Annotated in this window: 71 protein-coding genes and 1 tRNA gene (2 of these 72 only partly in view); 19 read left to right on the top strand and 53 right to left on the bottom strand. The window is 48.3% G+C overall.

The annotated features are described in order from the left end of the window. From E3E33_RS06095 to E3E33_RS06160, 14 genes are all read right to left on the bottom strand, one after another. On the bottom strand, positions 1-197 hold the beginning of the coding sequence (locus tag E3E33_RS06095; protein WP_167711710.1) for a hypothetical protein. Its footprint begins 208 nt before the window's first position; 197 of the gene's 405 nt are visible here — the first part of the coding sequence; the start codon lies at positions 195-197; the stop codon falls past the left edge of the window. Beyond that, complete coding sequence (locus E3E33_RS06100) at positions 194-532, bottom strand: hypothetical protein (protein ID WP_167711709.1); 339 nt, start codon at positions 530-532, stop codon at positions 194-196. Before E3E33_RS06100 ends, E3E33_RS06095 begins: the two co-directional genes overlap by 4 nt. Continuing rightward, positions 529-822, bottom strand: coding sequence for a hypothetical protein (locus tag E3E33_RS06105; protein WP_167711708.1), 294 nt, complete (start codon positions 820-822; stop codon positions 529-531). The genes E3E33_RS06100 and E3E33_RS06105 overlap by 4 nt, the downstream gene beginning before the upstream one ends. Further along, positions 819-1,013, bottom strand: coding sequence for a helix-turn-helix domain-containing protein (locus tag E3E33_RS06110; protein WP_167711707.1), 195 nt, complete (start codon positions 1,011-1,013; stop codon positions 819-821). Before E3E33_RS06110 ends, E3E33_RS06105 begins: the two co-directional genes overlap by 4 nt. Next, entirely contained in the window at positions 1,010-1,333 is a 324-nt protein-coding gene (locus E3E33_RS06115; protein ID WP_167711706.1) for a hypothetical protein, read from the bottom strand. The genes E3E33_RS06110 and E3E33_RS06115 overlap by 4 nt, the downstream gene beginning before the upstream one ends. A 3-nt stretch (positions 1,334-1,336) precedes the next feature. Continuing rightward, positions 1,337-1,636 carry a hypothetical protein gene (locus E3E33_RS06120; RefSeq protein ID WP_167711705.1) on the bottom strand — a complete coding sequence of 100 codons (300 nt, stop codon included), beginning with the start codon at positions 1,634-1,636 and terminating at the stop codon, positions 1,337-1,339. A 21-nt stretch (positions 1,637-1,657) separates the two neighbouring features. Next, positions 1,658-1,732: transfer RNA gene (locus E3E33_RS06125), tRNA-Gln, on the bottom strand. A gap of 225 nt (positions 1,733-1,957) precedes the next feature. Continuing rightward, positions 1,958-2,362, bottom strand: coding sequence for a hypothetical protein (locus E3E33_RS06130; protein ID WP_167712130.1), 405 nt, complete (start codon positions 2,360-2,362; stop codon positions 1,958-1,960). After that, complete coding sequence (locus E3E33_RS06135) at positions 2,359-3,015, bottom strand: hypothetical protein (protein ID WP_167712129.1); 657 nt, start codon at positions 3,013-3,015, stop codon at positions 2,359-2,361. Before E3E33_RS06135 ends, E3E33_RS06130 begins: the two co-directional genes overlap by 4 nt. Positions 3,016-3,017: 2 nt before the next feature. Next, positions 3,018-3,197, bottom strand: a complete 180-nt coding sequence (locus E3E33_RS06140; RefSeq protein ID WP_167712128.1) for a hypothetical protein — start codon at positions 3,195-3,197, stop codon at positions 3,018-3,020. A gap of 339 nt (positions 3,198-3,536) precedes the next feature. After that, a complete protein-coding gene (locus E3E33_RS06145) occupies positions 3,537-3,962 on the bottom strand; it encodes an AbrB/MazE/SpoVT family DNA-binding domain-containing protein (protein ID WP_167712127.1) in 426 nt (141 codons plus the stop codon). Between the two features lie 366 nt (positions 3,963-4,328). Then, complete coding sequence (locus E3E33_RS06150; protein WP_167712126.1) at positions 4,329-4,790, bottom strand: hypothetical protein; 462 nt, start codon at positions 4,788-4,790, stop codon at positions 4,329-4,331. A 377-nt stretch (positions 4,791-5,167) separates the two neighbouring features. Further along, complete coding sequence (locus tag E3E33_RS06155) at positions 5,168-5,530, bottom strand: GxxExxY protein (protein WP_167712125.1); 363 nt, start codon at positions 5,528-5,530, stop codon at positions 5,168-5,170. Positions 5,531-5,536: 6 nt separating this feature from the next. Continuing rightward, positions 5,537-5,875 (bottom strand): restriction endonuclease, encoded by a 339-nt coding sequence (locus E3E33_RS06160; RefSeq protein ID WP_167712124.1) that lies wholly within the window; start codon positions 5,873-5,875, stop codon positions 5,537-5,539. A 481-nt stretch (positions 5,876-6,356) separates the two neighbouring features. Between E3E33_RS06160 and E3E33_RS06165 the strand changes: the two genes are divergently transcribed. Further along, a complete protein-coding gene (locus E3E33_RS06165) occupies positions 6,357-7,613 on the top strand; it encodes a hypothetical protein (RefSeq protein ID WP_167712123.1) in 1,257 nt (418 codons plus the stop codon). A gap of 92 nt (positions 7,614-7,705) precedes the next feature. Here the strand turns inward: E3E33_RS06165 and E3E33_RS06170 are convergent, their stop codons facing one another. Together E3E33_RS06170 and E3E33_RS06175 are read right to left on the bottom strand one after the other, a co-directional pair. Then, on the bottom strand, positions 7,706-8,224 hold the full coding sequence (locus E3E33_RS06170; protein ID WP_167712122.1) for a hypothetical protein: 519 nt from the start codon (positions 8,222-8,224) through the stop codon (positions 7,706-7,708). Positions 8,225-8,581: 357 nt separating this feature from the next. After that, positions 8,582-9,634, bottom strand: coding sequence for a hypothetical protein (locus tag E3E33_RS06175; RefSeq protein WP_167712121.1), 1,053 nt, complete (start codon positions 9,632-9,634; stop codon positions 8,582-8,584). A 305-nt stretch (positions 9,635-9,939) separates the two neighbouring features. Between E3E33_RS06175 and E3E33_RS06180 the strand changes: the two genes are divergently transcribed. Together E3E33_RS06180 and E3E33_RS06185 are read left to right on the top strand one after the other, a co-directional pair. Further along, a complete protein-coding gene (locus E3E33_RS06180) occupies positions 9,940-10,863 on the top strand; it encodes a hypothetical protein (RefSeq protein ID WP_167712120.1) in 924 nt (307 codons plus the stop codon). 23 nt (positions 10,864-10,886) lie between these two features. Beyond that, the gene (locus E3E33_RS06185) at positions 10,887-11,363 is read left to right on the top strand and encodes a hypothetical protein (protein WP_167712119.1); all 477 of its coding nucleotides are present in this window, start codon (positions 10,887-10,889) and stop codon (positions 11,361-11,363) included. An 80-nt stretch (positions 11,364-11,443) separates the two neighbouring features. Here the strand turns inward: E3E33_RS06185 and E3E33_RS06190 are convergent, their stop codons facing one another. Beyond that, the gene (locus E3E33_RS06190) at positions 11,444-11,809 is read right to left on the bottom strand and encodes a hypothetical protein (RefSeq protein WP_167712118.1); all 366 of its coding nucleotides are present in this window, start codon (positions 11,807-11,809) and stop codon (positions 11,444-11,446) included. Positions 11,810-12,576: 767 nt separating this feature from the next. Between E3E33_RS06190 and E3E33_RS06195 the strand changes: the two genes are divergently transcribed. Beyond that, the gene (locus E3E33_RS06195; protein WP_167712117.1) at positions 12,577-13,122 is read left to right on the top strand and encodes a hypothetical protein; all 546 of its coding nucleotides are present in this window, start codon (positions 12,577-12,579) and stop codon (positions 13,120-13,122) included. Positions 13,123-13,199: 77 nt separating this feature from the next. On the opposite strand, the gene E3E33_RS06200 is transcribed toward E3E33_RS06195, so the two are convergent. The 6 genes from E3E33_RS06200 to E3E33_RS06225 all read right to left on the bottom strand — a co-directional run bounded on the left by E3E33_RS06200 (position 13,200) and on the right by E3E33_RS06225 (position 16,332). Then, complete coding sequence (locus E3E33_RS06200) at positions 13,200-13,781, bottom strand: hypothetical protein (protein ID WP_167712116.1); 582 nt, start codon at positions 13,779-13,781, stop codon at positions 13,200-13,202. A 159-nt stretch (positions 13,782-13,940) separates the two neighbouring features. Beyond that, positions 13,941-14,531: a hypothetical protein gene (locus E3E33_RS06205; protein WP_167712115.1), complete on the bottom strand. Its 591-nt coding sequence runs from the start codon at positions 14,529-14,531 to the stop codon at positions 13,941-13,943. 11 nt (positions 14,532-14,542) lie between these two features. Then, positions 14,543-15,118, bottom strand: coding sequence for a hypothetical protein (locus E3E33_RS06210; protein WP_167712114.1), 576 nt, complete (start codon positions 15,116-15,118; stop codon positions 14,543-14,545). After that, a complete protein-coding gene (locus E3E33_RS06215; protein WP_167712113.1) occupies positions 15,096-15,695 on the bottom strand; it encodes a hypothetical protein in 600 nt (199 codons plus the stop codon). Before E3E33_RS06215 ends, E3E33_RS06210 begins: the two co-directional genes overlap by 23 nt. 123 nt (positions 15,696-15,818) lie before the next feature. After that, entirely contained in the window at positions 15,819-16,100 is a 282-nt protein-coding gene (locus tag E3E33_RS06220) for a type II toxin-antitoxin system RelE/ParE family toxin (RefSeq protein ID WP_167712112.1), read from the bottom strand. A 10-nt stretch (positions 16,101-16,110) separates the two neighbouring features. After that, positions 16,111-16,332 (bottom strand): hypothetical protein, encoded by a 222-nt coding sequence (locus E3E33_RS06225; RefSeq protein WP_167712111.1) that lies wholly within the window; start codon positions 16,330-16,332, stop codon positions 16,111-16,113. 193 nt (positions 16,333-16,525) lie between these two features. Between E3E33_RS06225 and E3E33_RS06230 the strand changes: the two genes are divergently transcribed. After that, positions 16,526-17,125, top strand: coding sequence for a hypothetical protein (locus E3E33_RS06230; protein ID WP_167712110.1), 600 nt, complete (start codon positions 16,526-16,528; stop codon positions 17,123-17,125). A gap of 199 nt (positions 17,126-17,324) precedes the next feature. Here E3E33_RS06230 and E3E33_RS06235 read toward each other — a convergent pair whose 3' ends face one another. The 19 genes from E3E33_RS06235 to E3E33_RS06320 all read right to left on the bottom strand — a co-directional run bounded on the left by E3E33_RS06235 (position 17,325) and on the right by E3E33_RS06320 (position 30,711). Next, positions 17,325-17,810, bottom strand: coding sequence for a hypothetical protein (locus E3E33_RS06235; protein ID WP_167712228.1), 486 nt, complete (start codon positions 17,808-17,810; stop codon positions 17,325-17,327). Next, a complete protein-coding gene (locus E3E33_RS06240) occupies positions 17,807-18,007 on the bottom strand; it encodes a t26-17p (RefSeq protein WP_167712229.1) in 201 nt (66 codons plus the stop codon). Before E3E33_RS06240 ends, E3E33_RS06235 begins: the two co-directional genes overlap by 4 nt. Before the next feature lie 71 nt (positions 18,008-18,078). Beyond that, on the bottom strand, positions 18,079-18,348 hold the full coding sequence (locus E3E33_RS06245; RefSeq protein WP_167712227.1) for a hypothetical protein: 270 nt from the start codon (positions 18,346-18,348) through the stop codon (positions 18,079-18,081). A gap of 5 nt (positions 18,349-18,353) precedes the next feature. Continuing rightward, on the bottom strand, positions 18,354-19,112 hold the full coding sequence (locus E3E33_RS06250) for a hypothetical protein (protein ID WP_167712226.1): 759 nt from the start codon (positions 19,110-19,112) through the stop codon (positions 18,354-18,356). Between the two features lie 10 nt (positions 19,113-19,122). Next, positions 19,123-20,580 (bottom strand): ATP-binding protein, encoded by a 1,458-nt coding sequence (locus E3E33_RS06255; protein WP_167731673.1) that lies wholly within the window; start codon positions 20,578-20,580, stop codon positions 19,123-19,125. A 156-nt stretch (positions 20,581-20,736) separates the two neighbouring features. Then, positions 20,737-21,561, bottom strand: coding sequence for a DUF2046 domain-containing protein (locus tag E3E33_RS06260; protein ID WP_240912037.1), 825 nt, complete (start codon positions 21,559-21,561; stop codon positions 20,737-20,739). 10 nt (positions 21,562-21,571) lie between these two features. Continuing rightward, on the bottom strand, positions 21,572-21,997 hold the full coding sequence (locus E3E33_RS06265; protein ID WP_342764302.1) for a hypothetical protein: 426 nt from the start codon (positions 21,995-21,997) through the stop codon (positions 21,572-21,574). Positions 21,998-22,068: 71 nt separating this feature from the next. Next, positions 22,069-22,878, bottom strand: coding sequence for a hypothetical protein (locus E3E33_RS06270; protein WP_167711575.1), 810 nt, complete (start codon positions 22,876-22,878; stop codon positions 22,069-22,071). After that, a complete protein-coding gene (locus E3E33_RS06275) occupies positions 22,875-23,123 on the bottom strand; it encodes a t26-9p (RefSeq protein WP_167711574.1) in 249 nt (82 codons plus the stop codon). Before E3E33_RS06275 ends, E3E33_RS06270 begins: the two co-directional genes overlap by 4 nt. Further along, positions 23,123-23,458 (bottom strand): hypothetical protein, encoded by a 336-nt coding sequence (locus E3E33_RS06280; RefSeq protein ID WP_167711573.1) that lies wholly within the window; start codon positions 23,456-23,458, stop codon positions 23,123-23,125. Before E3E33_RS06280 ends, E3E33_RS06275 begins: the two co-directional genes overlap by 1 nt. A gap of 11 nt (positions 23,459-23,469) precedes the next feature. Continuing rightward, entirely contained in the window at positions 23,470-23,976 is a 507-nt protein-coding gene (locus E3E33_RS06285; protein ID WP_240911861.1) for a hypothetical protein, read from the bottom strand. Position 23,977: 1 nt separating this feature from the next. Next, positions 23,978-24,544: a hypothetical protein gene (locus tag E3E33_RS06290; protein WP_206203372.1), complete on the bottom strand. Its 567-nt coding sequence runs from the start codon at positions 24,542-24,544 to the stop codon at positions 23,978-23,980. Positions 24,545-24,555: 11 nt separating this feature from the next. Then, the gene (locus E3E33_RS06295; protein ID WP_167711571.1) at positions 24,556-26,874 is read right to left on the bottom strand and encodes a hypothetical protein; all 2,319 of its coding nucleotides are present in this window, start codon (positions 26,872-26,874) and stop codon (positions 24,556-24,558) included. Positions 26,875-26,878: 4 nt separating this feature from the next. Next, positions 26,879-28,900 carry a hypothetical protein gene (locus E3E33_RS10975; RefSeq protein WP_342764300.1) on the bottom strand — a complete coding sequence of 674 codons (2,022 nt, stop codon included), beginning with the start codon at positions 28,898-28,900 and terminating at the stop codon, positions 26,879-26,881. Next, the gene (locus E3E33_RS11085; protein WP_255452934.1) at positions 28,897-29,025 is read right to left on the bottom strand and encodes a hypothetical protein; all 129 of its coding nucleotides are present in this window, start codon (positions 29,023-29,025) and stop codon (positions 28,897-28,899) included. Before E3E33_RS11085 ends, E3E33_RS10975 begins: the two co-directional genes overlap by 4 nt. 3 nt (positions 29,026-29,028) lie before the next feature. Beyond that, entirely contained in the window at positions 29,029-29,382 is a 354-nt protein-coding gene (locus E3E33_RS06305; protein WP_167711570.1) for a hypothetical protein, read from the bottom strand. Then, positions 29,379-29,555, bottom strand: a complete 177-nt coding sequence (locus tag E3E33_RS06310; protein ID WP_167711569.1) for a hypothetical protein — start codon at positions 29,553-29,555, stop codon at positions 29,379-29,381. The genes E3E33_RS06305 and E3E33_RS06310 overlap by 4 nt, the downstream gene beginning before the upstream one ends. Before the next feature lie 210 nt (positions 29,556-29,765). After that, on the bottom strand, positions 29,766-29,945 hold the full coding sequence (locus E3E33_RS06315; protein ID WP_240912039.1) for a t26-2p: 180 nt from the start codon (positions 29,943-29,945) through the stop codon (positions 29,766-29,768). A gap of 7 nt (positions 29,946-29,952) precedes the next feature. After that, positions 29,953-30,711: an integrase gene (locus E3E33_RS06320; protein WP_167711567.1), complete on the bottom strand. Its 759-nt coding sequence runs from the start codon at positions 30,709-30,711 to the stop codon at positions 29,953-29,955. Between the two features lie 510 nt (positions 30,712-31,221). On the opposite strand from E3E33_RS06320, the gene E3E33_RS06325 reads away from it, so the two are divergent. Together E3E33_RS06325 and trm10 are read left to right on the top strand one after the other, a co-directional pair. Further along, positions 31,222-31,974 (top strand): hypothetical protein, encoded by a 753-nt coding sequence (locus tag E3E33_RS06325; RefSeq protein ID WP_012571633.1) that lies wholly within the window; start codon positions 31,222-31,224, stop codon positions 31,972-31,974. A 108-nt stretch (positions 31,975-32,082) separates the two neighbouring features. Beyond that, positions 32,083-33,195, top strand: coding sequence for a tRNA (guanine(9)-/adenine(9)-N1)-methyltransferase (trm10, locus tag E3E33_RS06330; RefSeq protein ID WP_167711581.1), 1,113 nt, complete (start codon positions 32,083-32,085; stop codon positions 33,193-33,195). Between the two features lie 16 nt (positions 33,196-33,211). On the opposite strand, the gene E3E33_RS06335 is transcribed toward trm10, so the two are convergent. After that, on the bottom strand, positions 33,212-33,793 hold the full coding sequence (locus tag E3E33_RS06335; RefSeq protein WP_167711566.1) for a ferritin family protein: 582 nt from the start codon (positions 33,791-33,793) through the stop codon (positions 33,212-33,214). Positions 33,794-33,949: 156 nt separating this feature from the next. Beyond that, entirely contained in the window at positions 33,950-36,604 is a 2,655-nt protein-coding gene (locus E3E33_RS06340) for a valine--tRNA ligase (RefSeq protein WP_167711565.1), read from the bottom strand. A gap of 243 nt (positions 36,605-36,847) precedes the next feature. Between E3E33_RS06340 and E3E33_RS11130 the strand changes: the two genes are divergently transcribed. Together E3E33_RS11130 and E3E33_RS11135 are read left to right on the top strand one after the other, a co-directional pair. Then, the gene (locus E3E33_RS11130; protein ID WP_342764299.1) at positions 36,848-37,237 is read left to right on the top strand and encodes a class I SAM-dependent methyltransferase; all 390 of its coding nucleotides are present in this window, start codon (positions 36,848-36,850) and stop codon (positions 37,235-37,237) included. 47 nt (positions 37,238-37,284) lie between these two features. Next, positions 37,285-37,605 (top strand): hypothetical protein, encoded by a 321-nt coding sequence (locus tag E3E33_RS11135; protein ID WP_342764298.1) that lies wholly within the window; start codon positions 37,285-37,287, stop codon positions 37,603-37,605. Here the strand turns inward: E3E33_RS11135 and E3E33_RS06350 are convergent. Genes E3E33_RS06350 through E3E33_RS06360 form a run of 3 tightly spaced genes read right to left on the bottom strand, consistent with a single transcriptional unit; the run spans position 37,586 to position 40,151 of the window. Beyond that, positions 37,586-38,548 carry an aminotransferase class I/II-fold pyridoxal phosphate-dependent enzyme gene (locus E3E33_RS06350; protein WP_167711564.1) on the bottom strand — a complete coding sequence of 321 codons (963 nt, stop codon included), beginning with the start codon at positions 38,546-38,548 and terminating at the stop codon, positions 37,586-37,588. The genes E3E33_RS11135 and E3E33_RS06350 overlap by 20 nt on opposite strands. Further along, positions 38,533-39,417: an adenosylcobinamide-phosphate synthase CbiB gene (gene cbiB, locus E3E33_RS06355; protein WP_167711563.1), complete on the bottom strand. Its 885-nt coding sequence runs from the start codon at positions 39,415-39,417 to the stop codon at positions 38,533-38,535. Before cbiB ends, E3E33_RS06350 begins: the two co-directional genes overlap by 16 nt. Further along, positions 39,405-40,151 carry a uracil-DNA glycosylase family protein gene (locus E3E33_RS06360; protein WP_167711562.1) on the bottom strand — a complete coding sequence of 249 codons (747 nt, stop codon included), beginning with the start codon at positions 40,149-40,151 and terminating at the stop codon, positions 39,405-39,407. The genes cbiB and E3E33_RS06360 overlap by 13 nt, the downstream gene beginning before the upstream one ends. Before the next feature lie 42 nt (positions 40,152-40,193). On the opposite strand from E3E33_RS06360, the gene E3E33_RS06365 reads away from it, so the two are divergent. From E3E33_RS06365 to cobS, 4 genes are read left to right on the top strand one after another with little or no spacing between them, the layout of a single operon-like run. After that, on the top strand, positions 40,194-40,442 hold the full coding sequence (locus E3E33_RS06365; RefSeq protein WP_167711561.1) for a hypothetical protein: 249 nt from the start codon (positions 40,194-40,196) through the stop codon (positions 40,440-40,442). Next, the gene (locus E3E33_RS06370; protein ID WP_167711560.1) at positions 40,439-41,080 is read left to right on the top strand and encodes a diphthine--ammonia ligase family protein; all 642 of its coding nucleotides are present in this window, start codon (positions 40,439-40,441) and stop codon (positions 41,078-41,080) included. Before E3E33_RS06365 ends, E3E33_RS06370 begins: the two co-directional genes overlap by 4 nt. Then, complete coding sequence (gene cobZ / locus E3E33_RS06375) at positions 41,077-41,487, top strand: alpha-ribazole phosphatase CobZ (protein ID WP_012571643.1); 411 nt, start codon at positions 41,077-41,079, stop codon at positions 41,485-41,487. Before E3E33_RS06370 ends, cobZ begins: the two co-directional genes overlap by 4 nt. A 3-nt stretch (positions 41,488-41,490) precedes the next feature. Further along, positions 41,491-42,192 carry an adenosylcobinamide-GDP ribazoletransferase gene (gene cobS / locus E3E33_RS06380; protein WP_167711559.1) on the top strand — a complete coding sequence of 234 codons (702 nt, stop codon included), beginning with the start codon at positions 41,491-41,493 and terminating at the stop codon, positions 42,190-42,192. Here the strand turns inward: cobS and E3E33_RS06385 are convergent. Beyond that, positions 42,177-43,322, bottom strand: a complete 1,146-nt coding sequence (locus E3E33_RS06385) for an MJ1477/TM1410 family putative glycoside hydrolase (RefSeq protein WP_167711558.1) — start codon at positions 43,320-43,322, stop codon at positions 42,177-42,179. The genes cobS and E3E33_RS06385 overlap by 16 nt on opposite strands. 59 nt (positions 43,323-43,381) lie before the next feature. Between E3E33_RS06385 and E3E33_RS06390 the strand changes: the two genes are divergently transcribed. Next, complete coding sequence (locus E3E33_RS06390) at positions 43,382-43,927, top strand: NTP transferase domain-containing protein (protein ID WP_167711557.1); 546 nt, start codon at positions 43,382-43,384, stop codon at positions 43,925-43,927. Here E3E33_RS06390 and E3E33_RS06395 read toward each other — a convergent pair. Further along, positions 43,902-45,356 (bottom strand): cobyric acid synthase, encoded by a 1,455-nt coding sequence (locus tag E3E33_RS06395; protein WP_167711556.1) that lies wholly within the window; start codon positions 45,354-45,356, stop codon positions 43,902-43,904. The genes E3E33_RS06390 and E3E33_RS06395 overlap by 26 nt on opposite strands. Positions 45,357-45,425: 69 nt before the next feature. Here E3E33_RS06395 and cobT point away from each other — a divergent pair, with 69 nt between their 5' ends. Further along, positions 45,426-46,433: a nicotinate mononucleotide-dependent phosphoribosyltransferase CobT gene (cobT, locus tag E3E33_RS06400; protein WP_167711555.1), complete on the top strand. Its 1,008-nt coding sequence runs from the start codon at positions 45,426-45,428 to the stop codon at positions 46,431-46,433. Here cobT and E3E33_RS06405 read toward each other — a convergent pair. Further along, positions 46,430-47,017, bottom strand: coding sequence for an adenosylcobinamide amidohydrolase (locus tag E3E33_RS06405; protein WP_012571649.1), 588 nt, complete (start codon positions 47,015-47,017; stop codon positions 46,430-46,432). The two genes, cobT and E3E33_RS06405, sit on opposite strands and share 4 nt — an antisense overlap. A gap of 112 nt (positions 47,018-47,129) precedes the next feature. Here E3E33_RS06405 and E3E33_RS06410 point away from each other — a divergent pair, with 112 nt between their 5' ends. After that, entirely contained in the window at positions 47,130-47,645 is a 516-nt protein-coding gene (locus tag E3E33_RS06410; RefSeq protein ID WP_167711554.1) for a molybdenum cofactor biosynthesis protein B, read from the top strand. A 2-nt stretch (positions 47,646-47,647) separates the two neighbouring features. Beyond that, positions 47,648-48,838, top strand: a complete 1,191-nt coding sequence (gene glp, locus E3E33_RS06415; protein WP_167711553.1) for a gephyrin-like molybdotransferase Glp — start codon at positions 47,648-47,650, stop codon at positions 48,836-48,838. 75 nt (positions 48,839-48,913) lie between these two features. Here the strand turns inward: glp and E3E33_RS06420 are convergent, their stop codons facing one another. From E3E33_RS06420 to E3E33_RS06430, 3 genes are all read right to left on the bottom strand, one after another. Next, complete coding sequence (locus E3E33_RS06420) at positions 48,914-49,135, bottom strand: hypothetical protein (protein ID WP_167711580.1); 222 nt, start codon at positions 49,133-49,135, stop codon at positions 48,914-48,916. A gap of 362 nt (positions 49,136-49,497) precedes the next feature. After that, positions 49,498-50,637, bottom strand: coding sequence for a DUF835 domain-containing protein (locus E3E33_RS06425; RefSeq protein ID WP_012571653.1), 1,140 nt, complete (start codon positions 50,635-50,637; stop codon positions 49,498-49,500). Beyond that, positions 50,598-51,656: a hypothetical protein gene (locus E3E33_RS06430; RefSeq protein ID WP_167711552.1), complete on the bottom strand. Its 1,059-nt coding sequence runs from the start codon at positions 51,654-51,656 to the stop codon at positions 50,598-50,600. The genes E3E33_RS06425 and E3E33_RS06430 overlap by 40 nt, the downstream gene beginning before the upstream one ends. A 140-nt stretch (positions 51,657-51,796) precedes the next feature. Here E3E33_RS06430 and E3E33_RS06435 point away from each other — a divergent pair, with 140 nt between their 5' ends. Further along, entirely contained in the window at positions 51,797-53,080 is a 1,284-nt protein-coding gene (locus tag E3E33_RS06435) for a phenylacetate--CoA ligase family protein (RefSeq protein ID WP_167711551.1), read from the top strand. Between the two features lie 82 nt (positions 53,081-53,162). Next, positions 53,163-53,678, top strand: partial view of an HD domain-containing protein gene (locus E3E33_RS06440; protein ID WP_012571656.1) — the start only. It continues 735 nt past the right edge of the window; only the first 516 of its 1,251 coding nucleotides appear in the window; its start codon is at positions 53,163-53,165; its stop codon lies off the right edge, out of view.

Consider the following 53,678-nt stretch of genomic DNA (forward strand, 5'->3'; position numbering starts at 1 on the left):
TCCACGATGACCTTCGTCGGCACGTCGAGGGAGTTGAGGAAGGCCTCAAGCTCCTCCAGGCTCAAAGCGAGCTCGTGGTTCTCAGGGACGTCATCATCCTCGATGAGGACCTGAACCTTCCTCGCGTGCCAGGCCGCGAAGGCCTCCTCGAGCTTGACCTCAAGCTCCTCAGGGAGAGAAAGAGAGCGGACGGTCAAGCTCTCACCCCCCACGCGGCGAGGGTGGCCTGTCCGGCCTGAGCAACCTTCCCGGCGGCGCGGCGCTGAGCCTCCCGATCAAGCAGCTCCTTGAACTCCCTGAAAGCCTGCTCGTACGTGACCTCCTCGAGGAAGGCCACTTCCGCGTTCACGAGGAAGCCCCTGCGGTAGGCGTCAGCGAGGGGCATTATCTCGAAGCGGCTGCCCTCGGGCAGCTCCTCACCGTAGTGCTTGACGAAAAAGTGGGCCAGGGCCGCGCGGGCTGCAGTCTTGAGATCCTTCGCGATGACCAGGTACTCCTCGCCAATTCCTGAGAAGTACGCGTAGAACTTCATGCTCCCGCCTCCTTGATGCCGAGCTCAGCAAGCTTCTTCTCGATGATTTTGGGGCCGCGGGCCTGAAGATCTGCATAGTCCTTGAAGTCGGCATAGCCGAGATATTTCACTTCTACATGCTTGAATTCTCTGTCTTTTTCGTCGTAAAGCGCCATGTGACCAACTGCACCTTTTCTGAGTAGAGGCCTTCCCCACCAATCCTCTGCGGCGGGTTTTTCTGAGAGGAACACCTGTCCAGGTTTTAGGAACTCAACCTCTGACTCAATGACATAGTAGAGGTATCTCCTCATGCCACCATCCCCTCCCTGGCTATTGCGAGCGGGCCGTCGCGGAAGACGAGGCCGCGCCTGGCCAGGTCGTCCAGCAGGGCCTGAGCGTCACTGAGGTCAATGTGGAGCTCCCTGGCCAAGTCACTCGGGCTCCTCCAGCCCTCCCTCACAAGCTCAAGGGCCCTGACGCGCAGAAGAGACCAGTCCCTCATGAGCGACCCTCCTGAGAAGAAGATGAAGCAGAGGCCGAATCGGCCTCCTCGAAGTAGGCCTTCGTGTCCTCATCAAAGAGGCTGGTGTCCTTGTATAGGAAAACTGCGAAACCTGCGGTGTTCATGAGATTCATCAGATCGTCCTTCGCGAAAACGTCCCTCGCTACCGCGAAATTGGCTTGATAGTATTTCCTTTTCCTTGATGGCGCGCTCCATCCTCCGACAGGGTCGGGTGCAATTATGGCGTATTTGTAGCCCTTCTCTTTGTGCTTCTGAAGAAAGTCTATGACATCATCAATAGTTGCAATCATCGTCGTCATGGCTCACCACTCCTCCTCTTCCTCCATGAACGGGTCAAGGTCTTCCTCATCCCCCCACTCGTCCCATTCGTCCTCGTCTCTGCTCTTATCGTCCCAATCGACGAAGTATGTGGCCTTGTTGTCCTCGAACTCCTTAAGCTTCAGACCGAAATCATCGAAGTCGATGCGCTCTGGCACTTTTGGAGGCTGGACGTTGAAGTGTATCACAAGGGCCTTCCTTCCGTCCGTGTAGTGCAGGGTCTCTATCACGTCCACAAAGCCGAACTCCATCGAGCCTTCGAATGGCTTTGAATACCTCCCCATCTCAAACCACCTCCTTCGAAATGGTAGCCCGGCGGGGAGTCGAACCCCGGTCGCCGGATCCAAAGTCCGGCATGCTTGCCCCTACACCACCGGGCTGCCCGATCCGCCTGAGCTTGTTCAGAACCGCGTTGATGACTTCCAGCCGCCCCTCCTCATAAGCCGCCTTGAGGGGCTCATTCCTGAGCGAATACGAAAACCTGGCCTCCTCCGCCCTCTTCTTCTCGGCCTCAAGCCACGCTACCACGTCCTCAAGGCTCTCCTGCGGGCGGGCCTGCTTCAATTCCTCCGCAACCCAACTCCAGAAATTGGCCTCAGACTGGCTCATTCGGAGTCACCCCCTACGAGCTTCCTGATGTGCTCGTCCACGCAGCGGAGAACCTCTTTATTCGCCATCATGTGAGCAATCCTGCCAGCCCAAACCCAAAGAATAGCTGCATCTGTTCCGATTGAGTCATACCAAGTGTCCCTCGTGAGGGAAATTCCAATCCCCTTGTCTTCATCGAACCAGCTGAATGTTACCTCGAACGAGTGCCCGTCCTTTGGATTCCAGAAGTGTCCAATCGCAAATCTCCTGCCAAGTGGATCTTCCAAAACTGCAGACTCTACAACATAGTCTTCTGCGTATTTTTCCCTGGACTTGTGGACTTCAACGAGCTTCAACTCGGCAACATTGGCAAACTCCACTTGGAGGGTTGTTATGAGATCATCAATCCAGAACTTCTTCATGCTTCCACCTCCACTACCTCTCCAAAACGAAAGGAGTCGAGACGCTTCACCACCCAAGCGGGTTCGCCATAGTGCGGGTCCTTCTCGACCACGAGGCCGAGCTCCTCAGAGACAAGCACCTTGCCCTCGTCGATGAACCACTCCTCGAGCAGCTCCCGCGCGTGCTTCTTGAAGTCCGAAGAATAGCCAAGGCGCTTGAGCAACTCAAGCATCTTAATCCTGCCGTTCTTGCCAAAGCGGTCGAGGATCTCGTGCAGCTCCTGCTTGAAGTCCGCGGCCCTGCGCTCACGAGCACTCATTTTAAGCTGCTTCCTCAGCTCGGCAAGCTCCTGCTTAAGCTGCTTGTTCTCCTCCTCAAGGACCTGCCTGATGAGGCGGAGCTTCTCATTCTCCTGCTCGAGGCGGAGATACTTAGACTCAAGATCGGAGTAGGCCTTCTTCCACTTCTCAGCCTCGGCCCTGAACTCATCGCGTTCGCGGATAATCACGGCAACGTCTCCAATTGTTGTCGCATCGAGAAGGTCCTTCAGAAACTCCGGCCTCGAGCGGGAGCCCCTCATCTCGTCAAACTTTCTGGCATAACTGACCTCTAACCGAATAAGCCACTCTTCCACGGGCTCCTTGCGTCTCTTCGGGGCTCCTCTCCTAGCCATGGTTAAACCTCCTGAACTTGCGAGAATCTACCATGCTTCTTGGCAAAGTCGAACAGGTCAATGAAGAACTCGGCCCAAGGCTTGTCCCCACGAGCTTCTTCCATTTCCAGGTACTTCTCATAAGGCAACTCGAAGCCGATCCTACGAACCGGCCCATGCTTGCGAGGTCTTCCACGTCCCACCGGACATCACCTTTGAACAATATTTTTGTTCGAACAAAATTATTGTTCAAAACTATAAAAACCTTTCGTGAACTGATGAATTCAGTTGAACAAAGTTTTTGGACAGAACAATACATTCATTATGTCAGTAGAGCTCCACCAAGAAAGCCAGAAGGATTATTTATTTATAGCTATAATTAATTCGTCCGTTTTACAACTTATAATTAAAATCACTATGAATTTATGATATCATATTTGACTTTTTGAAATTCAGGCTCTCTGAGAGGTTAAAACATATCTTTTCTTCTCTCTTCTTCTTTCTTTCAGAGAATTGAATTATAGATATATATAATTCCGCCTTCAATAAAGATTAAGAGTAATATTCTCGAGCAAGTGTTTTTCCTCATCAGCGGAAATGAGTTTGAATTTTCCGGAACTGTACTGTCTGAGCAGGAGGTAATGTTCTTCGGGTATTATCTCATGCAGTTTCTGATAACCAATCAGGAGGATTTCTACAACATCTCCTTTTTTAATTCCGAGCTTATTTATGAGTTCTTTGGGAATAGTAACATTGCCTCCAGAAACCAACATACCTTCAAAATATGCTCTGTGTACCGGACGTTTGTTCTCGTCAAGGGTTCTGATGATCAATTTGACAATATCCCCATCCGACAACCCAAGAAAGTCTCTCTCATTACTTATAATTCTCACTCGCCCTTTGACATATACTTTCGCATGAAACTTCGCTAGTGGTTCGATGATTTTAGCGTTATCCTGGTCGGCCAAGCCTCTCCCTCCCGGACGGTTGCCTGTATGGACATACTCATGTCCTTATTGTACTTATTATCTTATAGGGTTTACCGTTAAGTAGCTGTTTCAATGGGATTTCTAATTATTGTATCAATACATTTATATACGACTTCTCTCAATTCCTGAATGGGGGATAACGATGACTAGGGGACTTCCATCATATCTAACTCGTGTTCAGGATACTCGTACTGAGGACTATAGGACAATTGATTTAGATTGGGAAGCTTTTAAGGCAAAAATGAATGCTCGTCCTAAGGAGAAAGTTGGACCCATCGAATATGCAAGGATTATTAGCAGAATGACTTCACTTTTAGCGGAAAAGTAAAGAAGATATTTTCTGAGTCATTTCTTATTATAATATCCTTCTCTCTTACCCCCGTCCACAATTAACACGTAGATAATCATAACAGATCTGTCACGAACAACAGAGTATGTAACCCTATACTTTTGATTTAACTTTGCCCTGGCAAGTACAAAATCATCTTCGTTAATATTAACATGGCGTATCTTAAAGTAAAAGTCTCTTACTATCCGTGAAGCCCATTCAAAATAAGGATCTTCCTCAAGTGGTATTACCTCAAAACCTAACCTGTAAAGCTCATCAGGATCTATTTTACCATTAAGTTCTATAGCATCTAAAAACTCCACAAATTTTTTCTGAGCATTAGGATGAACTTTTGGTTTAGTAGTACGAATTTGACCATTGCTATCCCTCAAGGGCTTTTTTGTGTCTTTATCAATTTCAATACCAAATGTTTTAGCCACTTTCCTGTGAATCCTCAGATCAATCCTAAAACTTTCCATTGGACAACCCCATCTAACTTATTGAACAAAAGTTTAAAAATAAAACTACTCCCTACTCTCTTAACTTAATCCGCTTAGGTTCTCTTGGAAACTCTATTAGAAAAACTAATCAGAGAGGCCTTAGAAGAGTTCAAAAGTGATATCTACGAGATTTATGGCCTTATCATTAAGTTTAACACTAGCAAGGAGATCGTTCTTCGTGAATTGAAGAAACTCGAAGCAAGGGAAATATATGAAGAAGACTGCGAATATGTTAAAGGTTATTATTGAGATCATGGCGTTTAATCTCCATGTGGGGCAAGGGATTAATGTATAAATTTGATTGAGAGGGCTTATACTTTTTTGGCATGCTAAAAAATTAAAGTGAAGATACCTAGCTACTCGCAATAAAATTTCCTTAGATACATTTTCTCAATATCTGGGGGCACAATAGAAGTATCTGCATATGAGGGAACTACAAGAATTTTCTTTATAATCCTAACATTCAATCCAGCGAGATTTCTTGCATATCTATTTATCTGATCAATGTGCTCTTGAGTTACTTTACACACAGCCTTAACCTCCACTATGACCCGTTCTATCTTCCCGTCAGATACTCGTCGTTCAACTACAAAATCTGGCTCATAGTTCTCTCTTCTCTCTCTGTGTTTTATTATCCAGCCCTCTGAGGCAGGATATCTTTTTCTTAAACGTTCTTTGACATAAGGATACATATCAAACTCCGATACCATACTAACCACACTCCCTCACCTAGTTATCCGTTTGATCCTCAATCCCTTCTCCTTAGCAATTTTCTTTGCAGGATTAGTCAGTTTAACATTAGGCCCAAGAATGAGTGTTGGTATGCCCTTTCTGTAGCTAAGCTTCTTGTAGACGGCCAATATTTGTGAAGCTGTTAAAATCTGTTTCCCACCCTTAATTTCCGTTGGGTACCTTTCTTTCCCTCTTTCTATTATTGCATCGATCTCATATCTCCTGCCATTCCGTTTTCCTACCACATTTCGTTTAACCCTGTATCCTCCCTTCCTATACCTGCTTGTCACTCTTTTTTCAAAACCCGAGCCTTTACCCCTTCTTCTTGGCAAAGGCTTACACCCCCCAAACTTCTGTACATTTTAAGGAACAACTGATTACAAGAAGAAATATTGGTTTTATCTATTCTAAAAACGAAGCTTGGAATACATATACCTTACCCTAGTAGTATTTGCCGGGGTGACGAATTTGCGCTTCTAAGTTTGCCTGTGGGATAAGGACATAGAAAAGGTAAATGTCGGACAAATTGTCCAATAACGACATTGTTGATGCTAAGGTCCTTCTGACGTCGAAGTCGCGTGGGCAGAGTAAAATTAGAACACGAGAGGCAAGGGCAATAATTACGTACGTAATTTATTTAAGGAATAACGTCACATCTTGAGCAGTGGTCGCATGAGTCAGGAGGAGGGATATATAAAAATTGGTTAGAGCAAGTTAGATAAGCTGGTTTTTAATAAGTCAAACCAGCGATGGGCTGAATTCGAGAAATTTAAGGTTGAGCGAGAGGATAGGATTGGAGAGTCAACTTGAGGGATGTCTATGATTGCTATTTGTCCGTATTGTGGTAAGCTACAAAAAATTGATTTAAAAAATTATGAAGAAAGCTTTAATGTTTATACTTTTCCGGGCAATATAAAACAGTCCAAGGTCTATTGGGATAAATTGGGAGATGCAAATAAACTTCATTGCAAAGAATATAGATGCAATAGCTGTGGCGAAATATATACTCTAGCACTAGTTCCTAAGGAGTTGGATGAATTAAAAAATGCTAAGGGTAAAAGTTTATACTTTAAAATGCCTCTGTTTCTTAGAATAATATCGGCTAGATACTATATTAACATTAGATCAAAGAGATTAGTAATTTTTCCAATTCAATGGTTGTTTTTTGGTTTAATCATTTATTTCGCTATTACCAAGGAAAATGAGATCATTAGTGGTATACTAGCAACATTCCTTGTTTCTATTATTCTTTTGACTATGGGAGTTGACAAATTTATGGAGTTTAATTTTTTTGTTGAATTCCCAATCTCACTCTCTGAAACTTATCTAAGAGAGTACTTTTCTGTGTTAGATCATCTGTTCAAAAAACACATTCTGAAACAGTTAGCTCACTATGAAGCCTATGCTCTCGGCGGTATCGTTATCCTCCGATTTATAGATAATTGGAATAATATCACCTACATAATAGGAGCATTAACATTGAGTAAAGTTCTTGGATATATGCTCTCATTAATTCTCTTTTGGGTAATTTGGGGTTTATTAGCAGTGCCATTTTCAATTGTGATGGGGATTGATGAATTGCTCAAAAAATATGCTCTGTACATTGATTTTAGTAAAGGGGTTGGATTTGAGAAATTAGGCAAAATTTTGTTTATTCTACTATTGGCTCCCTTCACTTTTTCATGCGGTGTTTTTATGCCAATACTACTTGAGTATCCTAATACTAAAGCGGCAATTTCTACTTATTTAGTAACAGCAGGAAGCCTAACCATAGTTGTTGTTTATATTGGCTTTCTTCCCTTAATAACCTATCATAAAAAAATCAAGGCTGCAAAAACTAAAGAGTTACAAGAGCTACAAAGCCTACTTCAAAAGTATTATACCCTACTAAAAGGGGGAGATCGCGTAGCCTTTGAACAATTCTCCACAATAAAAGAAGCTCTAGACCTTATAAATTCAGTAGAAGAATGGCCTAGAAGCTTTAAGTATGGAATGACTATACTTGCGGCAGTAGGCACTGCCATATTGTATATCCTCTTGGAAAATCTTTTTAGTCAATTACTCCACTAAGCCAAAGAACGCTTAGAGCAAAAGCTTGTTCTCTCCAGGATCTACAAGACATTCCATAGTAATTTAAATGTGAGACCGTTCACCACGCTTTTTTAGATTCTCTGGAACTGTAAAGGGGTTAGTTCAAAATGCTTTTTGACAGGTTTTAGATCGCATTCTCCAAAATACCTCGGTAGTCCAAACTCAGACATGTGAACTTTTGGGTAAATTATTATGTCTACAGAGCATTCTTCTAACTTAATCTCGAATGGAAAGCGCAATCCTGTGATTGAATTATTGCCAGGAATTTGAAACGTCTCTGTTTTGAAGTAAAATCCTGCCTTGTGTTGGTACCCGCTTTTTAATCCCGACTCAAGGATCCTCCGATCATCTATTAGCTTCCAGGGCTTGTCCAGAATGAACTCTATTTGGATTATAAACTCTCTCTTGTCATTGTTTCGTATATTGATAACCTTTCCATTAGCAATATCTTCAGGTTTTAATAGGACTTTTTCAGAATACGAGAATGCTGGCGGGAAAAAGACGTCCAATTTAGGGACATAAAAATGATAGAGAACAATCTTGGATAATACGGGAAAAGAGGCAATTATGGCTATTATCGAGAGAATCAAACTTAGTGTCCCAACCAATATTTTTGAACCCTCCGTATAGGCCTTGTCTACTATACTCTAAATTAGTCCCCTCCGTTTTAGACTGGTGTAGTGGTCTACGTGGGTGTAAGTGCATGATAAGTAGTCATTGAATTGTTTTTTGTTTTCGAACTTTAGTTGTCGCCTTATTTTCTGGAGAAGGTCATCGGACAGTGTTTTGTACTTTTTGCCCCTGCTGATTTTTGTTCTTATTTGAGTGTATACTTCTCCCGTGTATGGGTCCGTAAAGAAAAACCAGTCATGGTCTCTGTTCGTTACTTTCCGAAAGCCCTTGCTGGTTAGTGTGGAGACAAGATGGTCGCGTTTCATAGGCATTGGTCACTCCTCCTTTACGGGAAGAGGTTTTATGACGACCGGTCTGTACTTGTGTGAGAGATCATTCAGGTCAAGGTACTTGGAAAGTTCTTCTTTTATTTTCCTTGCAGATTCTGCTAAGTCTTCGTCTTTAAACGCTAGGAAGCCAATTATCAGCCCTTCAAGGCTATCTTCAAGGTCCTTCATTGCTTCTTTGTAGGTTTTACCGTACCCCTCAATAGCCAGCCGCTCATTCCTCAAAATCCAGAGGTTGTCTTCCATATCGTAGCTAAACTCCACAAATATGGGCTGTTTAAGCTTGAACTTGCCTATTCTCTGGAGAGGAACTTCCCTTTGGGGGATTATGTTCAGGAGTTCTCTTATTTCTCTCTTCTTGGCTGTTTTCTCCAGTAGTCCTGTGATCTTTACGGGGACTGCCTTATAATATTCTTTCACTTGTGGTTCTAATTCGGGAGTTATGTATACTTTGATGCGTTCTCCCTCGGTAGTGTCAATGATGAAATAACGGGGATCTTTTCCGTGAAGATCTGTAATAATACCAACAACTTCGACGGTGGCTTCCTGTAAGTACTTTAACTTCATTTTATGCACGAAGTCTCTCTGTTTCGGTCCGAGTCTAATCTTTCTTTTAGGGAAGTCTTTACTTATGCCGAGAATGTAATCATCAGAGGAAGGTATCACCTCTTCGACAGATGTGAGCAGTCTGTAACCATACAGGGGGTCTTTTAAAGATTCCCTGATAACCTCATCAAGAGCCTTCTCGTCTTCTTCTTGAATCGCGTCATACACCTCATAGTGAGTTTCAGCGACTTTGCTCTGGAGCTCGGGTAAGGTACCCCCAACAAATTCCAGAGCTACTTCCACACTCCCTTCTTGTATCTTGGAGAGGAAGAGTCTGAATTTTGGTTTAAGCTTTTTACCATATTGAGCTTCAGCTATGATGTTTATTTGCTTTTGAATTTGGATTAACAGCTTACCAAACGTATATGCCTCAACCTTGTGATCTGTGACGACTTTTCGCCCATCTATGTGGATCCATATCTTTGGGCGTTCCATAAGTATCACCGCAAACATGGTTATTATGATAGATTATTTAATAAGACTATCAAACTCTTGTGTTGAGGCATTTAAATAACTACCGTTGGGTGATATCCAAAATTCTGGTGTTTTCCAGCGTGCGGCGGCGAAATGTTAAAATAGCTGGTGGTAATAAGTCGTTTTGTTGATTAAAAAACGCAGAGGAGGATTCAAGGATGGGAAAAAGTGTTACTGTAGTGTTAGTTATTCTTTTGATCCTTTCCCTTGGAGCAAACGTTGTGCTGTTTGCCTCTAATGAGGAGTTGTCAGCTAAAGCTTCGAATGTGGATGAGTATGAGGCTCAGATTAAAGCCCTTCGGACAAATATAACCTTGCTTAAGGACAACATCACAAAGCTTCAAGCGCTTGTTGAGATGCACAAGCGGAACGAAGCGACTCTCGAGAAAGTTAACAAGGAGCTCGAGGACGAGCTGGCCGAGCTGAGGAACAAGTACAATTCTCTCCAATACACTCTCCAAGACTACCAAACGATGGAAGCCAACTATGAGAAATACTACGAATTCTCCAGGAAGTATTTTGTGCTTCAGGACTTTCTGGAGAGCGTGCTGACATCTGACCAAGAGCTCGCGTTGAAGCCGCACGTGCTGGCCGCTGTCTCTAAGCCAGAATATACTGCCAATTCCCTGGCAGACCTCACCAAATACGTCGCGGATCATGTGGAGTATGCTCAGGACCAGCCAGTCCCACTCCCACCGTCGCCAGAGGAGCTGAAGTACGGCTCATACCACCCAAGAACTGCGCCGAACGTGTTTTTGCTGCCTTCTGAGACGATAGAGAAAGGCTATGGTGACTGTGACGACATCAACACGCTCCTTGCAGCCATGGTTAAGGTGTACTTCAAAGATGTTTATGGGCACGATTATACAGTCCTTCTCGTTGCGGGCTTCCGCGAGAGCGGTTCGGGCCACCTCTTTGTGATGGTACCAGTCAAGGGTGGCAAGCTGGCCATTTTGGACGCATCTGGATCACCGTACTGGACAGGGAAGTCGATTTTGGACTCCCTCTTCGGGAGCGATGCCGCCGAGGCAAAGCCTGTGAGGGAAGCATGGGACGAGTACATGGACAGACTTGGCTCTCCGTTCGACAAGGTTGAAGTGTACTACATCGATTTTTATGGGGACGCCAGGAAGATGTTTGAAGGCAACCCCTCAGAGATGCTTGACTGGCTTGAGGATTACACGAGCTAATGCCTGCCGGTTGCCGTGAGGTGATGGACAATATGGTATGGATAACTTTTTTCCTCACTCTTCTTTCCGGTGCTATTACAGCCCTAATAGGAGTTCACATTCAGCATTGGTATTCCAGGAAGAAGGCCCGGAAACGTCTAATTGAAGCGCTAAAGGAAGAGATTAGAGTGAATATTCGAAGATTGGAGGAGAGCATTCAATCCCTACAAGAGAAGAGTTCTACAGACATATCTCCCTTCTTGACTGTTTGTTATGAAGCTCTCATAACTCAAGATCCAGAGCTACACTACAAAATATCGTTAGAGACCAAGCATCTGGACGAAGCTTATACAGGTCTCCAAGTGATAAATATGAGGTACTCATTAATAGGTTCAGTTTCACTTATAACCTCGCTCATACCGTTCATTGAGGGCGATCCAGAATCCAAGATTAATGTTCTGAAAGGCATAAAAGAGAAACTAGAAAATGTTCTCGAAGTTTTGGATACAATGAAAATTTGAGAATGGCGGCTGAAAAGAGAAAGGGTCAGCCAGTCACGACTTCTACTATTTTTCCCTCGTCTACGAATGTTCTTTGAGTTTTAGGTGTCCACGTATGGCGAGAAATATCCTATTGTAGCAGCAATTATGAGGAGTACAACCCATAGGGAACCACCTTGCATAATGGCATACCCTGCTAAAAACCCAAAGAATATTGCAATGATCCCGAGGAGACCTCCAACCTTATACCCTGCCAAGAACTTGGAAGCTGGTTCTATAAGTGACATAATGCCAAAAAGTACCATAAACCCTCCTGCGTGGGGCACAAGGGGCTCAAACGCTTTAAATATTGAGTTCATTGCTATTGATTCTGGATCCCCTCCTAGCCTTGCAAAAAGTCCACTAAGAAATCCAAAGCCCATAACAAACTGTCTAACAAAGATTTCTCCTTTCGAAGGCCTCCCCATTTTGGGACCCTCCAGGCCTAGTATAGTGGATTATAAAAACTGATTACAAGAATAGGGTGTTTGGTTTTATCTGCCATAAAAACAAAGCCCGGAATACATATACCTTATCCTGGCAGTATCTGCCGGAGTGACGAATTTGCGCTTCTAAGTTTGCCTGTGGGATAAGGGGATAGAAAAGGGAAATGTCGGACAAATTGTCCAATAATGGCATTATTTAGGCAAAGGTCCTTTTGTTGAATAAGTCAAGTGAGAAGAGTAAAATAATGACACGAAAAGCAAAAGTAATAATTACGTACGTAAATTATTTAAGGAATAATGTCACAGTTTTATGTGATAAACTGCTATTGTTAAGAACCGGAGGAGAGAAAAATGGAGCCCGTTATTTGTTCTGCAATACGGTCAAGGAGAATTATTAAGTTTTATTACAAAGGAGGTATCCGCATAGTAGAACCCTTTTGCTATGGCGTAAGCACAGCAGGAAATGAAGTCTTAAGAGCGTATCAGATTGGGGGATATAGCGAGTCAGGCAAGCCGGTCGGATGGAAACTATTCCGGATATCCGAAATATCCGGTCTAACAGTGACTGACGAACACTTTGAGGGCAATAGGCCAGGATATAATCCTAGAGATAAAGCGATGGTGAGGATCTATTGTCATGTTTGATCTTTATTTTTCTATAAATTCTTGAAGGCTTTCTTCATATCATTCAGTTAGTAGTAAGGGAAGTTTATAATTTTCAAAATCTAAAATGAATTGGGTGGGTTTATATGAAGATTCTTGGCATCCTCGAGAAAATGGGAATTAAAAAAGCTCGTGACGACTATGAGCCCAAGGAACTACAAGAAATAAAAAAGAAGGCTGTCGAAGTTGCAAATATTCTCTGGAACGAAATCGAAACCGTTCAGGAGAAAATAGAGGTTCAAAAACAGGGGATTAACAAAACAAAAGCCCGAATTGAAATTCTTGGTCGGGAGAGAGCCATCCTGCTACATATGTATTTGCTTTTGGCCGAAGAACTTTTTGTCTGGAGAGAGTTTAATATGAGGCTCGAGCAAGTCCAGAGAAAACTTAGGGAGTTGGAAGAAAAATACGTCCATGAACTTGAAGAGTTTCAAAAGATAATAGCAAAGATTGAGAACACAGACTTCTCTAAAGGCGTGGAGGGTATTGATCCAGAGCTTGTTGAACTCGCTAATTTGTCCATTGAAAAGTTCAAAGATTTGGATGAGTTAAGTTCAAAATTAAAAGAGATGGAGGAAAAAGTTACACTTATTCAGCAGGAGATAAAAGGTAGTTTTGAAGGTGCTGAATAACTCTTAGAGAAATGGCAAATGACACAATTCCAAGATTCTAGGTCTTATTAGAAATGCTTTCTTTGGTACTTATTGCTCTACCTCGCTATCCATTTCGTATCTTCTCTATAGAACCAAGCTTCGCATCTTTCTTTGATTAAATCTACTTCCGCTTTGAGTTTCTGTAGATCGTAATCTTCTGCTTGAAACATGAAATGAAGTGTTTCAGGATCGAGATTTCTAAGAAAATCTTTGGGGTCAATTCCCACGATAGCCGATCTTGGCATTATGTTCATATCAGCATAGTTGTGAGCTTTTGATTCTCCGAACCATTTCTCTAACCTCTCATCATAGTGCTCCAGATGGTTCCTTAGGCGTCGGGCCTTGTGAATTTCTAATTCCTTCTCAAGCAGACCTAGTTCTTCTAAGATTTCTTTCCGCTTTCTACCTTTATCAGGCGCGAGTATCTTTGAAATGTTTGCAACATGTGTGAGAAATGAATGAGCATTATAAAACACCTCAAGCCGTAGAGTCTCTTTTAATGCAGAATCATCCTGAGGTGAGAGGTTAAGAAGTCCACAGAGACTTCTTATCATTTGGTTATATGCGTATTGGGCAAATCTTGCTTGGAGATGCAGTTCATAAATATACATTCTAAGTAACTGTTTCTCCACAATCAACACCTCTTATGAAACTTTGCCAGTGGCTCGGTGATTTTGGCGTTTTCTGGCATTGGTGGGCCTCCGTGGTAGTATTAGCGAATAGCTAATTTAGAAATTGCCCGGAAAGTATTAAAACATTTTGCGGGTGGCTGGAGAAGTAGTGGCGCTCCTAGAATTCTAAGCCTTTTTTTCTTTTTGTTTTTTCTCGTAGTTCAATATAAATTCTTTTATTCTCTTTTTATTTTGTCTTATTTGGGAATCAATAAGGTTGTAAGAGTATGAAGATTCTAAGTTGTTAACATGTATTGTGAGCAAAATTTTGTAGGTGGGATCAAAGATCCTGGAGTCTGAGAATGTTGTTTCATTAATCTCAAGCTGAACTATGTCAGAATATTCATCGGGGATTGTGTATTTGGAGGGGTCTATATAGTAGTCTGCGGCATGTCTGTAGGCTTGTAGGTTTATGAAATCTATTAAATGCTGGTTCAGGTCGAGCTCCTTTAAGAGGCGAGGAATGAATGAGTGTATACTTCGGCGGAATAGAAGTTTTTCGGCTTTTTTTAGGACCCTTGGTTCTGAGTAAAATATGTTCTGCAAGATTTGCCAGATGTCTTCTCTTAGTTTGAGAAGGACGTAGTAATATAACCTTCCAACTAGGGTTCTATTCTTTGCGTCGATTAGTTCACGGTTATTTGGTATTGGTCTGTTGGTATGGATGTACTCACAGAGATCTTTAAAAGAGGTTGGACTAAATTGGTAGGTTTGCATTCTTCGTCCCCCTACTCTTGAGGGGCCACTTTAAAGAATATCATAATATTCTTCAGTTTTTCAGGGTATTTATAGAACTCTGACAATATCTTCTTGTATGCTTCTATGGATTGTGGGGTTCCATCTACGTTTATGACGAGTGTGAGGTAGTCTTCCTCAATGTCTTCACTAGGCCTTCCTGCAGTTATTTCGATTTTTGTGTGTTGGATTATCGAGGGGTCCTTTGCAAATTTGGTTAGGATCCAGTAAATTAATAGTGAACGTTTTGCTACTTGTTGAATTTCGGAGTTTAGGAGGGGCTCTAAGTCGAGTGAAATCCATTTGGGCATTTTGTTTGCAAGAACTAAAAGTGGGTAAATTGGTGTTGCTCTTTTCATGAATTCTTGGAAGTCTTCTAAGTGGGTTTGAATGAAGTAATCCTCCATTAGTGTTTCCATTTGGAGTTCAAATAGATAAGGATAGACTGATATAAAGAAGGATTTCTCTTCTTGAGGCACTGCGTCGACAAAGGTGTATTCATGAGTGGGGAAGTGGTAAGTTTTAGTGATATCTTTGAAGGTTATTTCAGGATGAATTCTCTGTGCCATCCTCAATCACCTCCTGTAGGAGCTTTGCTAATTCCACTAGTTCTTTCTTTGTTAGAGCTATGAAGAAGTTTTCCAGTTCTCCATTGCCTGTGCGGTCATGAATGATCTGGAGCGCATAATACTTAATTGGCCCCTCCTCTGTTCTTAAGGTGCCTTCTGCGAGTTTGGACCCTTCATATATAGGAATCATAGGACTTAGTTTCAGAGCAAATTTAGTTTTTAGATCTTCATCATAGAATTTATTTATAATTTGTTTTTCTAGTTCTGTTTCTGGTTCTTTATTCTCATACAGCTTTAAGCCAATTATCTTTGCTATCTTGTTCATGGCTTGCCCGAGATAAGCATCTATTTCTTCATCAGGAATTCCTACGTTTTCTGCAATTTCTTTTATAACCTCTTCATCAGGGCGTTTTACTCCAATGGTCTGAGGCTTGAACACTTTCACTTCCAGTGGGATGTTCTTGTCTAGGATATACTGGAGAATTTGGTTTACTTTATCTTCGTCTACTGTGGTGTTCTCTGAGAGGAGGCTCTGAAGAAATGATCTTAGTAATTCTTCGTCTCGCATTTCCCTCACATCCTTCAATTGGTAAATGAATTATTAAAAATCTTCTGCTTAATTTTGCACATCCTTCCCCGGAATTGCGCATGGAACTTCGCTAGTGGTTCGACGATTTCTTTGCTTTCTTGGCTCATTAACTCACCTCTTGTATGCGGTTTCTCTTGGCTTTAGGTCCGTCACGATGATGATTTTCTCGTCCCAATAAACGGTGTAGAATACTCTGTAATCCCCAATTCTAAAACGGTAGGTGTTGGTTTTCTCTGTTTTCTCGCCTTTGACTGGTTTCAGGTCGTAGGGGGGCTTTGGGTAGGGGTTTGTTTTCAGAGCTTCAATGAATTCGGCCAGTTTCTTGCGTTGGGCTGGCTTGAGGTGTTTTTTGGCTTTTTTGATGACGTTTTTGTCCACGATGACTCTGTACACTTCCCCCACCTTAGCTCAGGAGTTCTTGGATTGCCTCGTCTGCGCTCAGTCCTTCTGAGGGGTTGTTCTTTAGGTGCTCGGCTTTTTTCATGAGGTCCTGGTATTCTTCCTCGGGGATTATTTCGGCTTCTTCCTTTTCGGCCTGGAGTTTCAGGAGCTCTAGCTTGAGCTCTTCGAGTTCTTTCTCGATTTTTTCAATGCGGTGAATGATGACTTGGACGCTTTCAACCATTGTCCCACCTCTAAATATAGTAGTGTAGGCATAGTATATAATTTATATCCTTGCTTTCGTGGTACTGCTCAAAAGGTTTGCGAAAATACCTCTTGACAAAAAGCTTTTTCGTCGTTGTAGCAGGCGAAACGTTCTTATATGTGCTCGTAATAAGAGTATTGCTTTGTCAAAAAGAGCGGAGGAGGGCCCTGGAATGGGAAAAGTGGTTACAGGAATTTTAGTCGGACTTTTGGTAGTGTCAATATTCTTGAACGTGGTGGTGTATCAGGCTGCCGATGATGAGATCTCATTGCTCAAGGATAAACTCTCGGCTTATGGGGGAGTGATCCTTGGCAATGATTCCTTGAAGATAGCTGTTGATTACTATGATTACAATCCTGTCGTCCTGGAGGAGGTCCTCATCAGCGGACATACCCTGACCATTGAGCCCGGCCATATCAGATACACTTGTTTTAACTATGTGGTTCCTGACACGCGCCTGACTATCGAGGCCAAGAAGCTGGATAAAACCCCTGTGAACTATTATCTGTTTGATTATGAGCTTTATTTCAAGGATAAAGCCCATGCAATTATTTTTGGTGGTACCTTCACGGGAGACAATCAGACATATTACCTCAACCGCTTCTCAGCGATGGAGGTTGGAAGGACTTATTGCGTTGGCTTCTCGGTGCCCACTAAAATCTACACCACTGAAGGAGAGAAGGACGTGGCTACTAATGCCAAGGTTTGGGCTAAAGTCGTGGTCGAAGCTCATGTGGATCCGTACCCTGAAGAGGTGATGGATAAAAAGTAAGTAGGTCGGCCGGTTGCCGTGACCTTTTTTATTATCACTTCGCAACGGGGGCCAAAATCCGAAATGGTTTTAAGCAGTTGTGAGTTATTTCTGATTGAGGGAGGGCGGTCACGCCCCCACAGTGACAGCACATGTGGGCCCTTTGAGTGGTGGCCCTGGCAGACCCTCATGAAGCCGGGGACGCACCGTGAGAAGGGCGTCACAATATTCCTCTTTTACGAAGTTCTTTTTTGAGAGCGTTAGGATTTGGGTTCTTTTCATAGATCTCTCTGCTTATGTATGCAATGTTGTCGGTGAGAAGAACAACGTGGCGGAATTCCCACCTTCCCTTAGCAACACTCTCTTTGAAGACGTTTTTCCGGCTCTTATACTCTTTGAGCTTTTTGAGAACGGCATCATCCACTATGAGGACTCTAATCTCCTTATCCAGGTTCATTATTTCATCTTTGATCTCGTTGAAGAAGGGTGTCACGATAACTCGTTTGAGAAGTGGCTTAATGCTATCAAACCTTTTTGGGAATTTCGCGATGTAGTTTCTCTTTTCTTGTTTTCTAAGTTCTGCAATGTGCTTAAGCCAACCTCCACGTTTTCTGAGTTCGCTGAGATTATTATAATCTATCTCAACAAGGGCATAGATTGTTCTTTTCTCTCTGCTCCTGTCCACGGAGATCACGAGTGTCTTCATTCCACCACCAGCCAGCTTGGTCTCTTCTCGGCCGGAATCAGCTTGACCAACTCTTTGAGTTCCTCTGGAGTGAGGAGGTAAACTTCTTCTGGAAGCCCGGCCTTTGAGGGAACGTAGATAAGCCTCTGCTCGACGTTATAGACTTTGCCCTTCTTTTTCTGCTTCTTGAGGTGCTTGTGAACCTGGACCTTAAGCATTGGTCCCACCAGTATACAGTAGAAGGCTTTACCGTATAAAGTTTTCTACCGTAGAAAAAAAGAAGAGGGGTTTATTTGTTCCCCTCAACCTCAATCCCGTTTATCTTCATCATCCTTTTTATCTCCCTCCAGAGAGCTTTGAGGAGGATAACGTCGGTCTCCGTGGCCGCGTTCTCGTAGAGCATCTTCATGTAGAACCTCATGTTGTTGTAAATCTCTGTGTTGATGACTTTCTTAAGGTCGTCCTTTGAGACCTGCGCGCTCTTCTTGGGGCTGTTGTCCTCCCTCTTGTCAGGGATCGGGACACCTACTGGACCAAAGACCTCCTCGACGTTCTCCATGCCTATCACTCCTCGAACTCAGTCTCAAAGTCAGACTTCTTGAGCAGCCCACCCCACGTTAAGCCGCTCGCGTCGTCTATGCTGGCGATCTTCCTCTTTCCGCTCCTGTCGTAGAGATCCATCTTGGTCTTGTTGTAGAGCTTTGCGTTGGGGTTGATCTTGAGTGCCAGGTCGGTAGCCTTTGCCACCTGCCTGGCGAGGTTCATGTATGCAGCTCTCCAGGCGTCGCGGGAGGCCTTCATCTCCTTCCAGAGCTCGACTCTAAGGACGTCCCTCTCAAGCGGCAGGGCGATCTCCTCGCCGATGTGGTTGACTTCGAAAGCACTGGCGTGGATGAGTATCATCTCCCTGCCGAACCAGACTTGGCTTTCGTGGACTCTGATGAGCTTCTGCGGCGGCCTCTTGCCGAATATCCTCCCGAGGGAGTACCAGATGCTGTCGAGCCAGTCGGGTGGGCGGACCTGGTAGAGTATGACGTACTCGTCGAGGTCCTTGCGCATGGCTATGGGGTAGCCTTTGGGCCTCGGCTCTTTGCCGTCGAACCAGACGATGACTTTCTGGTCGAGGTTGTAGATTTGGGCGAGCTGCTCGTTGAGCCTCCTCTGCTCCTCGAGCCGCTGGATGACGGCCTTCTGGACTTCCTCATAAACGCTCCCTCTCTCGTCCTCCTCGAATGGGATGACCTCAACTTGGTCGAGGGCTCCGATCTGGACTTTCACCTTCTGCTTCTTCTTTTTCTTCCTAAATCTGTCAAACAACCCCATTTCCACCACCTCACAGGGTTTTGGGAACGCGATACTCAATGCTAAACGTGTATTCGCAATCTATCGAGAATTTGCCCTTCCCGCGCCGGGCTTTTCTGATTCTAAACAGCTCCTCGAGGGAGCGGGGTTTTCGGCCGTTGTCAAAGCGCTCGTCAAGTATCTCTTCCAGGAGCTCGGCGTCTTTCTCCGAGGCCAGCCTGCCCACTATGCCGATGTGGGTCGCTCCCCTAACGAGGTCCTTGCTCAGGCCCGAGAGGTATTGGGTGCCAGAAATCAGGGAGATCTCAAGGGAGCGGCCTTCTCGGTATATCTTGTTGATGGCTGCTAAGCCGAGAGCGTGCCTCGCGAGGTTCTGGATCTCGTCTGCTATGATGACCACTGGAATGTCCCACTTGAGGAGGAACTCGTCGGTGACGTAGCTCACGAGGTTGTGGAAGATGACGGCCTCTTCTTCCTCGCTCAGGTGGGAGTTCGCGGAGAAGTCTATAACGTTGATTCTATCTGGAGTTAGTTTCCTGACGAACTCTTCTTTCGGGTCGCTCGTGAAGAGCCTGTCGCTCTTCAGCTTGGTCATGAGGGTCCTCAGGTTGGCGATTGTCCTGTCGCGGGAGTTCTTCAGTACGTCTTCAACGGTCTCGCCCGGCCTCGGTGGGTACTCGTTCCTGATGACTTCCTTCAAGAAGCGGTCGGGGTCTCTGATTCTCTTCTGGCCCCAATAGATGTCGAGAAGGCGCATGTAGTTGGTCTGAGTGTTCACGTACATGAACTTGATAAGGTCCTTCACCTCAAGGCGGTCGTAGCTGAGCTTTCCTTCGACCACTTGGACGTTCATACCGTTGTCCCTGGCTATGAGGCTCAGATCCCTCGTGGGCCGGAAGACTATTCTGGTGGAGGGGTAGATCGCCGGCTTGAGCCGGTGCCTCTGGAACTGGTTGTGGTTTGCATCGACCTTGGTCATCATGCCCTCAACGTTGGGCCAGCCGAAGGCGAAGTCTCCAATCTTGCCGAGGAGTGGCCTCTTCCTGTAGTAGTCCTGGAGGTAGCTCTCAAGCCAGGGGTAGTTTTCTTGGAGGTAGTCGTAGCCAAAGTGGTCGACGATGTAGTTCCTGAACTCTTTGAGCTTCTGGACTTTTGGCTTGTCGTATTTGGCCTCAATGACTATGATGAGGGCCTTTCTGCCGTTCAGGTAGAAGTAGTCGTAGAGTCCCTCTGCAAGGGCTCTCATAATGCTGGTCTTTCCGTAGCCGCTCCTGCCGAGGAATAGAATGTGGTTGGCAAAGCCTGCTTTGTAGGGGAGGAACTGTGGCGCTCTGCTGCCGTCGTCGAGCCTTAGGCCTAGGTAAGGGCCGTAGTAGGCTTGGCGTATGTCGTTCATGCCGTATTGGGCCAGCTTTTCTGGACTGACCCTTTTCCGCAGGCGAGCGAGGAAGTCATCGGGAACCCACCAGTTCGAGTGTATACTCTCCACTATCCCAAACCTCCGTGTCGTTTATTCTTAACAAAAATTAGGCCCCCACTGCACATTTTCTTAGGGAGCCTTAGACGGCTTTATTCCCCCAATGGAGCGTTTTCCTCCGTGTGCAGTTAACACCCCCTTACTGCCCACTCCTCCTCGGAGCGGACATTATAGCGGATACTCCCACCCTCTCTTTTTCTTGTACAGGCCGTATCCAATCAGCCCTACGATGGCACCGGCAAATAGAATGCTCTTCAGCAGTACAGAACCGATGAGGCGCTCTTTCTTCGCCTGCTCAATGTAGTCCTGCTCGCTCCCCTGCGCTGTCTCCTTGAGAAGATTCTGAATCATAGTCCGGTACTCTTCGTTCTGCTGGCTTAGAAACTCATTCTCAGCTTTGAGCTGGTTGACTTTGTTTGTCAGGTTCGCGAGCTGCGCTTTGAGCTCGCGGTTCTCTTTGGTGAGGTTCGTGATTTGGGTCCGGAGCTCTGCAGTGTTGGGCTGGTTCTCCAGCTTGCTTTGGAGCTCTGAAACCTGCTGCTTGAGCTTCTTGTTCTCTGCCGTGAGGCTTTGAACTTCCTTTTTTAGCTCCTCATTCTCGGCCCTCAGGGCCGTGTTCTCCTGCTTGAGCTCTTCAATTTGCTTCTGGTAGTCTTCGCTTGTGGTGAAGCTGACGGAGAAGGGTGTCCCGCTTGAGATGTCGATGATGCCGTAGCCGTTGAACTCCTTGAAGCTGATGCTCAGCCCTTCAAACTCGCCGCTCTCGCTGGCCTTGAGCAGACCGAGAAGCTTATCCGGAGCTCTGATGATGAGGGCCAGCTCTCCGGTGGCGTTGTTTTTGTCGACTGTGAGAGTGAGGCCTTCAACGTGAACGCTTTCTCCTACCTCAAGGCTCCCGCTCCACTTGTAGAATGAAGCCGCGGATGCCAGCCCAAAGCCTATTATCATATATATTAATATAGGAACTAGTGCTTTCATACCTCTGAAACTCATTCTTCTCACCTCAGTCAAGAAGGCCTTTCATCTTCACCGTGCCTGTTTTCCTGTTCACGTAGGCGAAGCCCGCAAAAATCTCGGTCGAGCCCTTGCGGATGTAGACTTCGAAGACCCAATACAGGTTGCCGTTCTCCTCCTTTTCCGCGAGGCTCTTCTTTTCGGGCCCGATTTTCATATCGTACTGTTTCAGCTTCTGGTTGTAGTCTGCGAGGTAGTTCCTGACGATCTCATACGCCTGTTCGGCGGTGATTGGGTAGTCTTCAACGTACGCACCCTGGAAGACTGTCAGGTGACCGTCGGCCCACCTCACCGTGTCGTTGGTGAAGATGTAGCCCTCTGCTGGATAGCCGAGCTCGTACAGTCTTTCTTTCAGCGGGTCGTGCTCGACGAACGTCGAATAGCTGAAATGGAGCAAAAAAATTAGGCTAACCACTGCGAACAGGCGTAATATCACTCTTGAAAAAGATGGAGAGGCGCGGTAGGTGGGCATCATTTCAGCCCACCTCAGCTCGAGCTCTGCTCAGGAACCACAACTGGCCAGGTCGCGGTGCTGTTGGCCTGGATGATGAGCGGAGCTGTCTCGTTGTAGAGGGTCGCTATGTTGCCGCTCAGGTCCTCGACCTTGAAGTAGAACGCGTAGTAGTTGCCCTCGGTGAGGTTGGCTATGGTGATTGGCAGGGTGGTTGCTTCGACTGGAGTGAAGGTGGTAGTGTTGCTCACGGTGTTGGAAGTGCCGAGGTCGGCCCAATAGACGTAGTACTTGGCTATCTGGTCGTTGTCGGTGGCGTTGAAGCTGATTGCAAAGGTCAGGGCCGTGCTGTTGTAGTCAATACTGACAGAGTTCAGGGTCGGTGCAGTGGTGTCGGTGACGGTTATGCTCTGGACCTCGCTCTCGAGGACCTTATCGCCGTCGTAAGTGACCTTGACCTTGTAGTAGACGAGGTCGCCGAACTTTGACGGAATCTCAGCCTTGTAGGTGCTGTTCTCGGCGGTGGCGTTCAGGGTGGTGTAGGTGGCGTTGTTCGGGTCGGCGACGTTGAGCGCGTAGAGGACCTCAACGCTGCTGATGTTGAAGTGCTCGGCGTTGGTAAGGCTGAAGGTCACGAGCACGTGGCCGGTTGCCTGGTCAACGCTCGCGGCGAGGTCGGCTATGGCGAGCTGGTAGGTTTCAGTGGTGCTGGTGTCGCCGCTCAGAGTGTTGCTCAGGTCAACAAAGCCGCCGCTGCCGAAGCCGCCGTTGTAGGCCCACCAAGCTATGGCCGCGAAGAGCACTATCAGGCCGATTGTCACAATTCTCCTTTCCTTCTTTCTCAACCCAACACACCTCCAAGCGCGTTTATCAGAGAGCTCATCTGGTCAGGAATCCCCTTGAGGAACTCAACAAAGGTTCCAAACAACGAAAACTCTTGCAGGAGCGCGAGGCCGCCGAGGAAGTAGAATACATAGCTGACTTTTCCGCGCACTAGTGCACCGATGATGAAGAGCAGTATTGCCAAGCCGAGGTAAGGGTGGGCCGCTGCGACTTCTTTGAATCCGTCAATTGCCGCGTTGACGTCCATCAGTTCCTCCCTCCTCTCAAGGCGAGTGCACCGAGGATTGCCGCAACGCTGAAGCTAACAACGCCCTTGACGAGCTCGTAGATCGTCGCGCCTGGATCGCTAGTCATGGCGAGCATGGCGATGCTGCCGATAGTGAGGAATGCCGCTGCGTCCCAAACGCCCCAATTGTCCATGTCGGCGATCCTGTAGACTGAAAGCCCGATGAGGGTCGAGGGTATGTAAAGGGCCCAAAAGCCCGAAAGCCCAAGGAGTTGGCCTACCGCGATGATGGTGTCCTGCCAGTGGAAAACACAAAGGATGAAGGCGATGAGAGCTGCTGCAACCCTGCCGAGCATTGTGAGTCACCTCAGAGCAGTATTGCGATTAGGTTTGAGATGAAGGGCAGGCTGAAGGCTGTATCGAGGTATTTGCCCCCTGTCGCAACTGTGGCCGCAATCCAGAGGAACGCTACCAACTCATCATCTCCCGTCTCTGGTGCTACAATGTACAGTGCATAGGTTGCCGCGGCGAGGAGAACTCCAGTGTTGTAGGCTCCAACCGTCATTGAGATAGTACCTGTCATGAAGTAAAGTACTGCAACGAAACCGATTCCTGCGATTAGTAGGCTCATGATGACCTTGTTAACTCCATACTTTGAGCCGTAGGCGAAACCGAGAAACTCATAGTCCATTTTGTCGGAGAGCTTGTCCAGCACTTCGATGGCAATGATGACGTAGATTGGAGTCATGGCAACTGCTTCAACGTACTGGTTCACTGTGATGTTCTGGTCAGTGGCCCATCTCAGGACAAAGCCGCCTATCAGGCCTACCAGCACCAGTTTGATGAGATAATTCACGTTGTTCAACTTCTTCATATCAACCAAGAGCACCACCTCCGAGGAGTGTCGCAACGGCCATCTGGAAGAGCGAGATGGCCGGGAATATTGCCAGGTGTGCACCGCCAGTCACTATGGTCTCTGCAATCCAGAGCCAGAGGAGCCACTCGCTGGTTCCGGTATTCGGCAGGAGGACGACAAGGGCCACGAGGGCCGAGGCAACGAGCGTGGCTGGCGTAACTGCGGCAAGGTTCAGCGTAATGGTCCCTGCTAGGAGCCAGGTGAACATCATGAAGAAGACGAACACTGCGCCGAATGCGAAGACGAGCTTTGAAAGCCCGCTCTTGCCCCTGCCGAGCATTCTGTTGTAGAGTTTGCCTGTATCGAGACCGTAGTCGAAGAGCATTGCGAGAAGTATTCCAGCGAGTGGAATGCTGGCGTAGGCGGCGTTGAATTCTGCTATTGTGACGCTCTTCTCCTGCGCATACCAGGCGATTGCTGCCATCATTCCAGTGGTTGCTATTCTGAAGCCTAGCTTGTTGAAAAAGAAATTCCCGGCCCGTTCTCCAACTCCAGGCCGGTTTTCAGTCTTGTTTGCATTCCCCACGTTTCATCACCTCACCAGAACTTGAGCTTGTCGAGCAAACTAAATCCACCAATCTTGGCCAGTATGGCGCCGATTAGGTTTGAATCAAGCACTGCAAAGGCCAGGAACAGTACTGCCACAAGGACTGCCGCCCGCTTCCCGAACAGGACATAGAACACTCCTGCAACAATTGCTAGTGCAATCAACCACCAGATGAGATCACCGAGCTGGAAGTTAGTGCCGAATATTCCTCCAAGAATCGTGCCTTTGTACTCGTCTGCAACATCTGCAATCTTCTCGGCCGTTTCTGCCATAGTCTCGGCTTGGTCATAAGCCCCATAGCTGGCCAGCCTGGCTGCTTCAAGGTAATAGTCGCCGGCCATCTCCTCGTCCCTGACGATCTCGAGGTACCTGATGGTGTCCTCAAGCTTCTCAGAAGTTGGAATCTTTTTTGCGTACGTGATGGCTTCCAGATAGTGCTCTTTTGCCTTGGTGGCGTAATCTACAACCTTCTGGTTGCCAAGCTGTGAGCCGATCTCGATGTAGTGCTCTGCAGATGCTATCTTCTCCTCGAGCTCCTGAACTATTGTCTCAACGAGTGCTTTCGCCTGTTCGGCGTCATAAGCGGTCCATTCCTGGTCACTGATGAGATCCTCGATCTGTGCGAAGGTTGGGTCAAGGCGGACAGTTCTCTCTGGTGAAACGACACCTATGTTTGGCGATATGAGCATCCATATCGGGATCTTCGTTCCGTCATCCCTGGTGACTTCGGCCTTGATTCCAATGAAGGCCATGTAAGTGACAATGTCCGAAGCGCCGTGATAAGTCACGGTGCCCTCAAAGGCTGTTGGATTGGAGAGTATATCCCCAAGAGTTGCCATGCTGCTGATTGGGAGCGCAGCAGCTAGCTCCCACTGCCCGTTTTTGAGCAACCTGTATACTACAAGCCTAGCTTCGTCGGTGACGGTGAGGTTCGTGACCGGAACGAGGTTGAAAAACTGGTCATTTGCCCCAATGTAGATCTTGTAGGTGGAGGAAGCATTGATGATATGGAGTGGGTTGACCCAAGCTCTTGCGATAATGTTTGAGGCAGCTCCAGAACCCCTCATAAGGTATGGCACGAACATTCTTGCCTTGGGATCGTCTTGGTAGTCAATGGGCAGAGTGCCTTCAGAGAAGCCTCCGATCTGAATCCTACCCGCTGCAATGTGCTTGTATGCGCTGGAGGTTCTCCACCTCGCAGAAATCGTCTCGTTGTGGTCAAAGATCCATCCGTCGCCAGTACTGTAATAGATCTGCTTAATGCCGGTGACTTCCGCAACAATCTCGTATGGCTCGTCAGCAGGCGTGGCAAGATAAATCTGGTTTACAATATCCCACGTTGCCAGCCCGTTGAGGACGGCATCAACCTGGTTTTCATACGGGTCAGGTCCTTTTAATATGGTTCTAAATGTCCAGACAGTTCCATCATTGCTTTCCCCGCATTTTTCTCCTGGCTGGAATTTCCATTCCCTTGTCCACAGCGGCCTGCCGTCGCGAGTGTAGACATAGAGCTTAACATCTGTAAGACATATCGGATCCTTCACATCCGGATTGTCTCCCGGTTTGAGGGTGAATTCAACTGGTATTGCAGAGAACCCAAATATCTTATCCGGGCCACGGATTTCCACGTTTGAGAATTCTCCCGTGCTCCCGTCTGTCGACTCAATGTCATACGCTATCAACTGTGCTGCAAGTCTGGCCTTGAGCTCGAGAAAGTCCTTCTGCTCGGCCTGGATCAGTTCAGTAAGGTTAACGTAGGTTGTGTTAAAGACTCCAAGGAGGGTGGATCTTGATGCATATTCATTGTACGAGAGGTTTCTTGGTTGCAGGATCGAAAGTCCTCCACCATCATCGTCATCACTTGAGAAGAAGTCAAACGTGCCCTTGATCCAATTTTCTATCGCAGCACCGCCGAGATAGCAGGCAGTACCTGCAACCAGTGCCATCCCTACAGCTCCAGCGATAGTACCTAATCCTGGAACTACTGAACCCCCAACCGCACCTGCGGCTGCGCTTGACATAGCATATGCAAAACAGCCTGTTGCTGCTGCAGTTCCTAAGTGTCTCCCGCCCTTCAGCCAGTCCCAAGCTCCAGAAATCTTTTCTTTAATTGAGCTAACCGCCTCTTTGTAGCTGTCTATTGGGTTCCAAAGGTCAATTGCGGCAGCGTATTGGGCATTGATGAGGAGGATGAATATCACGAGAGTGGCGACCTTGTGGGCGACTGTTCTTGAAGATCGTGGCTTTTTCTCATCTCCTTTTTTCTCGCGTCGTTTCTGAATAATTGAAAGAAGGAAACAGCCTATCATCACCTCACCTCCTTCTCAGTGCCCAAACCCCGAGACCCACGACGAGAAGTCCTCCGACAATCCAGAGCCACGTGCTTCCGCTGCTGCCACCGAAGAGCGCGAATCCTCCAGAATCTCCAATGGTGACGGCCACCTTGTCCTGGAAGACAACCGCATCGCCCTGGAGAACCTGGACGTTCAGCTCGTAGGCGTCATAAGTGAGATCTTCCGGCACGGCGAAGGCTATTGAAACATCCTTTTCAGTCAATGGAGCAACGCTGATGCTCTGGTTTATCTCGGCCGGCAGGAAGCCGCCGCTCACTTTGATGGTGTAGTACTGCACGCTGGAGCTCGGGTTCTTGAAGTGGAGCGTGATGACTCCCTCGCCGCCCTCGCTGACTGTTAGGGTCTTGGTAACGAGGGTAATGGCAGGGTTCACGGTGATGTCATAGACGGCAGTCATGCCGTTCCACATCAGCTCGAGAGTGTAGCTGCCCTCAGCCGGAACATTGACCTGGAAAGTGTGCGCCTCGTACGGGCTGAAGGCATAAGAATCGCTCCAGACTTCATTGCCCTGGCTGTCCTTCAGAACGGCCGTGATTAGGTAGCTCTGGCCAGAGCTTTCAGAAATCCTCAGCTCGTTCGTGCCCACCTGCCATTCACTCGGCATCTGGACGCTGAACGGAAGCGGCTCGACGGTGTAGGTGACGGTCTTCGTCGTCGTGTAGGTCTGGCTCATTATAGCGTCGTTCGAGGTAAGGGTGAGAGTGAAACCGTGAGTGCCGACCGCGCCGGCCTTGAACTTGATAGAAACCTGCGTGTCGCCCGAAATATCGCCGAGGTAGTACTTTCCACCCTCCGGGCTGATGACGGAGCCGTCTTTTCTTACTTCGAGGACGTCAGAGAGGCCGCTCAGGCTCAGGTAAGTGTTGTAAGTCGCGGAAGTGTCAATCGGGCTCAAGGTGAAAGTCAGAGTGTAGATAGTGTTTTCGGGAATCGTGATGTCGGCAGGGAAGTTTTCGAGCTTGAAGGCGGCGCTGGAGGGGTACATTTCAATGGTGACAGTCATGTCATCCTGGACTTCAATGGTTTTGGTGACGCTCCAGTAACCCGTTTTCTCGAAGGTCAGCGTGTGATTACCAACTATTAGGGCCAATGTATCACCGTCGTTAAAAGTGCCTAAAACAGAGTTGCCTTCTTTCACTGTAACATCTGAAAGGGTCTGACCAGTCAAAGCGTCCTTAAAGTGGAAAGTCACCAAATAGGGCTTAGAAAGCTCATAACTCTGCACTCCTTCCGGCTGGTCTGAAGTATAGACCACCATAACACAAATACCGCTGTATGGATAATTTCCATCGACCGTCACGACGTAATCTCCAGCTCCAATGAATAAGCCGCTCTCCCTGTAGATATGGCTGCTCGTTTCATAGACATATGCTGCATACCACAACTGTATGCCGTCCTTCTCAATTTTGCCCCAAGGCTGGACCGAACCATCGTCACCGTCTGACCATGAGTTAAAGAAGATAAAGTCTAATGTGTGAACTGTGCCAGTCGTGGGATACCCATGATCATTAGTTCCGTCATCGAAGAACGCAATATTAACATAATTCCCCTGAACTTCCATGTCAGTATAAAGTCCTTGATGAGTTATCGCCAAACCTTTTTGACCCATCAGGACTGAGGATATCTGATCTTTGAGGCTCTCAAGCATTGTTGTTGTCTCTGTGTCAGTTACAAAAAGTCCATATTCGTAGTCAGAGTAGATAATAACGCTCGTCTCTGTGAAATCAGCGTAGTATCTCACCGTAAAGCTCGTATCTCCAATTTTTACCGTCTTTTCTGCTAATTTCAACGTGTCGGCATCTTCAATCGTTGCACCTGTTGCATTCGCAACATCTTGAATGTATTGAAGAGGGCTGTCACTCCAGGACATAATGTAAAAGAACCCGTGATAATCATCAAGCCCTGCACTAACTGTGTCCGTCACTACTAACAAAGTGCTGAAAAGCACCAACAGCGCGAGCAGAACTCCGACTCTTTTCACTTCACCCACCTCCTTGAGTGCTCCCGCGCCCACCACCAGGCCGAGAGCGCGTCATACGCGAGATATGCCAGGACAAGGCCGAACGCAGCCGCGATAGCCAGGCGCGGAATGAGCAGAACGTCCATCGCTCAGCCTCCCACCGAGTAGTCCACGATGATAGCGCCGACCAGAGAAGCCAGAACCGCAGGTTTCTCGTTCAGATCCATTAGAACCTCCAGAACAGCGCTGCCGTTCTGCTGAATCAACGCCGCGAGGAAGGCCACGAGCATCATGTCATAGAGAAGGACCCTCCAGCCCGAAGTGAGCGGCTCGATGAGGGCGACTGCCTTTGAGCCCTTGTTCGTCAGCGCCCAATGAACCAGAAGACCACCAATGGCGCCGATTGCCAGGCTCTCCTTCGTCATCATGGGCCAGGCGAACTTCAGCCACATTGCAACGACGAGGATGAAGAGAATGAGCTGAGCGAGGCTACGTGGCTTCATACTGCTGTCACCCTCTGTGCTTTTTTGAGCCGGGCTAGCTCCATGACCTTCTGCTGTTTCAGTCTCGAAATCCTCGCGAGTTCACGCTGTGCCGCGTCAATCTGCCTGCGAAGCTTCTCCATGTACCTGTCATAGAACTCAATCTCCCGAGCAATACCCTCCAGCGTGTCCATACTACCGCCCCCGGAAGCGATTACCGGGCCTCATCGCCCTCCCCCATCTCATCGGTGCCTTCGGAGTTCGGGCTCGGCCTCTCTGTGAATCTGATTAGAGAACTGATTTGAGCGGAGGAAGGCCCATCCTACTTTGAGATTGGAGAAGAAGCGTTTATAAGCAAATAAGAACATTTTAAGCTTAAATTAAGCGTAAAGATAAAAATAGAATCAATCATTGAGGATGTCTTCCGGCCTGGTGTTGCCGAGCTCTATCCTGTAGAGTTTTAGTACAGCCTCCCTGAAGACTTGGTTGATGCTCGTTCCTTTCACCTTCGCGAGGGCTTTTGCCCTCTTCTCAACCTCAGAATCAATATATATCCCGCGAACAAATCGAGACGATTGGGCCAACCTCCGCTCACCTCCTTTCATCTTCCAAAACACGCTTTAGGTCATCCACCACCGCAGAATACCACTCATCAGCTAGGAGCTCAAGATTGAGATAGTGACGTTCTATGACCGTTCTCGGCGCCCTACCCTGGATATAATCAATGACCTCCAGCGGTACTCCCTGACGGGCCAGAAATCCGCTGAACCATTTCCTGACTGCTGAAGACGAGAAGACAACACTCTTTTCCGTGTTCCTGATGCTCCGTATCTTTACCCTCATCCTCGCATGGACGCGCTTGTAGCTGATGTCCACCCTCTCGAGCCTCTCTGCGAACTCCCTTGGAAAATATGCCCAAAACGTCTGCTTCTGTCCCCTACCAATTCCACTCATTGGATATTTTGCTACATTATCCCCATAGAGAACTAGTTTGTCTGGATCGAACTCGTTGAGCATCCTGACGATATGCTTGAGCCTTTGCCCGCTGTACACTAACGCCTCGTAGATCAAGGCTAGGAGCGGATCCTTTTGGAGGTAATACTCGTAAGCAATCCTGATCTGCTCGTCGGAGACGTAAACTCTCCTAACCCCCGTGGGCTTCAGCTTGATGATGTCTTTAAGGTCGAGGTACTCAGTGCGGCTGATGAGGCCTCTGTTCTTCAGAAAAGTTATGAAGTTTCTCAGAGACTTTGCAAACCCTCTATTGTAGTTTTCTTTCACGAGAGCTTCGTCGAGAGAGGCCTTATCGGTTATTCTGTACTTTCCAAAGAACCTTTCGAGGTACCGCATGTAGCGCTCCTTAGTCTCCTCTGTGGCCAGTTTTACGGAGAGCCACTGTTCAAATGCCTCTTTATGCTGAGACCAAAGAGAATTAAGCCCTATTTCGCTAGAGGACGCCTCTAATGCCCCCTTTCGAGCCCGCGCCCCGGGTTCAAATCCCGGCCGGGGCACCAAAATTCTCCCAAACGCTGTTCTACAAGAAGCTTCACCACTGGAGACAAGCCCTCTTTGAAAAAGAGCCACCTCAACATGCCATTAATAAAACAAGACCTACTATAAGCCACCCTCAAAGGCCCCACAACCTTTAAATCCAAAGCTGCATGAATTTGAAATACCGGTCTTTAGACTTTCAGCTGCCTCCAAGCTCAGCACTCATTTTGGATGAGTGATTTTTACATCTCTATATTGTATCTCGATAGTTTTTTGTAATTTTGGAGATTTTCCAAACAATTATAACATATTGTCAAAATAATGCCGAAAATTTTTTAACATTAAAAAGAGACTCCCTATGGTGGTATTATGGTAGGTGTTGTCAAGACTGGAATAGAGGAGATTGATTCTGCCTTGGGTGGAGGAATAGTTGATATGGGGAATCTTTTGATATCCCATGACAAAAGGTCACTGGGATGGGTACTTGGTTTGAAGATATTCAAGAGCATGATTGATCAGGGGGCAATTGGAGTCATATTAAATACGACCCTACCAATTTCAAAGCTTCAATTGAGAACCAAATGTGCTGGATTGGATCTTGAAAAAGAAGGAAAAGCAGGAAAGCTTTACATAATTGACCTCTTCGGATCCAAGTACGATATCCCATACAATAGTCCGTACGTTATCCAGATAAGGGACTGGAGTGGCGATACAGGGATTCCAAAATTGCTTCAAATATATAGCAGACTATCATCACGAATCCCTGAAGGCTCAACTGTAGTTGGTCTAGCTGCGACGTTGGAAGGGCTCTACCATGAATTTGGAAAACAAACCATGGACAACCTGATAAGAGCCTCACTCGCCAGCTTTGAAAATGAAGTGGTAAATAAAGGCAGGAAAATTAATATTCTCACCATTGCACTCCTAAACAGAGAAGCTGTTCCCGATTATGTAACAGCATGGCTGTACAGTCTTAGTGACCAAATCATAGAATTCATTTCCAATACTGGCACCGCGGGTCTAGAGGAGACCATACTAATACCAAGATCCCTTGTCCCAGAGTTCCAACCGAGGCATTACACAATAAAGCTCTCAAAAGAACACAGGATTCAAGTTCTTTGATTTATTTTTTGAATTGGGCATCCTATACAATCCCAATATTTTTTGCCGGAGTTAATGATGTAAATGAAAAGGCTTTTAACCTTTCATCCGTTTCCCCGCCCGATGGCCATGAAGACACTCGCCCAGGTTTTCAGGGAAGTTCTGCAGGAGAAGGGTATAGAGAGCTTCGGCGTGCTTTCAAAGCGCTACCGTAAGTCAAAGAATAAGCTCCAGGATGTGGCCGTGGATGTCCTTAACGGAAAAGGAGTCATCGCAGAAGTCCCAGAGCCAACGGTAGTTGCGTGGGATTTAAACGGGAACCGCGTTAAGGGCTCGCGCTACGCCTACGTGCCGGGCTGCATGGCGAAAAAGTTCAAGATTCTAATCAGAGCTGAAGACCTGAAGGCCCGCATTCCGGAGTGGCCCTACTTCATAATTGACCTAATGCACTGGGACAAGCACACCCAGAAGGAAAAGGGTAAGATATGCCTTCAGGTGGCTCAGAGCTACGGCCTGCTGAGAGACTACTTCACGGGAAAAGAGCTGGCGGTAACCTGGGCGAACGATGAGTTCAAATCCATGTTCCACGGCCCGGTTGAGAGGATAACGACATACGAAGGATCTACCGCCAACTTCCTGAAAGAAGAGGGCATCGATGAGGTCGTACTCCTCGACCCCTGGGCGGAGGAAGTTCTGGGAGAGGAGGACTTCGACGTTAAGGCCTTCATAATCGGGGGAATCGTCGACACCGGTGGAACCAAGAAGAAGACCACGCCAAAAATCGGCGAAGAGCTTGAAAAGGAAGGAATAAAAGTCCACAGGAGGAAAATAGTCCTTAGGGGCGATGTCGTTGGCGTCCCGGACAGGATAAACAGAATCCTCGGCATAATCCTTAAGATGATGATTGATGGCAAGTCAATGGATGAGGCAGTCTACGAGTTCCAGGAGCCACTTCACGCACGCTGGCGCCTCAGAAAGGAGCTTCCAAAGCATGCGACTCGCTACATGATAAACGGCAAAGTTTACCGCGTCGTCGAGAAGGAGCTGTTTGACGAGTATTCCAAGTGGCTTAAGATACGCTGGGAGGACTTCGTAAAGGTTCTGCGCGAGTTAAATCTCGTCGCGCTCGAGAGGAAGCGGATGCACCACCTCAACAAGATTTCCAACCCTAGAATAATCAACGGCAAGCTTTACAGGGTCATACTTCTCAAGAAGGCCGCGATGCTGTGCTACAACTGCTAAAAAGCATAGAAAAATCTTAAGCCCCCTTCTTTTCTCTGAGCTCTCTAACGAGTTCCTCCAGGGACTTCTTGGCTTCAACTTTGGAGTAAAAGTCGTATTCTTTCTTCAGAAACTCATAGTGATCTCTCTCATCGTTTGCGAGTTCGCTCATGATACGTTTGTGTTCTGGATCTTCCAGCCTCTCCATGAGCACTATGTAGATAGCTTCCGAAAGCTTCTCGGTATCCATACCTATACGCAGTACAGTTAGATAATCCTCGACATTTTTAAGCCGGAAGTCTTTCTCCGCAAGAACCTCTGCCCAGCTATTCAAAGGCATATCTAATGGTTCTTCTCCGGGGAACAGACCCTCAAATATCGTCCGGACTCTCTTGTCGTGGCTTTCCTCAATCTCAACGAACTCCTTGAATTTCTTTTTTGCGTACTCCTCAGGCATGTTTTGGTGCAGGAACGTATAAAGTCCCGTAGCGTCTCTTTCTCCTTTGATGATGTATGAAAGGATTTCTTTCAATGAGCACTTGGATATTTCACGAAGAGTTTTCATGACGTTTTCGTTTATGCTGGCCTTTTCCATAAACATTTCCAGAGCCTTGCTCATATCACATCCCTGAAGGCAATTAGTGGGCACTTGTTAAAAAACTTTTTTCGAGGATACCGTGACCTGTAATATTTCCTACAACCTTGTATAATCAGTAGCACTGGCATGTTGACGCTAAGGACGAGCTTAAACGATAAAGTAACAAAATGGAAAGATTCAGAAGAACAGAATCACAGCGTCTCCAACGACAGCCGTTTCAACCTCTTCGCCATCGCTGAACACTGCCTTCCTCAGGACGATGTCGTCCTTGCCCAGTTCGACATCTTGCCCTTCAATCTCGAACTCGACCTTGCCGCTCTCCTTGAGGGCCTTGGCAACTTCCTCGGCGTTCTCCTTGAGGTAGGCGGTTATCTTTGGCACGAGCTTGCCGTAGCGCGGCCCTACTGTTCTGAAGTTGGGCTTTATCTCGATGATGCGCTCCTCGAGCTCTGGCTCACCCTTGATTATCTCAAGCCTCTCAATGTTCATAGTTCCGGCGATGTCCTTTTCGATGGCCTTCAGCATTTCGTAGGAGTCGGTAGCGTAGATCGCCACGTGCTTGAGCTTAGCGTTGAGTGCTAAGCCATGGGAGTTCTTGTAGCGCCTCATGGCACTGATTACTTCTCTCGCGAGCTCTCCGAGCTTCTCGGCGTTCTCGTCAATCCTGCCTTCGTCGTACTTCGGCCACTCGAGGAGGTGGACGCTCTTCGCTCCAATGCGCTCTTTGAAGAGGTTCTGGTAGAGCTCCTCGGTTACGTGCGGCACGAACGGAGCGAGCAGGAGCATGACGTTGTAAAGCAGTTCGTAGAGGGCTACCTTTGCCTTCAGCTTGCTCTCCTCATCGTCGCCGTATAGCCTGTACTTGATCATCTCGATGTAGTCGTCAGCGACCTCGTGCCAGACGAATGTTATCAGCTCCCTCGTGAGCAGGTTGAAGCGGTACTTCTCCATTTCCTCCGTGGCGAACTTGATGAGCCTGTGAAGTCTCGAGAGTATCCAGCGGTCAATCGGCTCCAGCTCGATTCCTTTTGCTGCCTCCGGATCAAAGCCTTCAAGGTGTCTCTCGGCGAAGCGGTAGATGTTCCAGACCTTCTGGAGGAAGCGGTAGTTGTAGTCAACAGTTTCCCACTTGAACGGGTGGTCTTCTCCGGGCGGCGCTAAGGCAGTCCAGAGTCTCAGGGCATCGGCGCCGTACTTCGGGATCACCTCATCCGGTGCAACGACGTTGCCATAGCTCTTACTCATCTTCCTCCCGTCTGGACCAGCCACCATTCCGTTGATGAGGATGTCGTCCCAGGGCTTTTCCCCGGTGAGCACGTAGGTCCTGAATATTGTGTAGAATGCCCACGTCCTGATGATGTCGGTCCCCTGCGGCCTCAGAGCCGTTGGGAAGTTGTGCTTGAACCACTTCTCGTCCTTGCCCCACTTGGTGATGATGAGCGGCGTAATGCTCGAATCCACCCAGCAGTCGAGGACGTCAGTTACAGGCTCGAGCTCGGCACCGCAGACCGGACACTTCTCAACGGGAGGCTTGTCAAAGCGCGGGTCAACGGGCAGGTCTTCCTCTCTGGCTGGAACCACGTGGCCGTTCTTACAGACCCAGAATGGGATTGGGGTTCCAAAGACGCGCTGTCTGCTTATAACCCAGTCCCAGTCCATCGACTCGGCCCAGTCTCTGAGGCGGAGGAACATATCGCTCGGATACCAGTTAATCTTCTCTGCCACTTTTACAATCTCGTCCGTGAAGTCCTTCACCTTTATGAACCACTGCTTCTTCGGCAGGAGCTCGATTGAGGCCATACAGGAGCTCCTCTCGGTGTGCCTCAGGACGCGGTGAGTTATCTTCTCCTTCTTGTAGAGAAGGCCCATCTTTTCCAGATCCTCGGCGATGGCCTTCCTTGCCTCTTCGGTCTTCATACCCGCGTACTTGCCGGCGTTTCCGTTCATGGTGCCGTCTTCGTTGATGGCTATGATAACCGGCAGGTTGTAGCGCTTCTGCCACACGACGTCCTGCTCATCGCCGTAGGTACAGTTGTAAACGGCACCGGTTCCAAAGGTCGGGTCAACGTCCTCGTCAGCTATAACCGGCACTTCCCTCTCGAATATCGGGAGCTTCACCTTCTTGCCGACAACGTCCTTATACCTCTCATCGTCAGGGTGGACAAATACCGCAACACAGGCCGGCATAAGCTCCGGTCTGGTAGTGGCTATCGGGACGTAACCGGAGCCATCAGCAAGCGGGAGCTTGATGTAGTAGAGGAAGCCATCTTCCTCGACATATCCTACTTCAGCCTTGGCAAGGCTCGTCCTACATCTCGGACACCAGTAAACCGGGTGCTCGTCGCGGTAGAGCATGCCCTTTTTGTAGAACTCGAGGAGGGACTTCTGGACCGTTGCCTTGTACCAGTCGTCCATTGTGTGGTACTCCAGATCCCAGTCGGCGGAATAGCCTATCCTTATGAACTGGTTGCGCATGGCCTCGATGGCCTGCCAGGTCCACTCAACACACTTCTGAAGGAACTTCTCTGGCTGATCCTTGCTGATTCCGAACTCCTTCTCTACCTTCAGCTCGGTCGGAAGGCCGTGGTTGTCGAAGCCCTGCGGGAAGAGCACGTTGTAGCCAGTCATGCGCTTATAACGGGCCACAATGTCAATCCAGGTGTGGCTGAGCACATGACCAAGGTGGAGTGTTCCGCTTGTGAACGGGGGTGGAGTGTCGATCGCGTAGCTCGGTCTCTTCTCGTCGAGTTCGTATTTGTAGATTTTTTCATCCAGCCAGAACTTCTGCCACTTGGGTTCGATTTCCTGCGGGTTGTAAGTCTTCGGGAGCATCTTACCACCTACCTGAGGCTTTTTCAGTGATGATTTCCCTATCAGAAGGGACGTTTAAAAAGGTTAATCCCTTCGGTGGTGCCCCTAGAGTTTGCACTAACCCAGAAACCAAGAAGCGTGCACGAGCTTTAGTTTTCCCGAATCTTCCGATGGACGATAGGCACCACCGATGCCCCTAATGGTGCATAGCCTTAAAAGGTTTTCGCGACAACATTTGAAGGAAAGCTCAGATGAGGTGATTCCGTGGGTGAGCTCTACAGGAGCCCCGCGCGCTACTATGACGTTATCTATCGAGCGCGGCTGGAGAGGATCTCCCAGGAAATTGACTTCGTCGAAAGAATCTTCAGGAACGACGCGAGGCGGGAAGTTAGGCGCGTTCTCGACATAGCTTGCGGAACCGGTGCGCCAACCCTTGAGCTTGTCCGGCGGGGCTATGAGGTTGTGGGTCTCGATATCAACGAGGAGATGCTGACTGTGGCCAGAGGGAAGGCCCAGAGAGAGGAGTTGAGCGTGGAATTCATGTTGGGAGATGCCGATGCACTCGACTTCCGAGAGGAGTTCGACGCGGTGACGATGTTCTTCTCGAGCATCCTCCACCTCGATGAGAACAGAATTAATGAACTATTTCTGTAATTAAAGCTCCACGACCTGGAGGAGTCTTCGTCGCAGACTGGTCGAATTTGCTCTTCTATAGTGATAGGGGTCCCGATGTTAGAGAAGAGCGTGAAGGAAACGAGATCGTCGTGACAACGACATGGAAGGAGTTCGAGAACGCCAGCCAGAGGCTTCACCTTAAGCATCTTGTTCAGATAATACATCCGGATGGTGAAGTCAGAGCCTTCTTCACTCACGAGAACCTGAACGTTTACACCGCCAGAGAAATGCGCCTGCTTGCTGAGAAGCATTTCGACGAGGTTAGAATTTATGGCGACTTTCAGAGAGAGCTTCCGGAGAATGCGTGGAGACTCTGGCTCGTTGGAATCAAAGGCCAAGCTCCCTGAATGCCTCAATAAGCCTCTCATTCTCCTCCCTCTTCCTCACGCTGAAGCGGACGTACTGAGGCAAACCAAAGCTCGTGCAGTCGCGGACGGCTATTCCTCTACGTTTGAGCGCTTCAACGACCGCCTTTCCATTCCCAACACGCTTGATGAAGAAGTTGGCATCGCTTTTGATGTTCAGAGCCTTTTCCATCCGCTCCTTCTCGCGCCAGATTAGAGGCATCGTTTTCTTGAGATGCTCGAAGCCGTCCTCGATGAGGAACTCCAAAAAGGCGTAGCCGAGCGAGCCTATACTCCAGGGCATGCGGACGCTTTTAAAGGCCTCCTCGAAGCCGATGACGTAGCCCACCCTTATCCCGGGCAGCCCGTAGCTCTTGGTAAAGGTCCTGAGCTTCACGAGGTTTTCCCCTTCGGGACTTTTCGCTCCTTTGACGAAGTCTATGAATGCCTCATCAAGTATAAGGAGCGCGCCTTTGTCTTCGACAGCATCGAGAAGAGGCCTGAGCCCCTTTGGCGAGTAGAACTTACCGTCGGGGTTGTTGGGGTTGCAGAAGAAAACGATACTCTCGTTCTCCACGAGTTCGGCGAGCTTCTCTGGATCGTTTGGGCCTGATATGACCTCGGCCCCGAAGATTTTCGTCACCCTCTCGTATTCCCCGTAGGTGTGGCGCGGGATGATGACCTTTCTTCCCTTTAGCGCGAGGATTCCGATGAGGTAAATGGCCTCGGTTATGCCTGCCGTAACCGTGACGGGTTCTCCGACGAGTTTGGAAAGCTCCTCCTCAAGCTCCCTGTAGTATGGGTACCTATTGCTGATAGATTTCGCCCTTTCAAACATCTCACCGGTCCACTCTGGCAGATACGGATTGAGCGAGGCAGAGAAGTCGAGCAAACCCTCTTCCCTCGCCCCTCCGTGATAGGTTGAGAATCTCACGGGTTCAAGCATGGACACACCCCCGTTAAGAGCAGTAGCAACACGACAGCTATCCACTCTCCCACAACAATCCAATAAATCCTCAGCGCCCGCCTTATATCTTCGAGCGTCGGCTCCCTGCCTTCAAAGTGATAGACCCCTTCTTTCTCAAGCCATACTCCGAGGACGGCGCTCATAGCTGCTATGGGCTTGTCGGCATTTATCTTAAACTTCGCCTTCCCCCAGTATTCGAGAACCTTTCTCGGACTGAGGGGCAGGAAGAGCAGAACGGTAATGCGGGCTGGGATGAAGTTGAGCAAATCGTCAAGACGCGCTGCAAACTTGCCAAAATACTCGTGCCTTTCATCGCGGTAGCCTATCATGGCGTCCAGAGTATTCACAGCACGGTAAACAAGGGCTCCTGACAGGCCGAAGAGGAGATAGTAGAAGAGCGGAGCAACGATGCTGTCTGTGATGTTCTCTGCGAGGCTCTCTATGGCCGCTGAATTGAGATGAGCCCTATCGAGCTTTGAGACGTCCCTGCTGACTATCCAGCCCACGTACTTCCTCTGCTCTTCTATGTTGTCCCTCACCGTGTTCTCCACGTGCTGGGCGAGGCTTTTAATCGCGAAGGAGCTTTTTAGAAGGTAAACGCCCAGGACGAAACCCAGCCACTCTGGCAGAAGCTCCGGAAGCTTGGAGAGGGCAAAGGCGAAGGTGATGACAAAGAGAGAAGCAGAGGTTCCGGCGAGAAAGTCCAAAATCGAGCTTCTTCTTCTGTATATCCCATCAAAGAGACCGATTAGCCTGCCGAACCAGACGGTGGGATGGACTAATGCTGGCGGTTCGCCGAGGAGGAAATCCCAGAGGAGCGCAACCACAAAAGTTACTAAAGCTTCCATTCTCCGAGGGCCTCCTTTACCTGGGTGTATTCACTGAGCATCTCCTCGTTAGGTTCCCTCAAGCCCCTGCGCACGTACCAAGCGGGGTGTCTTAAATAGGTTGCATCAAAGCCAAGCCTTTTTAGGGCCTTCTCCGCCGTCCTGCCGATGGCAAAAATAGCTTTTGGCTTCAGGATCTCAAGCTCCCGTTGGAGGAGACTGAGCTCCCGTTCGTCGAAGCCCTTAAGCTTATTCCCTGGCGGGTTGCACTTCACGACGTTGGTGATGTAGACAAAGTCTGGGTTAACCCCTAGAGAAAAGAGGGTCTTCCTGAGCAGCATTCCCGAGGTGTCACGATAGAAGCATATCCCAGTTAGACCACAGCCTTTCCTCCCAGGCGCTTCGCCCACAAGGACGACGCCCGAACCGACCCAGCCATTGGCGAAGGGCAGACCATCGAAACTCCTGACCTCGAGCTGATAGCTGTAATACTCTTCGTGGCAGAACTTCAGCGGTTCACGGAGAAACTCCCGGTAAAGGGCCTCAAGCTCTCCTGAGACTTTCTTATCCTTCCTATCAACGACAAGGAAGCGTTGCTCCGGATTGTAAATCGTCCTCGCGTAGAGGCCGTAAACCTTCTCCTCGAGGTTGAGAAAGTCTCGCCAGTCCCTGAGGAAGAGGGGCTTAGTCTTAAGGTTTCTTGGATTTACATAGACCTTTCCAATCTGCTCCAGCTCGTCAAGCTTCAGCAGCATAAAGGATAAAACATCCAAGGCGTTTATAATTCTGGTGGTGACATGGGGACGAGAAAGTGTCCCTTCTGCGGAGGGACTATGGTGCCGAGCAAAACTGACTTCCTTGGGCACGCCCAGTACTTCTGGGTCCCGCCCTGGAAGAGCAGACTGACAGGCTTCCTGAAGCCGGGGATAAAGGGCAGGCCCTGGCTCTGCATCGACTGCGGCGCGGTTGTGGCGTACGTTGATGAAAAGAAGCTTTCAATCCTCCGCGAGGAGTACGAGCAGACAAGGCTGGAGGGTTCAACTTGAAGGGCATTGCCTTCTTCTCCGGCGGCAAGGACGGGCTTTATGCAACTTATTTGGCCCAGAAAAGCGGCATAAGTGTCCCGTATTTCCTTGTCCTGAAGACCACCATCGGAGTCTCGCCACACTATGAGAACCTGAGCGAGCTGGAAAAGCTCGCTGGGGCTATGGGAAAGGAGATTCTGATCTTTGATATGGCAAAAGGGAGCGAGGCTTTAGCTGAATTCATCGGCTCACTCGGCGTCGATTACCTCATCGCGGGAGATGTGCTTCTCGAAGACCACTTGGCGTGGATCGAAAGGCTGGCCGAAGGAGCGGGCGTTAAAGTCTTGGAGCCTCTATGGGACAGGAACACGTTTAAGCTCGCGAGAGAGATACTCGAAGCGGGATTTGAATACGCGATAATCGCGGTCAACAAGGAAAAGCTCTCTAAGGAATGGCTCGGCTACACCTTTCGCTCGGTTGAGGATTTGGAGCGCTTCCTCGATGCAAACCCCGGCATCGACCCCCTTGGCGAGTTCGCTGAGTTCCACACGGTGGTCTTAAAGTGCCCGCTGTTTGAGGGAAGTTCTGAGCTGAAGCCGCTGAAGGTGGAGGAGAGCGAGACCTACTGGTGGATGAAGTTCAGGCTGGTGAGAGAATGAGAGCCGGAGAAACCCTCAGAAAACTTGAATCAAAAGGCATAACCCTTGAAAAGATGCTCGATACTGCGATGGAGCTCTACATCGGTGAAAATGCCAGAGACGTTAGAAAACTGCTGAAGGAGACGATGCTCCGTTATCTTGACGACATCAACGTTCAGTCTCTGCTCATGGCGGCGCTCCTCCTTGAGGAGAACTTCGAGGTTGAAGGTGACCCCGTGAACTTAGTAGCCGATGAGCTCATTGGAATAAGCATAGCAGAATACATCGGCGGTAAAATGGCCCTTTTCAACTTCTTCTACTATGACACGAGAAAGCCCGGAATACTGAAGGAGCTGCCACCCTTTCTGGACGACGCAGTAGGCGGCTTCATAGCGGGCTGCATGACGAAACTCCTTTCGGAGGACTGAGCCATGAAAAACCTCCTCCCCTTCCTGACACGGGTGCCAATCAAGGGCGACTTCGAGAAAGTTCGCGAGGAGCTCTGGGCCTTTCCACTTGTCGCTTTGGTGAGTTCGGCGCTCCCAACGCTTGTCCTCTACTTAAAACTTCCCCTTTCGAACGTTCTGGCGGTTTTGGCGCTCTACTTCACCATCGGCCTTCTCCATCTTGACGGTCTGGCGGACTTCGCCGACGGAGTGATGGTCAAAGGCAATCGCGAGAGGAAAATAAAGGCAATGAAAGACCTGAACACCGGAATAGCGGGCCTCTTCGCGGTGGCCATGGTTCTGTTCCTACAGGTCTATTCCCTTCAGCTCGTTCCTTTCTACGCCATCTTTCTGGCGGAGCTAAACTCAAAGCTCGCCATGCTCCTCGCGCTGGCAACCAAGAAACCGCTCGGCCAAGGGCTTGGGGCCTACTTAATGGAGAGGATGAACAGCGGCCAGCTCCTCGGTGGGTTCATCTTCTACGCCATTCTCCTCGTCCCGGTAGTTGTCTACGAGCAAAATGCCCTGGTCTCGCTCCTTGGTCTGGCTTTCGGAGGTTACGCCATCAAAGTTGCCCTCGACAACTTTGGCGGAATAAACGGCGACTGCATAGGTGCAATAGCGGAGATAACGAGGGCTGGGACGCTTTTGGTTGTGGCGTTTGTGGGGGCTTACTTGGGCGGCTGAACACCCGGGATAATCACGAGCTCGTCCAGCTCCCTGTCTTCCATTGCCGCGTAGGGGATGTAGCCCTTTTCATGAGCCTTCTCGATGAAGTCGAGGATCCTCACGAGATTTTCTTCGCTACTACTTCCGTCATCCACGTAGTCAACCACTAAAACAAGCTTTCCGGCCTTAACAACCGTGTCCAAGTAAGGCACCTTCTCGTCCCTCCAAGGGCTCGGCTTAAGGCCGTCGTAAAAGACGTCCTCACTGGCCCAGCCGGAAATCGTCTTCAAAAGTCTGCCGTCATCATATTCAAGGAGTTGCTCACCGTTTTGGGGAATTATCAGGAAATCCTCACCGGCCTTCGAGCGCGTGTAGTTTGCTATTTCGAGTATGAACTCGATCATCTTCCGGGCCGTCCAGTTCTCATCATAGCCATTCTCGCCCCAGTACTCGAACTCGTCAACTTTATCAAGGTAAACCCCCGCAAAGCCTTGCGCAATGATCCTGTCGAAATATTCAAACATTATCTCCTTCCACTCATCATCCCAGTATTTTACCGCGTAGTTCCCCTCCCAGTTGGGATTCTCCGGTCCGAGCCAGGCAGGAGGTTTTTCTTTCCACTCCTCTTTCCAGTAGAAGCGATAGTCCTCAGCCTCGCCGATGCTGATGTAAGCTATCGGAACAACCCCCGCGTTTTTAATCAGATCAATCTCCTCACCGCTGTAGGCAGTTTCATCGCTTCCGTCACGCGAGTAGTCCATGACGATTAAATCAAAGCCACTCTCTGCTATAACCAGGGAACTCGCGTTCTGAAGCCAGTAGGCCCAGCTGTTGATTATCAGAGAGGTTAAATTCTGTGATTCGTTGAAAAAAACACTAGAAGTGATTTCAGTTTCATTAGATGAAGGTGTCGGGGCTTCTGTTTGATTGAGGTTTTTTATGATAGTCTCAGTGGAGAAGGCCCGAGTTGATGTTAAGGGACGGGAGGAGAAAGTTGAGTTTGTGTTCCCGTTGAAGTAAGAAGGCTGTACTGGACTTGAGGTTGTTTCATTGGGTTGGTAACCCTGATGAGTGTCTAGGAGACAACCCCCAACCAGCAGCACAGCAACGAGAATCACAATGGGTATATATCTTTTAACTTCTGGCATAAGCCCAAGTAAAAGAGAAGACCTTTTAACGGTTTCTCCCACTTATAAACGGTGGGATTATGATAATCATCCTCGCCGGAGGCAAATCAACCCGCATGGGGCAGGAAAAGCCCGTCCTCAAGGTAGCCGGTAAACAGATGCTCCTCTGGGTCTACGAAGAAGCGGGGGAAGTTGACGACGTCCTCGTTGCTCTATCGCGGAACACCCCCAAAACAAGGGAGCTCTGCCTTAGGGAAGGGATTCCCTTCACTGAGACGCCGGGAAAAGGCTACGTCCAAGATATCCAGTGGCTTTTGCGTGAGTTCGGCCCATTCGTAAGCGTCTCCGCCGATATCCCCTTTGTGAAGGCCTCGGATTTTTGGCTTATCGAGAAGGCCTTCGACGGGAAGACGAGCCTGACAGGGGTCCTTCCGCTTGAAAAGGTGCCGGGAGACTTGAATCCAGTAGTTTACCGGGGTTATGCAATCGTTGGCCTGAATGCCGTCGCTGAAGAAGGGGAGAGATTCTTTGAGTTCACAAATCCCCTGTTAGCCTTAAATGTGAACACTTCTGAAGAGCTGGAGCTTGCGAAGAGGATTGCTAACCTAATCCGAGCTCCGAGATGATGTATCCCACGTCAAGGTTCTTCTCAACAACCCTAGCAAAGCGCTCTATCTCCTCCTCAATGCTCCATCCACCAACGCTTATCGGCTCGAGACCTTTCTCCGCCCGCAGAAAGTTGAGAAGACGCTCCGTAAAGGCGAAGTTATGGAAGATGCCGTGTAGATAGGTCCCGAAGGTTCTCTCACCAAGGGCCCCATCCGGCTCAAAGGCCTTAGCACCGTTTATCTCGCGTATTATCGAGAAGGGCCTCTCTGAGGTTGAGCGGCCCATCCTTATCTCATAGCCCTCAACGCTCATTCTCTTAGCCGGCTCCCAAAGGATTTCGGCCTTCAGGTGATTTGTCCGTTTAACGGGCGTGAAGATTGTTTTAGCGGGCAACAGTCCAATACCCTTGACCTCACCGCGCTTTGATTCTACGTTGTCGATTATCTTCTCCCCGAGCATTTGAAAGCCGCCGCAGATTCCAACGACGAAAGAACCTTCGTGGTGAGCCTGAATTATCGCGTCCTCTATTCCATTCTCGCGCATCCAGAGCAAGTCCTCGACGGTGTTCTTGCTCCCGGGGATTATTATCAAATCACCTTCGATTTCCTCCGCTTTTGTGACGTAGTCCACCCCATTGGCCCAGTGAAGGGGCTCAAAGTCGGTAAAGTTGCTTATGTGGGGAAGCTTGACTATCTGGATGTGGAGCTCGCCATTAACCTTCGGAAAGCTAGTCAAAGAGTCCTCTTCTGGCAACTTGTGCTCGATGTAGGGAACGACTCCGAGGGTAGGCTTCCCGTAGCGCTTCTCTAGATATTCGAAGCCTGGCTCCAGCAGGGAGGCATCGCCGCGGAACTTATTGAATACGAAGCCAAGGATCAAGTTTCGCTCCTCCTTGCTCAAGAGCTCCATCGTACCCACTATAGAAGCGAAGCTCCCACCTCGGTCGATGTCGGTAACGAGGATGGTCTTCGCTTTGGCGTGCCTCGCAACGCGCATGTTGGCTATGTCGTAGTCCTTGAGGTTAATCTCAACGGGCGAGCCTGCGCCTTCGATTATCACAATCTCGTGCTCCACCATGAGTTCATCCAGAACCTTCATGGCCTTCCGAAAGAGCTCCTCCTTCCGGGAGAGCATGTATTCCCTAGCTGAAATGCTTCCTATTGGCTTTCCCATAAACACAACTTGGCTCCTCATGTTCCCCTCAGGCTTGAGGAGTATTGGATTGAACCTCACCGACGGCTTCTTTCTGCAGGCTACCGCCTGAAGGTACTGGGCGCGACTTATTTCGCCGCCTTCTATGCTCGGTGCGGAGTTCAGGCTCATGTTCTGGCTTTTAAACGGAACAACGTCATACCCTAAGTTCGAAAAGATCCTGCACAAAGCCATGACGAGGAGGGATTTCCCAGCTCCGGAGGAAGTTCCCTGAACCATTAGGGCTTTTCCCATTCCCACCCCCCACTGGAAGTGGACGAAGGACATATAAACCTGTTGGATAAAACCTCCATCGGTGATACTATGAAAAGCCTCATGCTGATTGTCCTCGGAAACACAGAGATAAGCACCGTGCCAGGAATAAGCGTTGCTGGAGCAACGCCAGAGCTCACAAAGCTTACTCCACCAGCCGATGCTGAATACCTGTTCTACGAGAAGCCGAAAATCATAGACGTGATTCCCGTTACCCCCGATGGACATCCTACGCCAGCCATAATCACCAAGGCCGCAAGGGAGCTTGCCAACTTCCCGTTGATGATAGTCCGCGGTGGAACTTACTTGGCTCCCCTCGTGCCTCACGTCCACATCAGCGACTACGTTGGCAGGGACTTCAGGAAGGGACCGGCTTTACAAGAGGCCGAGGAGATAATCGCGAGAGCGAGACTCTTCGGCGAAGAGCTCAGCAATACCCCAATCGAAGAGCTCGTCATCGGTGAGTCCACTCCAGGGGGAACGACAACAGCTCAGGCTGTCCTCTGGGCGCTCGGCTATGAAGCCAGAACTTCTTCGGCGGCCCCAAACAACCCCCAGAGCCTAAAGGAGGAAGTCATAAAAGCAGGCTTTGAAAGGGCCGGAATAAAGCCTGGAGACTTCAAAGAGAAGCCCCTTGAAGCACTCAAGCAGTTCGGCGACCCCATGATGGCAGCGGTAGTCGGGATAGCACTCGGTTTCAAAGGCAAAGTCGTTCTTGCTGGTGGAACCCAGATGCTCGCCGTTGCAGCTCTGCTGAAGGCCCTCGAAGAGGACATGAGCAGGTTTATGATAGCGACAACCAAGTGGGTTGTAAATGATAGAAGCGCCACATTCATCGACACCGCAAAGGATATCGGGATAATCACTTACGCCGCTGATCTGGACTTCTCGAAGAGCGAATTCAAAGGCCTCAGGGACTACGAGAATGGCTACGTTAAGGAGGGCGTTGGGGCTGGTGGTGCCACCTGGCTGGCGGTTAAGGCCGGATTCTCCCCCGAAGACGTCAGCAGAAAGGTGGACGAGCTTTACAGAAGGCTGATGGAGCTGGAGGCTACCTAACCTCTTATTCTCTCCCACTTCCTTATACTCTCTTCGAGAGCCTTCCTGACGGTTTTTCCGATGTTTATTCCTAGCTCTGTTGCTGTTCCGGCCCACTCTTTCTCCCCGGGATATGCAAAAACCCCTATACCGTCGCTTGTCGTTCCAGTGGCCTTGTAGCCGAGCTTTAAGAGGGTGTATGTCTTAGCCTCAGTCGCTGTCATTATCGCGTTGGCCATAGCCCCAACGGTTAGCCCCTCGTTTATCACGATTGCCATATTTATTGTACCCGGCTTCCATGGTGGTGGGACGTCGCCGGCTATTGCAGGATTGGTTATCCCTGCAGTGACATAGGCGGTAACGCTTCCATGTCTTGAAACAGCTAGAACTCTGCGGATATCCGCTGCCGTCATGAAGCCTACAAAGTTCTCAAGGCCATTCTCTCGCTCGAAGATGAGACAGTCAGCTTTGTAGTCTCCAGAATAGTCCTTGTGCACTTTCATGAAAAAGAAGCCGTTGGCGTTAACAAGACCTCCTCTGTGAGGCGCGTTGCTGAGGGCCATCATAGGTTCATTGAATGATTTTATGAAATGTCTGGACTCCATGGGGGACTCTACGGGGAGGACATATTAACGCTTTACGCTTTTTCTGTTAAATGCTTCCGCTTATCACTGAAAAGGTTATTAACTTCCTCGCAAAGATTTTTTGGGTGATAGCATGGGAGCGGAGGAACACAGGAAAAAAGCTCCGAAGAAGTTTAAGTTTGCAGTTATAACGGTCAGCGATACCGCAAGCAGAGGAGAGAAAGAGGACGCCAGCGGAAAGTTTCTTATGGAGGCTCTGAAAGAGAGTGGAAACGAGAACGTCCATTACACTATCGTGCCGGACGAAAAGCTGGCAATAATCAAAGCAGTCATTGAGTCTATCGAAAAAGGTGCCGATGTGATCGTTACCACAGGCGGAACGGGAATAACTAGCAGGGATGTCACGATAGAGAGCATAAGAACGCTTTTCGATAAGGAGCTGGTTGGCTTTGGCGAGGTCTTCAGGGTGAGGAGCTATGAAGAGATTGGAACAGCCGTCGTTCTCACCAGGGCAACCGCTGGAATCATCAGGAGCGATGGCAGGGCCATAGTTGTCTTCTGCCTGCCGGGAAGCCTGAACGCAGTCAAGACCGGAGTGGAGATAATAAAAAGGGAAGCCTATCATGTACTCAAGCACGCGAGGGAGTGAATATGCGCGAGTTCAAGAAGCTGACGCCTTACAGAGAGGCTCTTGAGCTGATGCTAAACGATTTAACCGAAATCCCGGACGTCGAGGAGATACCGCTCGAAGAAGCTCTTGGCAGGGTTCTGGCCGAGAACGTAGTCTCACCTATAGACAGCCCGCCCTTCGATCGCTCTGCAGTGGACGGTTATGCTTTGCGCGCCGAGGACACCTTCCAGGCTAGGGAATACAGCCCCGTTGAGCTTAAAGTTATTGATGAGATAGTCGCCGGGGAAGAGAGCAAGGCAAAAATCGAACCAGGAACAGCGGTAAAGCTTATGACAGGCTCAAAGATGCCGGAAGGGGCTAATGCAGTTCTCATGCAGGAAATGGTTGAGCGCGAGGGGGAGATAATCAGGGTTCTCAGACCCGTCGCCCCGGGTCAGAATGTTGCCTTCGCCGGGGAGGATGTAAAGAAGGGCCAGGTCGTGCTGAAGAAGGGCCAGGTTTTAAGGCCCCAAGATCTGTCACTGCTCAAGAGCGTAGGGTTCAAAACGGTCAAGGTCAAGAGGAAACCTCGCGTTGGGATAATTGTCACCGGTGACGAACTCATCGAGAAGTTCGACGAGGAAGCGCTTAGGGCAGGGAAGATACTCGAGAGCAACTCTATTATGCTAGAGGGCCTTGTTAAGCAGTATTTCGGTGAACCCGTCTTTTACGGGGTCGTCCCCGATGACGAAGAAACAATAAAGGCAGCGATAGAGAAGGCAAAGGCCGAGAACGATATCGTCTTGGTAACAGGGGGAAGCGCCTTTGGTGACAAGGACTTCGCCCACCGCTTCGTCAGGCTCCTCTTCCACGGAACAACGATAAAGCCAGGAAGGCCAATAGGCTACGGTGAGAGGGTCTTCATTATGAGTGGCTATCCCGTTGCAGTCTTCGTGCAGTTCTACCTCTATGTCAAGCATGCTTTAGCGAAACTCGTCGGAGCTAAAAACTATGAGATCAGAGTTTACGCAAAGCTGGCCGAGAGGGTTTCGAGTCAGCTTGGGAGGCATGAGTTCATCAAGGTCTGGTACGAAAACGGTGTTGCAAGACCGATTAAGAAAAAGGGCAGCGGGATAATAAGCTCGCTCGTTAAGAGCAATGGCTACATCGTGATTCCAGAGGACAGTGAGGGTTATTTAGAAGGGGAAACCGTAGAGGTCGTGCTTTATTAAGAACTCCTCAAGACATCATGAAAGTCCATGAACTAATAACATACACTAAGAACCAAGAATCATAGAAAAGAACATTCACTCCTCCATCAGCTCTTCTTTTTTCGGCTTCTTAACGAGGAGTTTAACTTCACTGGGAAGCTCTCCATGGTCAGCAAGGTTCTCTATAAGCTCGATGACTTCGAGTTTCTCCTGTTCTTTTTCATCTATAGCCTCTGTCAGTGGGTTTGGCCTTGCCCACGGAATTATCTCCTGTATTTTGCTATCAAAGTCTTCCCGCCGAGTATTCAACCCTTGCATGTCTTTCACATTTGTTAATATCACGCAAGGATAAATAAACCTTTTCTATACAGATTTTGCAATTATCTGGACCAATAATGCAGAATTTGTAGGGAACACAAATGTTCATGCTATGGCCCGCCCGTAACTCCCACCCTCATTGGTGCCTGACGGCGAGCTCGGGCGGGCTAACCCAGGCGGGCCTTAGCTGTGCTCGGCCTGGGTTTCCCACGGTCATTGCGCTCCGTAACGCGGAAGGCCCTCCCGTGGGGACCTCGCTGAGGCCGAGCTGTAGCCCCTGCATCGCCCCCCGGTTCATTCTCCCCGGGGTCCTCGCGCAGGGGCGATATAAGATGGAAAAGAAGAGGTATATAAAGTTGCCTTCACCCAATGAGCTTCTTGAGCTGGGCGTAGAGCTGGGTTTCTAGGCTTTCCTTTTCGAGGACAACTATTAGAGTTCCTCTGTGGACAATTACAAAGTCCCTCAACTTTGACAGGAACTTCATGAGGCTCTCCCACGAGTTGTAAATCGTGAGATATTCAAGGCAGTCAATTACGATAATCCCATGTTCACCGGATTTTGCGAACTCTTCAAGATACCTGTAAGAAATCTCGGTTATCCTTGCGAGATTGGTGGGGTTTATAGTGTTCTTAAATTTGCCTTGGAAGGGTATCGTTGTAACAAAGTAGTATTTCCACCCTTCTGGAATGTCATCCACATCCCTAATAAATGCAAGTACTGGCCGACCTCTTAGCTTTTCCTTGATCTTTTGATATTCGGTTTCACTGACTAAAACAACTCCAGGCTCGAGATTAATGGGGTTACCATCATCTCTTTTTGGAGGTTTGAAGAATTCCGATGATGTGAGTTTCACCATTGCGGCTACCATAGTAACTATTAGAACTGTAGATAGGGTAAACCCGATTGGTTTATACCACTCATTAGTTCCGAACAGCGCGGCAGGTACAAGATGGACTCCAAAGAGAATTATGCTAACATAAAGGATCTTGATGGCAGTTTTGTATATCTCTTCAGTCTCCTTCAGTAATAACCCGCCCGCTATCACGAAGATACCACTTATACCCAGTGTTGCAGCGCTAGTTGCTGTCCAAAAGGGATCCTTAGTGTATGCATAGACACCCATCATATAAACAATGAAAAAAACAGGCATAGGGGCAAATATAGTAAGGGTTTTATGTCTAGCTACAATAGACTCCTCCTCAAGGAACTTTACGGATCCGTAGAACATTAACGCCGAAAATGCCGGAAGAAATAGAACCCCAAGCATCTGAAATATTGGGTTTGTAAAGACCGTAGAAGAAATCGCAAGAAAATCGAAAATCCAAGCCAGAGAGAATGCTAAGGCAGATCTCCTTTTATTATGAAGATATATCTTAAATATCCATCCAGCTGCCACCAAATCCGCCATAAGTACCATTATTGCCTCCACAAAAACAATCGCCTGAATACTATCCAATTTTCTCACCCCGTACTCCTTTGGGGATTTCCAAACCCATCCCATTTGAATGGCCCTTCAGGGGGAGCCCTGATGGCAGTCTCATCTTCAAATTTAATCACTAGAACCTCAGGTCTGGCTACTATTATGCCAACCCTACCCCGTTCACCATGTTTAACTATGCAATATCTACCCCCCTCCTGCTTTAGTGGAAAAATAAGTGTGAATGGATAATTAGGATAATACCAGAACTCATTGCCCTTATGAATACCAACGAGATCACCAAAGAGATAGTAGCCATAGAGGGGTATTAACGTAGTGTTCTCAAACTTCCGGGATAATATTTCAAAAAACTCGTGGTTTATACCAACGCCACTTATTATTGCGGTCTCAATAGTTTCGCGGTATGGTTCGAAGAGGGCCATGAGTGGTGGGGCGGACCTAACAAGGTTTATCCTGTCATTTTCCATCACGCGTTTCGTGTACCTAACGAGAGGGTCAAGAATCTTAAGGACTGCTCCAAGACCTTGCTCCGCGTAGACTTTTTTCAATCCGTCAGTTTCCATGCCAATGAAATACAATATGCCACCATAGCTCCAGACGAGTTCACTTATTTCATCTTGGTACCAACCGTATGGACCGTGTGCAATTGCCTTCATTTGGTGCTCTTCATTGTAAATCTTATCAAGACCGTAAATTTTGTCAAGCGCCTGCCTGAGGTAGATATGAAGAACCTTCAAATAGTGATTGTCCCAATGTCCAATAGCCCGTTCTCGTGTGGTCCCAGAAGACTGGTAAAAACGAATTCTGCCCCGATAGTTGGTGGGGACGAACTCCAGCCAGTTGTTCCTAAGAAAGTCTTCATCAACGGCCAGTCCTGAATTGAAAATGTTCTCAAACACATTCTTTAGGTTTCCCTGAAATATATCATCAAGGTTCGGCTTAAGAGTCTCTGCAATCTTCCTCCAGTAGGGTGTTCGCTGGAAATGAAACTCGAAGATCCCCCGAAGGTATTCAAGCGTCTTGGTTTCATCAACATCCAAGGGACTGAGATACAGATTGTCCAATATTTCCCCGTAATTCATGGGGACCCCTTAGGCCGGGTTATATAAAAACCTTTCCTCTATCGAATCCCATCTTTTTGATAAGATAATCTACAAAATATATTGGAAAAACCTTAAAAGTTATATATCGTGAGTTCAAATTATTGCATCGGTGAGCGTCTATGAGCCTGATTGTTGGAAGAATCGGCCGGGAGGACATGGAAGATTTCCAATATACCCTTGAAATGGCATTGAAAAGCACCGAGTTCTGGAAGAAGAAGTTCTTCGAACTTGATTCAGAGAACCTAAAACCAGAGGATATGGTGTCTCTAACTGAGAAGGTAAAAATAACACCCCATGATCTGTATGAGATAGATGAAGTATGGCCCAATTACATAAAAAAGGCAGAAGTATTCCACACGGTAATGAGAACAAGCGGAACTACGGGGAGACCCAAGAGGATACCTTATACCAGAGACGACAGGTTTAGAACTGCCAGACAAGTAGAGCCATGGGTACGCAAGTACATGGACAATGGCGACAAGATCGCATCTTTCTTTCCACCGCTTCCGTCCTCATCCGGAATGTTTGCCTTTGGGGCATTTGAGGCCCTAAACGCCAAGTCGGCATATTATCAGATACCCATTCAGTACCTCTTCGACAAGGAGATGCTCTTGAAGGAGCTCCAAGACATCAAACCCACAGCTCTCTTCTGTCTAACAGCAACCGCTTACAACCTGGGACTCATCCTTCCAGAATCAATAAAGAAGGACATACAGACGATAGTTGTTGGCGGCGAGACACTGACCCCAGAACTCGCGAGGGCTACTTTAGAACTCTTCGAAAACGCGGTTATTATAGATAACTTTGGTTCAACTGAAGATGCAATAACAGGCTACCGTGTGATAACGAAAAAGAAAACAACCGAGTTCCATTTTGAAGAATCAGTAGTAATCCTCAAGGACAACGGCGACGGTTATGATGAGTATAAGCGGATCTATATAACAAAAGTGATGAGGAACGGCGAGCTGACAGGTCTGCCGCTCTTCAACTACGATATAGGCGACCTCGCAAGGGTTGTCGATGGTGAAGTCAGAAACATTATCAGAGTTAAAGATGTAATAAGTCTCGCCGGGGCAAAGCTCCACATAGATCAGGTGATGGAAATTGTTTTCAACCATCCCGACCTGCTCGATTTCGTGATAATCTACCACCCACTCTCACCCAGGAATCCAAAACCCAAGGCCACCATCCGTGTCGCATACAGTGGCAAGAAGCCTGCTGGAATCGAAGATGAAGTTAGAGAGCTTATATATGAGGCAAACAATCCTGTCAGATACGAAGTGGAAGAATCCAAGCAGGCGGAGCTCACAATCGAGGCAGTCCCACTGGAGAAGCTGAGGGAAGGCCTCCCAAGAAAGCTTGGCAAGACCAAGAGGATATACATTGTTGGTAGAGATCTTTAATTCTGCCACCTTTTCTCTCCAATTTCGTCACAATGCCGAAAATTTATTTAAGGCTCTTCTCAAACTTCCAGTGGTGGTGTTCATGGATGGAAAGATTATTCACGATGGAATTCACGGAAGTATGAAGCTCACCGACCTTATTCTAGACCTTGTTAAAACGCCTGAGTTTCAGAGACTCAGGAACATAAAGCAACTTGGCTTAGCGTATCTCGTCTATCCAGGAGCAAATCATTCCCGCTTCGAGCATTCCCTAGGTGCATGGAACATAGCCAAGAGGCTTTCCTCCGAAGTTGGCCTGAGTGAAGACGAAAGCATGCTCCTTCAGGTTGGCGCTCTTCTCCACGACATTGGCCACGGGCCCTTCAGCCACACCTTTGAGAGCATCTACAAGCACTATGTCAAGGAGCATGACCACATGCGTCTTGGCCAAGACATTGTCCTTGGGAGAATAAATATAACCGAAAGTGAGAATGGCGGCAAAATTCCCGAGATAATAGAGAACTACAGCTACGACTTCACGCCGAAAGACGTTGCCAACCTAATCCTCGGGAAGCACGAAAAGCGCTATCTGGGACAAATGCTCCACGGAGACGTTGAT

The organism is Thermococcus sp. GR5, from assembly GCF_012027535.1.
GTDB classification, from domain to species: domain Archaea; phylum Methanobacteriota_B; class Thermococci; order Thermococcales; family Thermococcaceae; genus Thermococcus; species Thermococcus onnurineus.

Bases quoted from the DNA above. Each gene is read 5' to 3' on its own strand.
- E3E33_RS06100 (WP_167711709.1), bottom strand. From the start codon at position 532: ATGAAGTTCTACGCGTACTTCTCAGGAATTGGCGAGGAGTACCTGGTC.
- E3E33_RS06105 (WP_167711708.1), bottom strand. From the start codon at position 822: ATGAGGAGATACCTCTACTATGTCATTGAGTCAGAGGTTGAGTTCCTA.
- E3E33_RS06110 (WP_167711707.1), bottom strand. From the start codon at position 1,013: ATGAGGGACTGGTCTCTTCTGCGCGTCAGGGCCCTTGAGCTTGTGAGG.
- E3E33_RS06115 (WP_167711706.1), bottom strand. From the start codon at position 1,333: ATGACGACGATGATTGCAACTATTGATGATGTCATAGACTTTCTTCAG.
- E3E33_RS06120 (WP_167711705.1), bottom strand. From the start codon at position 1,636: ATGGGGAGGTATTCAAAGCCATTCGAAGGCTCGATGGAGTTCGGCTTT.
- E3E33_RS06130 (WP_167712130.1), bottom strand. From the start codon at position 2,362: ATGAAGAAGTTCTGGATTGATGATCTCATAACAACCCTCCAAGTGGAG.
- E3E33_RS06135 (WP_167712129.1), bottom strand. From the start codon at position 3,015: ATGGCTAGGAGAGGAGCCCCGAAGAGACGCAAGGAGCCCGTGGAAGAG.
- E3E33_RS06150 (WP_167712126.1), bottom strand. From the start codon at position 4,790: ATGGAAAGTTTTAGGATTGATCTGAGGATTCACAGGAAAGTGGCTAAA.
- E3E33_RS06165 (WP_167712123.1), top strand. From the start codon at position 6,357: ATGTCTATGATTGCTATTTGTCCGTATTGTGGTAAGCTACAAAAAATT.
- E3E33_RS06175 (WP_167712121.1), bottom strand. From the start codon at position 9,634: ATGGAACGCCCAAAGATATGGATCCACATAGATGGGCGAAAAGTCGTC.
- E3E33_RS06185 (WP_167712119.1), top strand. From the start codon at position 10,887: ATGGACAATATGGTATGGATAACTTTTTTCCTCACTCTTCTTTCCGGT.
- E3E33_RS06190 (WP_167712118.1), bottom strand. From the start codon at position 11,809: ATGGGGAGGCCTTCGAAAGGAGAAATCTTTGTTAGACAGTTTGTTATG.
- E3E33_RS06195 (WP_167712117.1), top strand. From the start codon at position 12,577: ATGAAGATTCTTGGCATCCTCGAGAAAATGGGAATTAAAAAAGCTCGT.
- E3E33_RS06205 (WP_167712115.1), bottom strand. From the start codon at position 14,531: ATGCAAACCTACCAATTTAGTCCAACCTCTTTTAAAGATCTCTGTGAG.
- E3E33_RS06210 (WP_167712114.1), bottom strand. From the start codon at position 15,118: ATGGCACAGAGAATTCATCCTGAAATAACCTTCAAAGATATCACTAAA.
- E3E33_RS06225 (WP_167712111.1), bottom strand. From the start codon at position 16,332: ATGGTTGAAAGCGTCCAAGTCATCATTCACCGCATTGAAAAAATCGAG.
- E3E33_RS06230 (WP_167712110.1), top strand. From the start codon at position 16,526: ATGGGAAAAGTGGTTACAGGAATTTTAGTCGGACTTTTGGTAGTGTCA.
- E3E33_RS06235 (WP_167712228.1), bottom strand. From the start codon at position 17,810: ATGAAGACACTCGTGATCTCCGTGGACAGGAGCAGAGAGAAAAGAACA.
- E3E33_RS06240 (WP_167712229.1), bottom strand. From the start codon at position 18,007: ATGCTTAAGGTCCAGGTTCACAAGCACCTCAAGAAGCAGAAAAAGAAG.
- E3E33_RS06245 (WP_167712227.1), bottom strand. From the start codon at position 18,348: ATGGAGAACGTCGAGGAGGTCTTTGGTCCAGTAGGTGTCCCGATCCCT.
- E3E33_RS06250 (WP_167712226.1), bottom strand. From the start codon at position 19,112: ATGGGGTTGTTTGACAGATTTAGGAAGAAAAAGAAGAAGCAGAAGGTG.
- E3E33_RS06260 (WP_240912037.1), bottom strand. From the start codon at position 21,561: ATGAGTTTCAGAGGTATGAAAGCACTAGTTCCTATATTAATATATATG.
- E3E33_RS06275 (WP_167711574.1), bottom strand. From the start codon at position 23,123: ATGGACGTCAACGCGGCAATTGACGGATTCAAAGAAGTCGCAGCGGCC.
- E3E33_RS06280 (WP_167711573.1), bottom strand. From the start codon at position 23,458: ATGCTCGGCAGGGTTGCAGCAGCTCTCATCGCCTTCATCCTTTGTGTT.
- E3E33_RS06285 (WP_240911861.1), bottom strand. From the start codon at position 23,976: ATGAAGAAGTTGAACAACGTGAATTATCTCATCAAACTGGTGCTGGTA.
- E3E33_RS06295 (WP_167711571.1), bottom strand. From the start codon at position 26,874: ATGATAGGCTGTTTCCTTCTTTCAATTATTCAGAAACGACGCGAGAAA.
- E3E33_RS11085 (WP_255452934.1), bottom strand. From the start codon at position 29,025: ATGGACGTTCTGCTCATTCCGCGCCTGGCTATCGCGGCTGCGTTCGGC.
- E3E33_RS06305 (WP_167711570.1), bottom strand. From the start codon at position 29,382: ATGAAGCCACGTAGCCTCGCTCAGCTCATTCTCTTCATCCTCGTCGTT.
- E3E33_RS06310 (WP_167711569.1), bottom strand. From the start codon at position 29,555: ATGGACACGCTGGAGGGTATTGCTCGGGAGATTGAGTTCTATGACAGG.
- E3E33_RS06320 (WP_167711567.1), bottom strand. From the start codon at position 30,711: ATGCGGTACCTCGAAAGGTTCTTTGGAAAGTACAGAATAACCGATAAG.
- E3E33_RS06325 (WP_012571633.1), top strand. From the start codon at position 31,222: ATGGTAGGTGTTGTCAAGACTGGAATAGAGGAGATTGATTCTGCCTTG.
- trm10 (WP_167711581.1), top strand. From the start codon at position 32,083: ATGAAGACACTCGCCCAGGTTTTCAGGGAAGTTCTGCAGGAGAAGGGT.
- E3E33_RS06335 (WP_167711566.1), bottom strand. From the start codon at position 33,793: ATGAGCAAGGCTCTGGAAATGTTTATGGAAAAGGCCAGCATAAACGAA.
- E3E33_RS06340 (WP_167711565.1), bottom strand. From the start codon at position 36,604: ATGCTCCCGAAGACTTACAACCCGCAGGAAATCGAACCCAAGTGGCAG.
- E3E33_RS06350 (WP_167711564.1), bottom strand. From the start codon at position 38,548: ATGCTTGAACCCGTGAGATTCTCAACCTATCACGGAGGGGCGAGGGAA.
- cbiB (WP_167711563.1), bottom strand. From the start codon at position 39,417: ATGGAAGCTTTAGTAACTTTTGTGGTTGCGCTCCTCTGGGATTTCCTC.
- E3E33_RS06360 (WP_167711562.1), bottom strand. From the start codon at position 40,151: ATGCTGCTGAAGCTTGACGAGCTGGAGCAGATTGGAAAGGTCTATGTA.
- E3E33_RS06365 (WP_167711561.1), top strand. From the start codon at position 40,194: ATGGGGACGAGAAAGTGTCCCTTCTGCGGAGGGACTATGGTGCCGAGC.
- cobZ (WP_012571643.1), top strand. From the start codon at position 41,077: ATGAGAGCCGGAGAAACCCTCAGAAAACTTGAATCAAAAGGCATAACC.
- cobS (WP_167711559.1), top strand. From the start codon at position 41,491: ATGAAAAACCTCCTCCCCTTCCTGACACGGGTGCCAATCAAGGGCGAC.
- E3E33_RS06385 (WP_167711558.1), bottom strand. From the start codon at position 43,322: ATGCCAGAAGTTAAAAGATATATACCCATTGTGATTCTCGTTGCTGTG.
- E3E33_RS06390 (WP_167711557.1), top strand. From the start codon at position 43,382: ATGATAATCATCCTCGCCGGAGGCAAATCAACCCGCATGGGGCAGGAA.
- E3E33_RS06395 (WP_167711556.1), bottom strand. From the start codon at position 45,356: ATGGGAAAAGCCCTAATGGTTCAGGGAACTTCCTCCGGAGCTGGGAAA.
- cobT (WP_167711555.1), top strand. From the start codon at position 45,426: ATGAAAAGCCTCATGCTGATTGTCCTCGGAAACACAGAGATAAGCACC.
- E3E33_RS06405 (WP_012571649.1), bottom strand. From the start codon at position 47,017: ATGGAGTCCAGACATTTCATAAAATCATTCAATGAACCTATGATGGCC.
- E3E33_RS06410 (WP_167711554.1), top strand. From the start codon at position 47,130: ATGGGAGCGGAGGAACACAGGAAAAAAGCTCCGAAGAAGTTTAAGTTT.
- glp (WP_167711553.1), top strand. From the start codon at position 47,648: ATGCGCGAGTTCAAGAAGCTGACGCCTTACAGAGAGGCTCTTGAGCTG.
- E3E33_RS06420 (WP_167711580.1), bottom strand. From the start codon at position 49,135: ATGCAAGGGTTGAATACTCGGCGGGAAGACTTTGATAGCAAAATACAG.
- E3E33_RS06425 (WP_012571653.1), bottom strand. From the start codon at position 50,637: ATGGGATGGGTTTGGAAATCCCCAAAGGAGTACGGGGTGAGAAAATTG.
- E3E33_RS06430 (WP_167711552.1), bottom strand. From the start codon at position 51,656: ATGAATTACGGGGAAATATTGGACAATCTGTATCTCAGTCCCTTGGAT.
- E3E33_RS06435 (WP_167711551.1), top strand. From the start codon at position 51,797: ATGAGCCTGATTGTTGGAAGAATCGGCCGGGAGGACATGGAAGATTTC.